Genomic DNA, 56,093 nt, shown 5'->3' on the forward strand with positions numbered 1-56,093 from the left:
CTATATCGTTTTTCGTTTCCGTCAACACCCTCGTGAATCTTTTTTTCGAGGTTGTCGCCGAAGCGATATAGCTGCCGAAGCGTTCGTCTTTCGACGTGGGCCGCTGCGGGAGGCGAATAATACCGATTCCTGAGCCTCCCGCAACCCCTTTTGTGAATCTTTTTTGAAAGCCGCGTTAAATCAGGCGGATACGAGCGAAGTTTCTCTTGCCGACCTGCAGCACGCCCTCGAAACCGGCCATGAAGACCCGGGAAGCGTCGTCCACTACCTCACCATCGATGCGCACCGCCCGCTCCTTCAGCTTCCGGTTCGCCTCGGAGTTGCTGGGCGTAACGCCCGCCGCCGTCAACAGCGCGGCCAGACGAAAGCCTTCGGCCGGTGTTTCGATATCTGCCATGGGAAGCAGGCTGGTGTCGCCCTCCCCCGTGACGACGGCGTGCCAGCCTGCAATAGCCTGCTCGGCCGCTGCGGCGTCGTGGAAGCGGGTGGTCAGTTCGCGGGCCAGGCGGAGCTTGGCGTCACGCGGATTCAGTACACCCGAGGCGATCTCTTCCTTCATACGTGCGATGTCGTCCATGGAGACATCGAAGCTAAGCAGCTCGAACCACCGCCACATCAGGTCGTCGCCGATCTTCATGGTCTTGGTGACCATGTCGATGGCCGGCTCATTGATACCTATGTAGTTGCCCAGGGACTTGGACATCTTGTTGACCCCGTCCAGACCCTCAAGCAGGGGCATGGTCAGGACGATCTGGGGCGGCTGGCCATGGTGCTCCTGAAGGGCACGGCCCATCAGCAGGTTGAACTTCTGGTCGGTGCCGCCGAGCTCCACGTCGCATTCGAGCGCCACGGAGTCGTAACCCTGGACCAGCGGATAGAGGAACTCATGGATGGCGATGGGCTGCTCCGACTTGTAACGCTTGGCGAAGTCGTCGCGCTCGAGCATGCGGGCCACGGTGTGCTGGGCGGCCAGGCGGATCATGTCCGCCGCACCCATCTTGCCGAACCACTCGGAATTGAAGCGCAGCTCGGTCTTGTCCCGGTCGAGCACCTTGAAGACCTGCTCGGCGTAGGTCTCGGCGTTGGCCAGCACGTCCTCGCGGGTAAGCGGCTTGCGGGTGACGTTCTTGCCGGTAGGGTCGCCGATCATCCCGGTGAAGTCGCCGATTAGGAAGATGACCTGGTGTCCGAGATCCTGAAACTGGCGCATCTTGTTGAGCAGGACGGTATGGCCCAGGTGCAGGTCCGGGGCGGTCGGATCGAAACCGGCCTTGATGCGCAGGGGGCGGCCCGTCTTGAGCCTGGCTTCGAGGTCTTCCTTCTTGATGATCTCGTCCGCGCCACGCGCGATCAGCGCCAGGGCCTGCTCCAGCTCGTTCATGCTTTCTCTCTAGTAGTCATGGGTCTGCGGCCTTCACATATGTGTGTGAAGAGGCCGTGGGGGTTAATTGTGCGTTAACCCAAAGATGCGATGCAAAGCCTTGATGGGAAAGGCGTTGACGCCGTTTGCACGAGGCCGTTATGGTACGCGACAACTCGGGGCGAGCGGATACAAGAAAGACAATGGCTGATGAAAACAGAGGCGCGCACAGCGCCCGCAAGCAGGCGATCCGCCGCAAGGCGCAGCGCCGTCATTCGCACTTCTACGATAGTCGTGCGCATTGGTCGTTCAGCCGAAATGCCTCATCGGAGCCGTTGAGTTGGTCGCGTGAGCGCTGGATCCTCGCGGGCACCGCCTTCCTTCTGGTTATCCTTTCCGCCCTCGTGATCCCGGCCTGGGCCGGCGCCATGAAGTCGTCCGTCGCCACGCTGCCTGCCGTACCGGCAAAGACGTCGATGGCGAGCCGTTCCTCGGCAGTCGCCACCGCGCTGGTCACCAGCGACCCTCTCGCCCACGCCATCGTGCCGCTCGCCCTGCCGAAGATGGACCCGGCCACGATCAAGCCGGTCGTTCCCGTCGAAGAGTGGCAGACCGTGCAGGTGCACCCGGGCGAAACCCTTGCCGACATCTTCCTTGCCCAGGGTCTGTCGATGACCGACCTGCAGCACGTGATCGACGGCTCGGGTGGCACCAAGGTTTTCCACCAGATCAAGCCGGGCCAGGAATTCCAGTTCCTCGTCGGCAGCGACCACACGCTCAAGGGCGTGCGCTTCGACCAGGACGAGGCGAACATCGCCACCCTGCGCCTGGACGGCGCATCGCCGCAGCTCTCGACGAAGACCCGCGATGTGCAGCGCCGCGAGCACATCGCGCACGGCGCGATCGACAGCTCGCTGTTTGGGGCCGCCTCGAAGGCCGGCATGAGCAACGCGATGGTCCTCAAGCTGGCCGAGGTGTTCAAGTTCGACATCGACTTCGTCCAGGACCTGCGCGTCGGCGACAACTTCACCGTCATCTATGACGACGTCTACAGCGATGGTTCGTACCTGCGCGAAGGCGACATCGTCGCCGCCGAGTTCGTCAACCAGGGCAAGCGCTATACCGCGTATCGCTTCAAGAACACCGACGGCAAGTGGAGCTACTTCAGCGAAGAGGGCCGCCCGCTCACCGGCTCCTTCCTGCGCATCCCGGTCGACTTCACGCGCATCTCCTCGCAGTTCAGCGCCGGCCGCATGCACCCGATCCTCGGCACGATGCGCGCACACAAGGGCGTCGACTACGCCGCACCGACCGGTACGCCGATCCATGCGGCAGGCGATGGCGTGGTGAAGTTCCGCGGCTGGATGAACGGCTACGGCAACTTTGTGGTCATCCAGCACAACGCGACGATCAGCACCGCCTACGGCCACATGTCCCGCTTCGCCAACCTGCGTGTCGGCCAGCGCGTAAGCCAGGGCAACACCATCGGTTTCGTCGGCATGACCGGCCTGGCGACCGGCCCGCATCTGCACTACGAGTTCCGTGTCAACAATGTGCAGCGTGATCCGCAGACGGTGACGCTGCCCAAGCCGGAACCGCTGCCGGCGGCCCAGCTGGCGAAGTTCAAGAAGGACGTGGTCGGCCCGCAGCTGGCCCGCCTCAACCAGGTCGACAACAACACGAAGCTCGCGCGCGCCGATACCGCTTCGCGCGGCGACGACTGATTCGTGCCGACCGCGGACGGCCTTTACCTGGGCCTTATTTCCGGGACCAGTGCCGACGGCATCGACGCCGCCCTGGTCCGCTTCGAAGAGGGGCGCCCGTCCCTCGTGGCCGGCATCACGCACCCGTGGGACGCCACCCTGCGGCGACGCATTCTCGCCGTCGCGCAAGATGAAGACCGCCTCGCCCTGGACGACTACGGTCGTCTCGATGTCGCCGTTGCGCATGCTTTCACCGACGCGGCGCAGGCCGTTCTCGAACGAGCGAGGGTCTCCTCCACCGCAGTGAAGGCGATCGGCTCGCACGGACAGACCATTCGCCATCGACCTGACGGCCCTCTACCCTTCACGCTCCAGATCGGCGACCCCTCGGTGATCGCCGAACGTAGCGGCATCGACACGATCGCCGACTTCCGCCGCGCCGACGTGGCTGCCGGTGGCCAGGGCGCACCGCTGGTGCCCGCCTTCCACGCCACGGTGCTGCGGCCGGCGAACGGCGCGCGCGTGGTGCTCAACCTCGGTGGCATCGCCAATGTGACGCGACTTTCCGCCGCCGGCGAGGTGACCGGCTTCGACACGGGCCCGGCGAACGGACTCATGGATGCGTGGTGCATGCGTCACCGCGGCGAACCGTATGATCGCGACGGTCGGTTTGCCGCCTCCGGTGCCGTCGATGCGACCCTGCTCGCCGAGCTGCTGGACGATGCGTACTTCGTTTTGCCGCCTCCGAAGAGCACCGGCCGCGAACACTTTCACCTCGCCTGGCTGGATGCGCATCCACGAGTGGCCGACAACACGCCCGAAGACGTCCAGGCCACCCTGCTGGCGTTGAGCGCCGTGTCGATCGCCGACGCTATCGAACGCCATGCCGGGGATGCCAGCGACATCGTCGCCTGCGGTGGCGGTGTGCACAACGCGGCCCTGATGCGCGCGCTCACGGAGCGTCTGCCGGGACGCGAGATGGTGACGAGCTCGGCGTTCGGCATCGATCCGGATTTCATGGAAGCCATGGCCTTCGCCTGGCTGGCCTATCGCCGCATTCGCGGCGAGCCGGGCAATCTGGCAAGCGTCACGGGCGCACGTGGCCCGCGCCTGCTGGGCGCGCTTTACGCGGCGCCCTGAGCCGGCGGCGTCAGAACGATTCGTCGGACACGCTGGCCTGACGCTGGGCCGCATCCGCGAGTGACGAAGGCGATGCCTGGGCAAGCGCTGCCAGCGCTTCCTGGAAAGCAGCCTGCTCCTCGGCATCCCACGCACCGGTCAGGTGCGCGATGTCACCGGGCTGCAGCAACAGCTCGCTGAACACGTCGCCTGCACTGAGGCCGAGGCCATAGCGCAGCGCATGCAGGATCACTTCATTGATCGACCAGCGGCGTTCGCGCGCGAGCGTCTTGATCCGCTCGGCCATCTGCTCGTCGATGTGTCGCACCACGATATCTGGCACGTGCGTTACCTCCTCGCGCATGCCCCCTGTGCGGCAGATCTTACACAGTTTCGGCAGTGCGTTGTGCTGGCCTTATGGCCTGTCCGTCGGGGTCGGCAACCGCCGCCAGAGCAGGGCCAGAACCAACAGGGTGGGCACGATCGATACCGTGCTTATGACGAACAGGGCGGGATAGCCGGAATCCTTGACGAGGAATCCGGACATCCCGCCGATCAGCTTGCCGGGCAGGTTGGCCAGCGAACTGAGCAGTGCGTACTGCGTGGCGGTGAAGCTGCGATTGACCAGGCCGGACATGAAGGCAACCAGGACCGGCCCCGCAAAACCTTGCGCGAAGTTGTCACCCGAAAGCGTCGCGACAAAGGCCCACGTCTGTCCGGGGTTCTGTGCCATCAAGAGGTACAGCATGTTCGACAGCGCAACGCCGAGGGCGGCGACCACCAGCAGGCGCCGCATCTCGAATCGGGTGACTGCCCAACCACCGAGCAAGGCACCGGCGATACCGATGATCACCCCATAGACCTTCGAGACCTCCGCGATCTGCGTCTTGGTGAAGCCCGCATCGAGGTAGAACGGGTAGGCCATGACGCCAAGCATCTGGTCGGGCAGGCGGAACAGGGCCACGAACAGCAACAGTCCCAGCGCCAGTCCCAGGCCGTAACGCGAGAAGAAGTCGCGGAATGGGCCGATGAAGCCCTCCTGTACAGCGACGCGCAGCGGCAGGCGCTCGCGCACCCGGTGCTCAGGTTCACGCGCGATGAGCACGGTCACGATCGGCACGATCAACAGGAGGCAGATCGTCACATAGCCGCGCTGCCAACCCACCTGGTCGGCAATCAGCAGGATGCCGGCGCCACTGGCGATCAGACCAAAGCGGTAGCCGAGGGTGTACGTCGCCGCCAGCGCGCCTTGTGCTTCTGGCGGAGCGATTTCCACGCGGTACGCGTCGACCACGATGTCGATCGTCGCACCGGCAAAGGCCGCAAGGATCGTCGCGCCGACGAAGTTCGGTAGCGATGCCGTGGGAGGCATGAAGGCCATCAGCAACAGGCCCGCGGCGAGCAGAAGTAACGCGAACATCAGCCAGCCGCGACGCTGGCCAAGCCGGCAGAACAGCGGCAGGCGGAACTTGTCTACCAGGGGCGCCCAGAGGAACTTGAAGTTGTAGCTGAAGGTGACGTAGCTCGCGAGGCCGATGGCGCCGTAGTCCACGCCCGATTCCTTCAGCCAGGCAGAGAGCGTATTGCCGACCAGCAGGAACGGCAGGCCCGACGCCAGGCCGAAGAACAACATGGTGACCGCGCCCGGCTGGGCAAACGCCGCGACCGCGCCGCGCAGGCCCTTGTAGCGGACCACCCCGGTCGATTCCGTCACTCGGCGTAGTCCACGATAAACGGGGCGTGGTCGGAGAAGCGTTCATCGCGATAGACCGAACAGTCACGCGCGCGGGCGCCCAGGCCCGGCGTCACGATCTGGTAGTCGATACGCCAACCCACGTTGTTGGCACGGGCCGCGCCACGGTTGGACCACCATGTGTATTCGACGGCGTCGGGCTTGATCGCGCGGAAGCTGTCCACCCAGCCGATCTCCTTGAACAGCAGATCGAGCCACGCGCGCTCTTCGGGGAGGCAGCCGGAGTTCTTCTGGTTGGAGGTCCAGTTCTTGATGTCGTTCTTCGTATGGACGATGTTCCAGTCGCCGCAGAGCACGTACTCGCGGCCGCTGGCGGCCCATTCGCGCAGGATGGGCGTGAGCCATTCCATGATGCGGAACTTGTACTGCTGGCGTTCGTCGCCGGACGAGCCCGACGGGATGTAGAACGAAACGACGCTGAGGTTGCCGAAGCGCGCCTCGATGTAGCGGCCCTCGCAGTCGAAATCCTCACGGCCCAGGGATACGCGTACCTCGTCGGGTTCGCGCTTGGAATAGATGGCGACGCCGCTGTAACCCTTCTTGCTGCGGGCATCGTGATAGAAGCAGTGGTGACCGTCCGGACGGAACATCGGATCCGTCAGCTGGGATTCCTGTGCCTTGGTTTCCTGCAGGCAGACGACATCGGCGTCCTGGGTGCGCAGCCATTCGAAGACGCCTTTGGTGGCGGCGGAACGGATACCGTTGGCGTTCAGCGAAATGATGCGCATGGGACCTTGGGGTGCGTTTGACGAATCCGCCCATCATACCGGGCCCATAATGGCGGCATGAATAGTGTCATTCGAGTCTTGCCCGTGGATGCCGACCTTCGAGCCGCGGTGCTCGCCCTGCGGGTGCAGGACGAACAATGGCCCTTCGTCGGCCACGTCGCGGATTCCCTGGCCGACGCGGCGGTGTGTCCCGGTAGCGAGGCGCTCGCCCTGGTCGTCGACGACGCCGTGGTGGGCTACGTGCGCATCGACCGGCGCGCGGCCGCCATGGGTGACCATCCCCTGGCCGATGGTGCCGTCGCCCTGCGCAGCTTCATGATCGACGCCGGCCGCCAGGGTGAAGGCCTTGGCCGCCGCGCACTGGACGCCATTCACGCCTACGTGGCCGGACGCCACCCCGATCGCGAACGGATCCTGTTGACGGTGAACGTTCGTAACGAAGCCGCTGTGCACGTCTATCGCCGCGCGGGCTATCGCGACAGCGGTGAGCTGTACCATGGCGGGCTGGCGGGGCCGCAGTTCGTGCTGTGGCGACCGCTGCATCCCTGGAACCCCTGAGAGAGATACCGACGTGCACGATTACCAGCGCGAATTCATCGAGCTCACCCTGGCCCGCGACGTTCTTCGCTTCGGCGAATTCACGCTCAAGTCGGGCCGCATCAGCCCGTACTTCTTCAACATGGGCCGGATCGACTCGGGCGCTGCACTGGCCCGGCTCGGGCGCTCGTATGCCGAAGCGGCCAGCCGTTCCGGCCTGCCGTTCGACATGCTGTTCGGCCCTGCCTACAAGGGCATCGCCCTGGCTGCCGCGACCGCAATCGCGCTGGCTGACACGCAGGACCGCGACCTGCCGTGGGCTTACAACCGCAAGGAAGCCAAGGCCCACGGGGAAGGCGGCACGCTCGTTGGCGCACCGCTCAGGGGTCGCGTGCTGATCGTGGACGATGTCATGACCGCAGGCACGGCCGTTCGCGAATCCCTCGAGCTGATCCGGGCGCAGGGCGCTGAACCGGCGGGGGTGCTCATTGCTCTGGACCGCCAGGAGCGGGGACAGGGTGACCTGTCGGCGGCCCAGGAAGTGGCGGCGCAATTCGGTATTCCGGTGATCGCCATCGCCACCCTGGCCGATGTCCTCACCTACGCGGGCGAAAAGGCCGAACTGGCCGCCGAACATGGCCGTCTGCTGGCCTATCGCGAGCAGTACGGCGTCAAGGCCTGAGCAAAACGGCGACTGCGTCACGCAGGGCCGGACCACCTGCCGACCCTGCATCGCCTGATGCCGCTCGCTGGCTATACTCCCCCGACAGGAGGGGACACCATGCGTGCAGTGCGTTACATCCTGGCGGGAGCAACGCTGTGCCTCGGCACGGCCGGCTTTGCCGCCGCCCAAAGCAATACGAGCAACAACAACGGTTTCCGCTACAAGTGGAAAGACACGTCGGGACATTCGTATTTCAGCGACAGCCTTACGCCGGACGCCATGATGGCCGGCTACGACGTCGTCAATGCGCAGGGTGTCACCGTGCGCCACGTGGATCGCCAGCTGACAGCCGACGAACGCGCGGCGGCGAAGAAGGTCGCCGATCAGCAGGCCGCCGCCCTTCTGGTCGAGCAGCAGCGCCAGCGTGACGATGCCCAGATGCTCACCGCCTACCCCAACGAAGCCTCGTTCATGTCGGCGAAGAATGCCGAAATCGAAAACTTCGAGCAGGCCGCACGCACGACCCGCATGAATCTGCAGGGGCAGGAGAAGGCACTGGCCGACCTCCTTACGCGAGCCGGTGACCTGGAACGCGCCAAGCAGCCGGTGCCGCCCTACCTCGGCCAGCGGATCACCGAGCAACGCAACACAGTGGCGTCGCTTCGCGCCACCCTCCAGCGCCAGCAGGCCTCCAAAGACGCCGCCAAGGTGAAGGTCGACGCCCAGCTGCAGCACTACCGCCAGCTGAAGGCCGCCGCTATCAACGGCGGCTGATCAGCCGGTCAGAACGGCAAGGCAAGCGTCCGGTCCACCGCCAGCAGACGCTGGCGGAACGCCTGTTTCACACGCTCGAGCGCCTTGGCGGTGTCCGCGTCGAAGCGGAACACCAGCGCCGGCGACGTGTTCGATGCGCGAACCAGGCCCCAGCCGTCGGGCCAGTCCACCCGGATACCGTCGATCGTCGTGACTCGCGCGTCTTCGAACGTGGCGGATGCGCGGAACGTTTCGATGAAACGGAAGGGCGCGCCCTCCTCCATCGGCAACCGCAGTTCCGGTGTGGAGATGCTGGTAGGCAGCCCTTCGAACAGGGCCGCGACGCTGCGCTCCTCGAGGTCACCGGCAACGATTTCGAGCAAGCGTGCGGCGGCATAGATGCCGTCGTCGAAGCCGTACCAACGATTGTTGTCAGCGAAGAAAAAGTGCCCGCTCATCTCACCGGCCAGGGCGGCGCCGGTTTCGCGCATCTTTGCCTTGATCAGCGAATGGCCCGTGCGCCACATGAGCGGAACACCGGCGGATTCCTGGATCACCCGGCGCAGGTGGCCCGTGCATTTCACGTCGAAGATCACCGTGGCGCCCGGGTTGCGCGCGAGCACGTCCTGGGCGAACAGCATGAGCAAGCGGTCGGCGTTGATGATCTCGCCGCTGGCCGTGACCACGCCGACGCGATCGCCATCGCCATCGAACGCGATACCCAGATCCGCTCCGATGGTATGGACGGCGGCGATGAGATCGCCGAGGTTGCGCGGATCGGAAGGATCGGGGTGGTGGTTCGGGAACGTGCCGTCGACGTCGCAGTACAGGGGCACCACTTCGCAGCCGATTTCCTCGAGGACGCGGGGGGCGACGGCGCCAGCGACGCCATTGCCGGCATCGACCACGACCTTCAGGCGACGTTCGGCGGAGACATCGCCGGCGATCTTCGCCACGTAGGCATCGATGATCGATTGCTCGCGCCATGCGCCCAGGCCATCTTCCTCGAGGCGACCCTCCGCAATGCGGCGATGCAGGTCGGCAATCGCGCCCTCGGCAAGCGTCTCCCCGCCGACGACGATCTTGAAGCCATTGTGGTCGGGTGGGTTATGACTTCCCGTCACCGACACGGCGCAGCCGGTACCGAAGTGGAACGCGGCGAAGTAAGCCACGGGGGTCGGTACCGCACCAAGATCGATCACATCGATGCCGGCGGCGCGGAGGCCATCCATCAGCGCGCCAGCGAGCTCAGGGCCCGACAGGCGCCCGTCGCGACCCACGACGATTTCACGCAGGCCGCGCTCGTTCATCAGGCCGCCGATGGCCTGTCCAATGCGACGTGCGATATCGGCTGTGAGCTGGGTGCCGACGATGCCGCGAATGTCGTAAGCGCGGAAGATGGCCGGGTCGAGCGCCACTACGGACGCCCGCGCCACCGGTTTCGCCGAGGGCGCGGGCGTGTCGCCCCGACCCAGCGTCGGTGCCGGCGGCAGACGCGGCTTGCGCTCCACGTCGGCGATGAGGACTTCCTCCGGTTCCGGTTCGGCCTGCGGCTGCGGCCGCTGCCGGGCCCAAAGCAGCAGGACGCCACCACCGATGCCGATGAGCGTCAGCAGGACAGCAAGCAGCTCGGAGTGCGGAATGACGATGAACGCCTTCGGCAACGCCGCATAGACATAGAGTGAGGTGCCCGGAACCTGCTGGGCATCCGGCGAGGTCTCACCCGCGGCGGAACCGACCGACTCGAGCATGAGACTGTCCCCGCCGTTGCCCTGGCGCAATTCGAGACGACCGCTGGACGGCGACGACGCCATGAATTTCTGGCGGATGTCGTCGAAGGGGTATTCGAGCCAGACCCAGGCGCGCACCGCGCCGTCGGCGTTTACGGGCTCGGCCACCGTCAGCCGGCGGTCGTTGCCGTGCACGGAGCTCGATGCGAGAGGCGCCCCGGTCGTACCCAATGCCGCCATCAACTGCGCTGCCTTGGCGTAGCCGAACTCGCGGTAATTCGCCCGGACGACTTCATCCAGGCCACCGCTATAGATTTCAATATCGGACGTGGCCGGAAGCAAGGCACGCAGGCGTGCGGCGGTGGCAACGTGATCGTCGATGCCCGCTGCGACCTCCGGATTGCCTACGGCCTGCATCAGCTGGCTGTGTCGGCCGGCATATAGCTCGCCGAGGTCGTGGACGGCCTGACGCTGTGCCGAACGCGTACGTTCGGCCGCATCGCTCTCGTCGGCGATAAGCCATGCCTGCCACGCGCAAAATGCACCGCCGACCGTGAGCAACGTGGCGCCGATCAACGGCAGCACGCGTCGCACGTCGATACGAAGCCCCCGCTTCGCCCCTCCCTCGTTACGCCCCATGCTGCCCCTTGCTCCCCGTCACCTGTCAGCCAATGCCTGTCGAACCGAATCCGCCTTCGCCCCGCAGCGAAGGGGCGAACCCGTCGACAACGCGCAAGCGTGCCCGTCCTACCGGCACCAGCAATAATTGCGCAATCCGGTCACCCGGCGCGATGGTCAGTATCGCGTTTCCACGATTCCAGCATGAAATCATTAAAGGACCCTGGTAATCCGCGTCGATCACGCCGACCAGATTGCCCATCACGAGGCCTTGCTTATGACCTAGCCCGGAACGCGGCACGATGAGGGCGCACCAGGCAGGGTCACCAATATGGATGGCAAGGCCGGTCGGCACCAGCACGCTGTCGCCCGGCGCCAGCGTCACCGGCGCGTCGACAGCCGCCCGGAGGTCCATCCCTGCGCTACCGTTCGTGGCCGGCTCGGGAAGGGGGATGGTGTCGCCCAGGCGGGCATCGAGAATCTTCAGTTCAATGTCGATCAAGGCTCAGGCTCCGATGCCCGCGAGGAAACGTTGCGCGATATGGCCGACGAGCTGGCGCGCCAGCTCGGTCTTGGGCATCTGGGGCAGCGCGGCGCCGCCGTCGCGCCAGTACAACTGCAAGGCGTTCTCGGCGACCTCGAAACCGCGCCCCGGACCCACCTCGTTGGCCGCGATCATATCGATGCCCTTGCGCAGCAGCTTGTCCTGCGCGTAGGTCGCCAGCTCGCGGGTCTCGGCAGCGAAGCCGACCAGGAAGGGTCGGTCGGGGAGTGCCGCGAGAGAGGCGATGATGTCGGGATTTTCCGCCAGCTCGAGGCGAAGCGGGTTGCCGTCGTTCTTTTTCAGCTTGTGGTCGGCGGTGTCTGCTGGCCGGTAGTCGCCGACGGCGGCGGCGCCAATATAGATATCGGCACGCGCGGCCGCCTTCAGCACGGCTTCCTGCATCTGCCGTGCGCTGCGCACGTCGACCCGGTTCACGCCGGCGGGCGTCGGGAGCGAGACCGGGCCGGCGACCAGGGTGACGTCGGCGCCCGCATCGCGGGCAGCCATGGCGACGGCGAATCCCATCCGGCCGGAACTGCGGTTACCGATAAATCGTACCGGGTCGATGTCTTCGTACGTGGGGCCGGCGCTGACCAGTACCTTCCGACCTCGCAGGGGTTGCTCACCGAAGGAGGCAACCAGGATGTCACGCAGCTCGTGGGGCTCCAGCATGCGACCGGAGCCGATGTCCCCGCACGCCTGGTCACCGTCGGCAGGGCCGAGGATACCCACGCCGCGGACACGCAGCGTGCCGACGTTCGCCTGCACCGCCAGGTTCGCCCACATCTGCTGGTTCATGGCGGGCGCGATGTACACGGGCGCCGCCGTGGCAAGCACCACGGTCGAGAGCAGGTCGTCGGCGAAGCCATGGGCGAGCCGTGCGATGGTGTCGGCGCTGGCCGGGGCGATAAGCACCCTCTCGGCCCACTTCGCCAGTTCGATGTGGCCCATCGCGGCTTCGCCCGCCTCGTCCCAGAGGCTGACGCGTACCGGCTGGCCGGAGAGCGCCTGGAAGGTGGTGGGCGTCACGAAATGCGTCGCGCCTTCGGTCATGACGACGCGCACCTCGGCATCGAGATCGCGAAGGCGACGAACGAGTTCGCAGATCTTGTAAGCGGCGATGCCACCGGTTACGCCAATCAGGATGCGACGCTGGCGAAGGCTCATGGCGGAACGACGCTGCTTCGGAGGGCCAGTTAGCTTAACGGATTTCAGGAAGCCCATTTTTTCAGAATCGTTCTATCGCCAAGGCGATGGTCGCAACCCTAAGTTGCTCGTCGGGCCGTCACGCACGATGGCAAGACAGGAAACACGAACTGATGAAGCGGGGGACGACCCATCACGCCGGTGTCCGCGATGCGGCCGGGACGCCGACGGCATACCGGCCACGGCCGATCCACCAATGGCCGGAAAGCGAACGACCCCGCGAACGCCTGCTGGCCCACGGCGTGGCCGCGCTGTCCGATGCCGAGCTCATCGCCGTGTTGATCGGCAACGGCACGGCGGGCTGCGACGCCGTCGCCACTGCCCGGGCCCTGCTCGGTCAAGCCGGCAGTCTCGGAAGGCTGCTGGCCGACCCCGACCACCTGCCTCGCGTCAGCGGCGTCGGGCCAGCCAAGCGAGCACGCATCGTCGCCGCGCTCGAACTCGCGCGCCGCTCACTGGGCGAAAGCCTCACCGACCTGCCCCGCATCGAAAGCCCCGCCGATAGCGCCGAGTATTTCCGGGCCCGGCTCCGTCACCTGTCCCACGAGGTCTTCGCCGTCCTGTTCCTCGACACCCGCCACCGGGTGCTGGCCTACGAGGAACTGTTCCGCGGCACCATCGACGGGGCAAGCGTCTATCCCCGGGAAGTCGTCAGGGCCTGTCTCCGTCACCACGCCAGCGCGGTCATCTTTGCCCACAACCACCCCTCGGGCCTGGCCGAACCCAGTCGGGCCGACCGGGAGATCACTCGGGTACTGGTGGAGGCCCTGGGCCTGATGGACATCCGGGTGCTCGACCACCTGGTCATCGGCCATGGTGAGCCCGCCTCGATGGCCGACCTGGGCTTGCTCTGAACCCCACAAAAAAAGACGGCGCGAGTGCCGCTCGCGCCGTCTGGGGGCCATCTTTCGAGGGAGGGGCGTCGATAACCCTTGTGCCGTCGGCCGGGGAGCCACCGGGCACAAGAGGAATTGTGACGACGACCAGTTACAGCGCCGTGACGTGCCGAAAAACAGCTCATGACGCCTTGAAGGAATTGACTTATGCACATTGACCACGTTTTCCACTTGGGCGTCACATCTGCTGTCCTCGCAGAGGTCACCGACTTAACACCATGATTTATCGCAACTTTAGATGTTACGCATCGAAGACATTTCCTGTCGTCCCCTTGCAGCTCTCGTTTCGGCCGTTGTTGCCCACAGAGTTATCCACAGGCTGGGGGATGAACCGGACGGTCCGTGGCGACCGGCCCGGGCGCCCCTTCTGATAGGATTGCCGGTTCCATATCCGTGTCCCGACTCCCGTGAAACAAGAGCTCAAACAACTCGTCCTGCAGGCCATCGGGGCTCTGCGGGAGTCCGGCAAACTGCCGTCCGATTTCGTGGCGCCGACGTTCGTCATCGAACGCACGCGCAGCCGCGAACACGGCGATTTCGCGACCAACGTCGCCATGATGATGGCCAAGGCTGCCGGCCGTAAGCCGCGAGACATCGCCACCGACCTGGCCGAGGCGTTCCCGCCGTCGGCGCTCGTGGGCAAGGTGGAGATCGCCGGGCCGGGCTTCATCAACTTCTTCCTGGCCCCGGCTGCCTTCCATGCCGAGATCAGCCGGGCACTCGCCGAAGCTGACCGCTATGGCAGCAACCACGATGGTGGCGGCCGTCAGGCAGGCGTGGAGTTCGTTTCGGCGAACCCCACAGGTCCGCTCCATGTGGGTCACGGTCGCGCCGCGGCCATCGGCGACAGCATCAGCCGGCTGCTTCACGCCAGCGGCTGGAAGGTGACCCGGGAGTTCTATTACAACGACGCAGGCGTCCAGATCGCCAACCTGGCGCTGTCCACCCAGGCTCGCGCCAAGGGCATCGCGCCGGATGAGCCGGGCTGGCCGGAATCGGGCTATCGCGGCGACTACATCGCCGAGGTCGCTCGTGCCTTCCTGGCCCGCGAGTCCGTGGAAGCCGACGGTGAAACCGTGACGGCCTCAGGCGACGCCGATAACCTCGACGACGTGCGCCACTTCGCGGTTGCCTCGCTGCGGCATGAGCAGGACCTGGACCTGAAGGCCTTCGGCGTCGGCTTCGACGTCTATTACCTCGAGTCCTCCCTCTACACCGAGGGCAAGGTGGACGAAACCGTGCGCGAGCTGGTCGCCCACGGGCACACCTATGAAGAGGGCGGCGCCCTCTGGCTGCGTTCTACGGAATTTGGTGACGACAAGGACCGCGTCATGCGCAAGTCCGACGGCACCTACACCTACTTCCTCCCTGATGTCGCCTACCACCGGACCAAGTGGCAGCGCGGCTATGAGCGCGCCATCACCGAGCTGGGTTCCGACCATCACGGCTCACTGGCTCGCGTCAAAGCCGGTCTGCAGGCGCTGGATACGGGCATTCCGAAGAACTGGCCGGAATACGTGCTGCACCAGATGGTCACCGTGATGCGCGGCGGTGAGGAAGTGAAGATTTCCAAGCGCGCCGGATCCTACGTCACGCTGCGCGACCTCATCGACGAAGCCGGTCGCGACGCCACGCGTTACTTCCTGATCGCCCGCAAGGCCGATTCGCAGCTGGTGTTCGACATCGACCTGGCGCGTTCGCAAAGCAACGACAACCCGGTGTACTACATCCAGTACGCGCACGCCCGCGCCAGCCGCGTCTTCCGCGAGTTGGCCGATCGGGGGCTGTCCAGCGACCGTGGCAACGGCCTGGCGAAGCTGCCGTTGCTCGACACCGAGCACGAGCAAGCGCTGATGGTCGAGCTGTCACGCTACCCGGAGATGGTCGAGTCGGCTGCCGCCAACCTGGAACCGCACCTGATCGCGCAATACCTGCGTGAGCTTGCAGGCTCGCTGCACAGCTACTATCACGAGCACAAATGGATCGTCGACGACGCCGACCTGCGTGACGCCCGCCTTGCGCTGGTCGCGGCGACGCAACAGGTTTTGAAGAACGGCCTGGATCTGCTGGGCATTTCCGCCCCGGAGAGCATGTAAATGGCAACACGCAAGAAGGCAAAGGGTCGTCAGGCCGTCCGTAACAGCTCGAGCGGCATGCCCGGCTGGAGCTGGGCGCTGATCGGCATCCTCGCCGGCGCCCTGTTGATGGCTTTCGCGATGCGCGGCTCATGGATGCCCATGATGCGCCAGCACGACGGCCCTGAGCCGAACCCTCAGGCCACGGCGCAGAAGGGAAGCGATCCGGGCGTCGTCGAACAGACCGAGCCCGAGAAGCCGAAGAAGCCGTCGTACGACTTCTACTCCGTGCTTTCCGAGAAGGAAGTACGCATTCCGGATGCCGAGATCCGCGCACAGGCCAGCGCCGAAGCGCAGCAGAAGCAGCAGCAACAGCAGGCTGCCCAGCAGCAGGCAGCGGCCCAGAAGGCCGAGGTGGCGCAGCAGCAACAGGCTACTGCCGCCGCAGCCAACCTGCCGAAGGCGACGACACAGACGGTCACGGCCGTGCCTGCCCAACAGGCTCCCGCCGCTCCGGCCGCGAGCTCGGGCTACCTGCTTCAGGTCGGCGCGTTCCCGAGCGCCGCCGATGCGGAAGCACTGAAGGCCAAGCTGGCGCTGCAGGGCTTCGTCGCCAACGTACAGGCGGTGAAGGTCGGCGCGCAGACCTACAACCGTGTTCGCCTGGGACCGTTCAAGTCGGCCACGGACCTGGAAAGCACCAAGCAGCACCTGCAGGCAGCAGGCATCAGTGCGATTGCATTGAAGGAAGGCAGCTGAGGTTTTCCTCGCCGCATTGACACAAAAAACCCGCCGTCGCCGGCGGGTTTTTTCTTTTCAACGGCTGCCGGATGTCACTTCCCGCGCTTGAGACGAATCAACGCCGAGATGTCGTCATCACCATAACCCTGGGCCATCAATTCACCGAAGTCGGCGAGCGACTGCTCGATGATGGTGCGATCCGTGCCGGCCTCGGTGGCAATGCCACGAACGATGCCGAGGTCCTTGTGCAGCAACGCCAGCTTGAACCCCACCGAGAACTCGTTGCGCAGCATCGTGGCGCCGCGCTTGTCGAGGAACCAGTTGCCGGCCGCGCCCGCAGCGAGCGTCGGGATCAGGCGATCGGCTTCGAGGCCCAGCGCCTCGCCAAGGGCGAGCCCTTCTGTCACGGCGTGGGCAATGCCTGCGACCAACACCTGGTTGACGGCCTTCGTCGCCTGGCCACTACCGACGGGGCCCATGTGCGTGACACGGGCACCATAGGCTTCGAGCACAGGGCGTGCGCGTTCGAGCACAGCCGCGTCGCCGCCGACCATCACGGAGAGCTTGCCGTTCTTCGCACCTTCCACACCGCCCGATACGGGAGCATCGAGGAAATCCGCACCGACGTCGGCGAGAATTCGCGCCGCCCGCTTGGCTGTCGCCGGAGCCACGGTGGAATGGTCGACGACGATGCTGCCTTTTTTCAGCGAGGGAGCGAGCGCCTGGACCACGCTGATCACGTCCGCGTCCGCACTGACGCACAGGGCAATGACATCGGCCGAGTGGGCGATGCCGGCGAGGTCTGGCGCAGCGACGCCCAGTTCCTTCGCCAGTTCATCCGCGCGAGCCTGGGTGCGGTTGCCGACGGCGACGAGCAGGCCCTTGGTGTGGAGGTGGCCGGCCATGGGCGCGCCCATCGCGCCAAGTCCGATAAACGCTGCCTTGGTGCTCATGCTGTCGTCTCCGCGAGATAGGTATAGCCCGTCAGCCCCTTGTCGAGCGAGGCGTACAGTTCTTCGGCCTGGGCACCCACGATACCGGCGGCCGCGAGGCGGTCCACGTACGACTGGCGCAGCGCCTTGAGGTCATAGCCCACGTAGTCGAGCATCAGGTCTGTCGTGTCACCACGGCGGATGTGGGCGAACTCGTAGCCGCTGGCCGTGGCGCGGACATTGACCGCGTCGGTGTCGCCGAACAGGTTGTGGATGTCGCCAAGGGTCTCCTGGTACGCGCCGACCATGAAGATGCCCAGGCGATAGGACTCGCGCTCGTTCAGTGCGTGCAGCGGCAGGCTCACGTCGACGCCTTCGGCATCCACGTAGTGATCGATGCGTCCGTCCGAATCGCAGGTGAGGTCGGCGATGACGCCGCGTCGCGTCGGCTCTTCATCCAGGCGCGAAATGGGAACGATCGGGAAGATCTGATCGATCGCCCAGATGTCCGGCACGGACTCGAACACGGAGAAGTTGACGAAGTACTTGTCGACCAGCTTCTCGTCGAGGTCATCCAGCGCCTGGCGATGGGCGCGCTCCGCGGGCAGCAGGCGCGGACGCACGGCGTTGGCGATGGCGTAGAACAGTTCGTCGAGGGTGGCGCGATCGCGCAGGTCGAGCTGACCGAGCGCGTACAGCGAAAGACCTTCGGCCAGGTGATGTTGCGCCTCGTGGAACAGCTCGAGCGGCGGACGGGTGTCCAGTTCGGCATGCGTTTCGCGCAGGTGGCGAAGCACGCTGGGCTCACCCGCTCGACCGGCCGGGACGGCGCCCTGCGGCACCGGCTCCACCTCACTCACGTTGACGATCATCACCGCATGATGCGCGGTCATCGCGCGGCCGGACTCGGTGAAGATGATCGGCGCCTTCATGCCGTGCTCGGCGACGGCCTCGGCCAGCGGCTGGACGATGCTGGCCGCGTACTGGCCCAGGCTGTAGTTGATCGAGTTATAGCTGCGCGAGCGGGTGCCTTCGTAATCGACGCCCAGGCCGCCGCCCACATCGACCACGTCGATCGGCACGCCCAGGCGGTGCAGCTCGACGAAATAACGAACGGCCTCGCGCATACCGGCGGCGATGTCACGCACGTTGGAGATCTGCGAGCCCATGTGGAAATGCTGCAGCTTCAGCGTGTGCTTGAGGCCTGCGGCATCCAGACGCTCGATAAGCTCGAGGATCTGGCCCGGGCTGAGGCCGAACTTGCCCTTGTCGCCACCGGTGTTCTGCCACTTGCCGGCACCGATCGAGGCCAGGCGCACGCGGACGCCGAGCAGTGGCTCGACGTCGAGCGCCTTGGCTTCGGCGAAGACGTGGTCGAGCTCGGACAGCTTCTCGATGACGATGTGGACGCGCAAACCGAGCTTGAGACCGATGAGGGCAAGACGGACGTACTCGCGATCCTTGTAGCCATTGCAGACAACCATGCTGCCGGGGCGCGCCTGCGCGAGCACGGCCATCAGTTCGGGCTTGGAGCCGGCTTCGAGACCGAAGCCGTGTTCGCCCGCGGCGACCAGCTCGCTGACCACGCCGCGCTGCTGGTTCACCTTGATCGGGTAGATCGCCGTGTAGGAGCCGGCGTAGTCGACATCGTCGATCGCTTTGGCGAACGCCTGCTGGAGGCGGGCGAGGCGGTCGGCGAGGATGTCCGGAAAACGAATGAGCAGCGGCAGGCGCAGGCCTTCACTCGTGGCTTGATCGACGATGGCCGGCAGGTCGAGGGCCGGGCCCTCCTCGCCACGGGGGCACATGAGCAGGTGGCCGTCATCGGCAACGTCGACGTAGCCATTGCTCCAGTGCGGGATCGCGTAGGTCTGCTTGGCGCGGTCGGTGGTCCAGTTCGCCATGGGCGGAAGATCTCCAGGTGATTGTGTCGTGTCCCCCACTCGGGGGTGCGCGGAACAGTCGCAGCGGCGAACTTTGACCTGAAGCGGGCCTGGCGGCCGGGAGCCTCGCACGCCGCGGGGCCGACCAGACTGGGCCTGCGCGGCGGGGAGGCCGTCGGCAGACCGCGTATTGTACCGGTCCGCCATGACATCCGTGTATCACCTACATCTGCCGAGGGCGAGGCCGTTGGCCGCTTGGTCGCCCGGAGCCGGTACAATCCCCGCTTTCGATCCCCTTCCCGTTTCCAGGAACTCGCGTCATGTCGCAGCAGCAGCTCAGCTGGTTTACCGAAGCCCACCAGGCCTCGGGCTCCTCCATCGGTTTCCGCGTCGAGCGCCTGTTGCACGCCGAGAAGACCGAGTTCCAGACCATCGAGATCTACCAGACCACCGATTGGGGCAACCTGATGGTGATCGACGGTTGCGTGATGCTCACCGGCCGCGACAACTTCCTGTACCACGAGATGATGACCCACCCGGCGCTGTTCACCCACGCCCGCGCCAAGCGCGTCGTGATCATCGGCGGTGGCGACTGCGGCACGCTGCGCGAGGTGCTCAAGCACGAGGAAGTCGAGAAGGCCACCCAGGTGGAGATCGACGAGCGCGTCACCCGCCTGGCTGAGGAATACTTCCCGGAACTGTGCGAAGCCAACGGCGACCCGCGCGCCGAACTACTCTTCATCGACGGCATCAAGTACATGGCCGAGGTGGATCCGGAGTCGATCGACCTGATCATCGTCGACTCGACCGACCCGGTCGGCCCGGCTGAAGGCCTGTTCAACGCTGCCTTCTACGCCAGCTGCTACAAGGCCCTGCGCCACGGCGGCATCCTGGTGCAGCAGTCGGAGTCGCCGATGGCCCATATCGAGCTGATCAAGGCCATGCGTTCGGCCATGCGCACCTCGGGCTTCAAGGCCGTGCGTACCCTGCCCTTCCCGCAGCCGTGCTACCCCACCGGCTGGTGGAGCTGCACCATGGCGCGCAAGGACGGCGACCTGTCGGGCTTCCGCGAGCGCGGCGCGATCAGCAAGAACTTCCCCACGAAGTACTACAACGCAGACATCCACAAGGGTGCACTGGCGCAGCCGGAGTTCATGCGCGAGGCGCTGGGCGACTGATCTTTCGATCGGTCGCACCTGTGACGGAAGGGCGCTGCGGCGCCCTTCTCTTTGACCACATTCCTACGAACAGGAAAGGAATCCCATGCACCACCTTCGTCCCAAACGTGCGCTCCTGCTGACCCTCGTCCTCGTCCTCGCGCCCGGCTTGGCAGCCGCGACCGAGCTACCCGGTGGCCCGGCCTTCCTGAAAGCCGCCGATGACGTGATTGCCGCACAGGGCGAGGCAGGCGTCTCGCCTCCGCCGCCGATCACGGATCCACGGGTGCAAACCCTCCTGGCCAGGGCGGCGAACATCGAAGCCATCTTCGGCAACGTCAAACTGACGGCCGCCGACCTCGGGCCGGTGATGGACCTGTGTGGAAAAACCAACCAGATCACGGTGGGTTACGCACTGGCCAACATCGCCTCGCTAAAGCCGCCGGCGGGGCAGACTGCTGACCCCGAAGCGCTCAAGCCCCGTGTGATCGAACTGCAAAGTCGCAATGTGATTGCCTATCAGGACGCCATCGTTCCGATGGGCGCCTTCAGCGCGCGCTGCATGATGCGGGCATTGCCCTTGCTGACCGAATTCATGAGAACGCTGCCGGCCGAGCAGCGGACGCCGGTTCGCATGGGTGGGTTACGCCAGATGCGCGGCGGCGTCGCCAACATGATGGTCGGCGCCATCACCAGCAGCATCCAGACCGGCATCTCTGCGGCGAACCGGCATCTCGCCGTCAGTGCCGCCGCGGACGTGGCATCCACGTTCGCCGCCATCCTGCCGGTGGCCGACCGGAAGGTGATCCAGCAGACGGCCGTCCGCGTCAGGCCGTCGGCCGCCGCGGCCGACCAACCCTCGCTCGACACCATTGCCCGTGCGTTTGCCGACGAGCGATGCGAGGGCCTCTGCGCCCTCGGTAGCTGAGACCGCTTAGCCCGCTGGCTTGGAAGGTTCCCAGCCGGCGGGTGCCTCCGGTGGCATGCCGTAAGCACGGAGCGAGGCGAGGATCACGCTCATCTCGGTGCCGCCACTGCGCGCCAGCATGAGCAGCTTCTGCGCGGTGGCCTTGTCGCCCTGCGCCTGCAGGTTGAGCTGCGCGAAGCGCTGCATCTCCCAGATCAGGTTGAGGCGCGCGGTCTTCGCGGAGGACTGGTCGGAGGCGTCCGTCGACAGGGTTTCACGCAGGTGCAGACCGAGGGAACGGCCTAGCGGGCTGCTGCCCCATTCGAGCACCTTGGCTAGTTTCAGGCAGTCGCCGACAACCGAGGCATCTTCCTTGTTGTCGTCGCAGTACTTCGCCGTGGCCTGGAAACCGGGCATCGGCTGAGCGCTGGCCAGGCCGAACACCAGCACCATCTGCACGCCCGCGGCACCGGCGCCCTGCAGGGGGTTGAAGGTGTCGGCCGGCGGTGGCAGCTGGGTGACCGAGTTGGCCAGCGCCTTCAGGCTGGCACCGAGGTAGTCATCGTAGACCTTCGCGTTGGCGGCGCGGGTGAGATCGGCCCGCATGTCTGCCTTGGAGGCATTGTTATGCCCATCAACGCCCAGCTTGAGTAGCCATACGGCGGCGTTGTCCGGCGCCTGCTTCTGCAAGGTGGCGAGGGCTTCCGCATTCGGACAGGCGTCCGCCTTGGTCTCGCAATCGGCCAGCCGTGCCCAGGCGACCTGGGGACCGGCGTCTTCGTTGCGCGACGCCCGTTCGAGCAGGGCGTGGTAGGTGAGTACCTCGGGCGGGTTGACCAGCGGGCGTGCCAGCAGGGCGGCACCGAGCAGGGGCTCGGATTCGGTCCGCAGCGCGAGGACGCTGGCGAGGTCTTTCTGGAACTGCAGGAGGGCCTTGGTCTGGTCCTTCTGAGCTACCGGTCCCTTGGCCGGTCCCGTCGCCGCACCGGGCCACGGCGTAGCCGCGAAGGTAGGGAGCGAAAGCAGGCCAGCAAGGGCCAGGGTCACGACGCGGCGTCGCCGCATGGGCCATCTCCGTGAAATAAAACGACAAGAATACGGTTCGACCATGAACGGAAGCTGCGCCGTCAGGCCTTCACCAAGCGAAGACATTGCTACTATCGGTCTGAGCGCGGGGGGATCGGGACAGCTGTCCGCATGACCGCACCAATCAATCCTGCGACAGAACAGGAGTTTACAGTGGATCACTTTGCCCTCTTCACCAGCGCACCGGCTGGTTTCTTCGTCGGCTGGGGCACCCTCACGCTGATCAACGCAGGTCTGGCCCAAGGCAAGAACCGCAGCGGGTTGGCCTGGTGGGCGCTTTCGCTCTTCCTCGGCCCCGTGGCCACCCTCATTCTCGTCGTCCTGCCGAAAGTCCGCGCAAAGATGTTCTGACCCGTTTGCGTGGGTCGACAGGGTGTGTAGGCTAGGAGGCCTCCCAAGGCAGGTGCGCGCGAATGCTTACGACGCTCGTAGCAAGCAGCAAGGGTGGGTGTGGCAAGACAACGCTGGTAACCCAGCTCGCCACCCACTGGGCACAGGCCGGGAAGCAGACGGCCATCATCGACGCCGACCGACAGCAGTCCAGTTTGCGCTGGGTCAGTCGACGCCCTGAGAACGTCCCGGGCGTCACCGCCGTCGAGGGCAGCCGCCGGGCCTTCGACCGGCTACCGGCCGAGATCCAGCGAACCATCGTCGACACCCCTGCAGGCGTCGGCGAGAAAGAGCTGGAGCCTTACCTCGAAAAGGCCGATGTCATCCTCGTGCCGGTCTTGCCTTCGCACTTCGACCTCGACGCGACGCTCGACTTCCTCGCCGTGCTCCAGGCCATCCCGCGGGTCAAGCGCGGCAAGCTGCCGGTCGCCCTGGTCGGCAACCGTCTCAAACCCTGGACCAATGCCAGCCAGGCTGCGGTCGCCGAACTCGGCGAGCGCGCTCCTTTTCCCGTGGTTGCGGAACTTCGCGACTCGCAAGCGTACGTCTTGCTCACGGCGCTCGGTAAGGGCATCTTCGATTACCACTCGGAAAACGTACGCGGACACCAGGACGACTGGGCAAAACTGCTTCGCTGGATAAAGCGCAGCACCTGAGCCGGATGGGGAACGCGTTGGTTGCACCACGCCACGTCACGTGGCATTGCGGAGAACGGTACCCATGCACGAACTCATCCTGCTGCGTCACGCGGAAGCATCTCCGAACGGCAAGGACGGCAAGGACGATCGCGAGCGAAAACTCACCGAGCACGGCCAGAACGAAGCCCGCGCGGCGGGCGAATGGCTCGCAAGCCACGGCATCCACTACGATCGCGTGCTCTGCTCCCCTTCCGAACGCACGAAAGAAACCGCGGCGCTGGCCCTCGGCCAGATCAAGCCCACCTACGACGACAAGATCTACGACGCCACCGTCGGCGATCTGTACGACCTCCTCGACAAGCAATCGGATGTCGAGCGCGTGGTCCTCGTCGGTCACAATCCTGGCATCGAACAACTGGTAGCCTTCCTTGTCGAAGGGCGCTCCGAGGATTACCGCGGCATGCCGCCCGGTGGCATGGCCCGGCTCGTCTTCGATGGTCCGCTGGAACCCGGCAAAGCCAAGCTTGAGACGTTCTGGTCTCCACCAAACTGAGTAGCTTTATGCGTCACCTGTTTGCGGCGATCGCTCTTCTCCTGTCGGCGGCGCCTCTGGCCGCCGCCGACCTGCGAATCGATCCCGTGCGTTCACGCGCAGAGTTCAGCGTTCGCCTGCTCTGGGTGAGCAACATCTCGGGCGCTTTCGAAGGTATTCGTGGTGACGTTTCGATCGATCACGCCGCACAGACCGCCGTGGTCCGCGCCGACATCGATACCGAAAGTATCCGTATGGAATCGGCCCGACTCCGGCGCTGGGTACTCGCGCCGGAGTTCTTCGACTCCGTCCACTACCCCACTATCCATTTTGAATCCCTGCCGACGCCCCTCCTCATCCTTACCCGGGGCGGCGATGTCGTGGGCAAGCTCACCCTGCGCGGGATCACCCAACCGGTGACCTTCCACCTGCAAGGCAACCGCTGTCCGCCAGAATCCCTGGCCGGCTGCGTCCTCCAGCTTCAGGGAACGATCGACCGCACCGACTTCGAGATGCGCGGCCGCCGTGGTGCCCTGTCCGACCGTGTCAACCTGGGCATGGCTATCGTGCTCGAGGCGTCCTGACAACCCCGGCGAGCGCCTCAAGCTCACCTGGCGTTGTCACCGGTCCCCTATCATCTGCGGCATGCGCCGCTTCTTTACGATCCTGCTCCTCACCGCCACGCTCCTTGCCGGCGGCTGCTCGCTGTCGCGCACGCGCATCCGGCAGGCGGACGCGGTCGTCACCCTGACGGTCGACCGTCAGCTCACCTGTGACCAGGCCGACCGTTGCGCGACACCGTCCCCCCTGATCGACGCGGCGAAGGAAGCCAACGCAGCCTCGACCGCCGACAAACCGGTCCATGTGGCAACGCTGCTCGAGGATGGCGAGCAGGCCATGGCCGCCCGGGTCAACCTGATTCGTGCGGCGACGAAGAGCATCGACGTGCAGACCTACATCTGGGAGCAGGACGACGCGGGCAAACTGGTCCTCGACGAACTGATCCAGGCCGCGCGGCGCGGCGTCCATGTGCGCATCCTCGCCGACCAGCTGTTTTCCTTCGGCGATCCGGGATTGCTCGCCACGCTCGCCCGCGCCAGCGACAACCTGGAGGTACGCCTCTACAACCCCACCTTCCACAGCGCCCGGACGCCACCGCTGGAGTTCGCGGCCGGCATTCTCTGCTGCTTCTACAAGTTCAACCAGCGGATGCACAACAAGCTGATCGTGGTCGACGATCTCATCGGCATCACCGGCGGTCGCAACTACGAAGACCGCTACTTCGACTGGGACGGCAGCTTCGACTACATCGACCGCGATGTCATGGTGGGCGGTCCCGCCGCGAAAACCATGGGCGACAGCTTCGAACAGTTCTGGACGCATAAGCGCTCGGTCCGGCTGACCCATCTGCATGACGTGAACCGTGAGCTCATCGCCGACACCGACGACACGCGGCACTGGTTGCCGCCGACCTACGATCATCCCGACCGCGTCGCCCAGATGATCAGCGATGCCGAAGATGCCGGGTGGCTGGAAGACCGGATCATGCGCGCCACGCTGCGGATGAATCGCATCGAGTATCTTTCGGACCTCCCGGGCAAAACCGACGAGCCCAAGCGTCGCGAAGCACGTGAACTTACCCGACACATCATGGGTCTGGTGCGTAACGCGAAGAGCGAGATCATCCTGCAGACGCCCTACCTGGTCATGAGCAAACCGGCGCGGAAGATCTTCAACCGCCTGCACGAGCAGCCGACGCCGCCGCGCATCGTCGTCTCGACGAACTCGTTGGCCTCGACCGATGCGTTCGCTGTGTATGCGCTGTCTTACAAACACCGCAAGCGTTACCTCACCGATTACGGCTTCGAGATTTACGAGCTGAAGCCGCACCCCGAAAACGCCGACATCGACGCGCTCGAGAACCCGTCGACGGCCCCGGCCAAACCACCGTTTGCCGCCACTGGCTCGGGCAGCGGCCATAGCCGACGTGCATCCAGGGAAACGGATGCCGATGGCGGGTTGCAGCCCTCGGAGTCGTCCGGCTTCCTCAGTGCGGGGAGTCATTCGCGACGGGGTGCGCGTCATCGCCCCGCACCGCTGAGCACCGAGGGTATCCGTTTCGGACTCCACGCGAAGTCGATCGTCGTCGACGATACGTTCGCCATGGTCGGCACGCACAATTTCGATCCGCGCTCCGACCACTACAACACCGAATCCGGTGTGATCATCTACGACAAGCGCTTCTCGGACCGCCTGCGCGATTCGATCATGCAGGACACCGAGCCCGGCAACGCCTGGGTCATCGGCCCGCGCGAGAAGAAGATCCCCGTGCTGTCGTCGGTGAACGAGTTCATCGGCGATGTCTCGGAGCGCCTGCCGTTCTTCGATCTGTGGCCATTCCGCTACGCCACCAGCTACGAGCTCAAGCCAGGCTGCATTCCGATGCGCTGGACCGATCCCCGCTTCTTCGAATGCTACGAGCCGGTGGGCGACTTCCCCGAAGTCGACGTCTCGCTGAAGCTCATCTACACCCGCATGATTACCGCGTTCGGCTCATCGGCGGCCGGCATTCTCTAGAAGCGCGTGAGTTCGAAGCGGATGGGCAGGTCGGCGGTGTAACGGGACGGACGATTGTCCGCCGCGGCGAAGCGCCAGCCCCGAACGGCATCGGTCGCTGCGTGATCCAGGTCGAGGTCGCCGCTGCTATGACCGACGCTGACATCGGTGACGTCGCCGTCCTGGGTGACCGTGACATTGAGGATCACCTGGCCTTCGCGTTGCGCGCGTAGCGCTGCCATGGGGTAGCGCGGCGAGGGCATGTAGACGGGCACGAGGGGATCGGGCGTGGCCGCGGCGTCGCTGCGCGAGGCAACCGCGCGTTCGGGAGCCGCGCGTTCGGGAGCCACGTGCGTGCGGGCTCGCGGCGCGGACGCCGACGAGTCCGGCGCGGACGGCCGTGTCCACGCGGGCCTGGACGACAGCTTCGGCATGACGACTTCGGCCAGCGGGCGGGTCGCAGGTGCGCGCTCATAGGTGAGCGCGGTGAGCCAGCTCGTCGCGGCGATGCCGACGACGAGCCCGAGGGCGCTGAACGATGTACTGGTGCGAAGTGCGAGCATGCGGATCTGACGGATGGGGATCAGGGACGTTCGAGAATCGCCGTGACGCCCATGCCGCCCGCGGTACAGATGGAAATCAGGCCGCGGCCCGAACCCTTCTGCTCGAGCATCTTCGCCAGCGTGGCGACGATGCGCGCACCGGTCGCCGCGAAGGGATGACCCGCCGCGAGACTGGAGCCGTTGACGTTGAGTTTCGACGGGTCGATCGATCCCAGCGGGCCATCTAGGCCCAGCCGGTTACGGCAATACTCGTCGGATTCCCATGCACGCAGCGTGCAGAGCACCTGCGCCGCGAAGGCTTCGTGGATCTCGTAGAAGTCGAAATCCTGCAGGGTGAGGCCAGCCTGCTTCAACATGCGCGGCACGGCCACGGTCGGCGCCATCAACAGGCCTTCGCCATGGACGAAGTCGACGGCTGAGATCTGCGCGTGCGTGAGGTAGGCCTGGATCGAGAGGCCACGGTTGGACGCCCATTCGTCGCTGGCCAGAAGCACGGCGGCCGCGCCATCGGACAAGCCGGTGGAGTTTCCCGCGGTCAGCGTGCCCTGGCCGGTGGTCCTGTCGAACGCCGGCTTCAGCGAGGACAGCTTCTCCAGTGTGGAATCCCCACGGAGGAAGCCGTCGCGCTTGAGACCACGGAACGGCACGACGAGGTCGTCGAAAAAGCCGGTTTCGTACGCCGCAGCCAGCTTCTTGTGGCTGGAGAGTGCGAGCTCGTCCTGCTCGAGACGACCGACCTTCCATTCCTTCGCCATCAGCTCGCAGTGGTCGCCCATGGACTTGCCCGTGCGCGGCTCGGCCACGCCGGGGAAGGATGGCTTCAGTTCCTTCAGGGAGAAACCGCGCGTCGCGACGGCGAACTTCTCCTTGAGCGTCTTCGCACGGTTCAGCGCCAGTAGTCGCTTGCGAAATTTCTGGCCGTAGACAATGGGAACGTCGCTGGTGGTGTCCGAGCCGCCGGCGATGCCGGCCTCGATCTGACCGGCGGCGATCTTGTTGGCGATGATGATCGCGTTGTCCAGCGACGTGCCGCAGGCACGCGCCGTGGTGATGCCGGGTGTCGTCGGGGCAAGCCCCGACGAAAGCAGGGCCTCACGGGCCAGGTTCCAGTCCGACGAATGGCGGATGACGGCGCCCATGGCCACCTCACCCAGCTCGGTGCCATGCAGGCCGAACTTCTCGACCAGCGATCCAAGCACCTTGACCGACATCCCGAAATTGCCGACATCGGCATAGGCGGTGTTGTTGCGGCAGAAGGGAATGCGGACGCCGCCGACCACACCCACGCGCTTTTGCGACTTTTCCATGCTCTTAAAAGGACAATCCAGGATCGTAAAGGGGTGCCGCGGCGATAGCCGTTTGCAGGCGAAGGGCTCGCGGACGCCGACGATCGCCGACGAACGCGTATCAGCAAGGCTAACCCGCATCCCCTCCGGGCGAAAGCCCGATATGCGTGGATGATAGAATCGCGTTCCTTTGCCGTTCGGAAAAACCTGCCGTGAACGAGTCGCTGATCGCCTGCCCCGCCCTCCTGGCGCTGGAACTGGCCGAGGGCGAGATGCCCGATCGGCTCGAGCTGACCCGGGACGAAGCGCAGACGCTGGCCGCCCTGGTCGCCGACGACCTCCGCGCGCTGCTGCCTGGGGTCGAGGCCTCGCGCTTCGCCCTGGTTGGTGCCTTGTTCGATGGCGTGGAGCTGCTGCGCCCCGGTTTTCCCGTGTTCGCCACGCTCGAAGAGCTGGCCCGGCGCGTGCCTCGCGTGACCACCGCCGGTGGCGTGGTGGCCTTCGGCCCCCACGAAGGCCACATGCCCGCGCAGCCCCTCGTGCCGGATGCGCGCTATGCGGGTGGCCCCATGCGCCTGGTTCCCTGGATGCTGCTGGCGCCGGTGGAGCTCGCCGAGGAACTCACCGCGAAGATGGAAGTGGAGCTGGTCGGTCGCGGTGAAGCCGGCTCGGCGACGGCGGATTTCCTCATGCGGACCCTCGGCGTGCGCCTCGAGCATGCGCGCTACCTAAGCCGCGACGACCTCCTCGCGCTCACCTGCGTGCAGTACGAGCACGTGAACCTGGCGCCGCTGTGGACCATGCTCGAAGCCGCTCTGCTCACGCCATATAAAGAAGAAACCGCGCTGGGCTCGCGCGGCCTGCCGTTGCGCTACGCCGAAGGTCGCGTCGGCATTCCCGGCATAGCCGGCTGGTTCGCCCGCGCGGGCACCCAGCGGGACAATCCCGCCCACGAGTTCGCCGGCACCATCTTCGAGCTGCGCCAGTATGCTGCCTTGCTCGCCGCCCACCATGTGCCCCTGCACCTGGAGGGGGAGCCGGCGCAGACCGCTGGCTATCTCATCGAAGCCATGGCCGATGCCGATCCCGCCCTGCCGCAGCCCCTGCTTTACGCCCATGAAGCCGCGGGCCTGGGCATGGCCGTGGTGACCGTCGCCCAGCCCTCGCCGGGCAAGGCGCGCATCCTCGCCCATGGCTACCCGCTCGCCCCCGATGCCCTGGGGCCACTGCTGGATGCGCTGGCCGGGCGTTATGACACGGCCACCGAGGTCCACGCGCTCGGCAAAGTGCTGCTGGACGCACAGGGTGCGCTTTCCGCACCGGCGCCCGTGTTGCACTGACGTTTTTAAGAATCCTTCGATATACGCAGCCGCGGGGACGCATTAGAGTTGAGGCATCGTCCCTTCGGCGACCGCATGCGTCATCCAGCGCCACCCACCACCGATGCCCCGACCGACTGGGCGGCCTATCTGCTGGACCGCGCGCCGGCGATGATGGCTTACGTCGACACGTCGCTGCGTTATCGCTTCGCCAGCCCCGCGTATACGGCCTGGATGGGGATCGAGCGAGACGGCCTCATCGGACGCCGGCTCGATGAAGTCATCGCGCCTTCGGTCTACGCCCGCATCGAACCAGGCGTCACTGCCGCCCTTGCCGGCGAACCCGTCATTGCCGATCGCGAAATACGTCGCGACGACGACCAGCGTTACGCCCAAGCCACGTTCACGCCGGATGTCGGTCCCGATGGCAGCATCCGTGGTGTCTCCATCCTCCTGGCCGACATCTCCGGCCGGCACATGCTCGAAGCGCGCCTGAAGGAAAGCGAGCGCCGTTTCTCGCAAGCCTTCCGCCACGCCGCGATCGGCATGGCACTCGTCCTGCCGACCGGACGCTGGCTGCAGGTGAACGATGCACTGTGCACCATGCTCGGCTACTCCGATCAGGAGCTGCTCACCTCCGCCTATCAGGACATCACCCACCCGGCCGACCTGGCGACGGACCTCGCGCTGGTGCAGAAGATCATCGCGGGAGAGCGCGCCTCCTATCATCTGGAAAAGCGCTATATCCGCCGCGACGGGCAGATCGTGCATGCGCTGCTCACCGTTTCCCTCGTACGCGACGAACACGGCGAACCGCTGTACTTCATCTCCCAGGTCATCGACATGACCGAGCGCAAGGCCTTCGAGGACGCGCTGTTCCGCGAGCGCGAGCTGGCCGAGGTCACGCTCAAGTCCATCGGCGATGCCGTGATCACCACGGATCCGTACCTCATCGTCACCTCGCTCAATCCCATCGCCGAAGCGATGACGGGCTGGTCCAGCCATGAGGCCGTGGGTCGACCCATGGACGACATCTTCCAGCTGCGCGACCCGCTCACACGCCGGCCTATTCCCAATCCGCTACTTACCGCGGTGACCAAGAACACCATCATCGGCTTGACCACGGACGCTATCCTCGTGCATCGCAACGGCTTCGACAGCCCGATCGAGGATTCGGCCGCGCCGATTCACGATCACGCCGGCAACGTGGTCGGCGGCGTGGTGGTGTTCCACGACGTGAGCGAAACCCGTGCACTCGCGCTGAAGATGGCGCATCTGGCGCACCACGACACGCTCACCGGCCTGCCCAACCGCGCGCTGCTGCAATCGCGCATGGAATTTGCGGTCACCGTGGCTGCCCGTCGCAACCAGCGTGCTGCCCTGCTCTTTGTCGACATCGACCATTTCAAGCAGATCAACGATTCCATGGGCCACGCAGCGGGCGATGCCCTGCTACAGGAAGTAGCGCGACGTATCCGCGCCGCCGTGCGCCCGGACGACACCGTGAGCCGGCTGGGTGGCGACGAGTTCGTTGCCCTGCTACCTCACGTCGACGGCGCCTCCGATGCGGCCGCTGTCGCCGAGCGCGTACTCGAAGCCTGCAGCGAAGCCGTGGGGGTGGATGCATCGGCGCTCGCGATCAGTTTCAGCATCGGGATCAGCGTGTATCCTGACGACGCCTTCGACGCGGAGTCACTGCTGCGCAACGCCGACACCGCCATGTACGAAGCGAAGATGCAGGGCCGTAACGGCTATCGCTTCTTCAACGCCAGCATGAACGAGCGCAACACCGCGCGTGTCCGCATCGAGGTGGAGCTGCGCAAGGCGCTCGCACGCAACGAACTCAGCCTGCACTACCAGCCCAAGGTGGACGTGAACCTGGGTACGGTGGTCGGTGCCGAAGCGCTGCTGCGTTGGCAAGTGGATGGCGAAGATATCTATACGCCGGAGCAATTCATTCCGGTGGCCGAGGATTGCGGGCTTATCGTGCCGATTGGCGAGTGGGCACTGCGCGAAGCCTGTCGGCAGGCAGAGATCTGGGCGCGCCTGTATCGGCCTCTCTCCGTGTCGGTCAATGTCTCCGCGCTGCAATTCCAGCACACGCGCTTCTTCGAGTCGCTGCGCGGCGTGCTCGATGAGACCGGACTCCATCCCACCCTGCTCGAGCTGGAACTCACCGAACGCACGGTAATGGAAGGTGGCGACCACATTGCCGACCTCCTGCACCGGATCAAGTCACTGGGCGTGTCGCTCAGCCTGGACGACTTCGGCACTGGCTACTGCAGCCTGTCGTACCTGAAGCACTTCCCCGTCGACACCCTGAAGATCGACCGCACCTTCATCCGTGATGTCGCGTGGGACAACGACAGCGCCGCCATCGTCAGCGCCATCATCGCGATGGGCAGCGGCATGAACAAAAAGGTGCTCGCCGAAGGCGTCGAAAGCGTGGAACAGGCTAACTTCCTGAGCTCCGCCGGCTGCCCGCAAATGCAGGGCTTCCTCTTCGGCAAGGCCGTGCCCGCACGCGAGTTCGAAGAACGCATCGCCGCCGTCGACATGGGCGACCCCCGCGTCCCCCAGACCTAGCCAGGTGCCGTGCTCTTCGTAGGAGGCGAATCACGATTCCAGCATCGCCTCGTACATGTAGTAGTGGCAACGTTCCATGCCGAGACCGGCATACGTTGCCTGCGCACGCTCGTTCTCCGTCTCGACGTACAACCGCACACCCACGGCCCCAGCGCCACCCGCCATCGCCTTCACGTGCGCGTAAAGCCCACGGAACACCCCGGCACGCCGTGCCTCGGGCGCCACGTAAACGCTCTGCACCCACCAGAAGTCCCCGCAACGCCAGTCACTCCACTCGTAAGTGACCAGCAGGCAGCCGACCGCCACGCCATCGAGCTCGGCTATCAGATAGAACCCTCGTCGAGGCTCATCGAATACAGCGCGCACACCACGGCCGATGGTCGCCGGATCGAGCGTCTTGTTCTCCGTTTCCCAGGCCATGGCAATGTTCCAGCCAGCGATCGCATCCGCGTCGTCGATGCCTGCGCGGCGAATGTAAAGAGTCATGCCGTTATCCGTTGGAAGGGCGTCGCTTGCGCGATGCGCCAAGTTTACGCGTGAGGGTATTGCGACCGACGCCGAGGGCGGCGGCGGCGTGCTGCCTGTGCCCGTCGTTGGCGATGAGGGCGGCCTGCAGCAGGGTTTTGTCGAGCGCATCGCGGGCACGCGCATGCACGTCCACCTCGCCTTGCGCCAACGCGTCCTGGGCCCAGATGCGCAAGGCATCGGTCCATTCGCTACTGCGTGTTTCGCGTGCGGGTAGCGCACCCAGGTCGCTGGCGAGAATCTCCGCACCCGGTGCAATCACCGCGAGACGGCGGCACAGATTTTCCAGCTCGCGCACGTTGCCCGGGTAGTCGCGTTGCTCGACCAGTTTCATCGCCCCGCGCGAGAAACGTTTCGGTGGCAATTTCAGCTCGGCCGCGGCCTGGGCGAGGAAGTGGCGCGCCAGCACGGGGATGTCGCCGCGACGCTGCCGTAAGGACGGCAGCTCGATACGCACCACATCCAGGCGATGTTTCAGATCCGCGCGAAAGAGGCCGGCGGCCACACGCGCATCCAGATCCTGGTGCGTCGCCGCGATGATGCGCACGTTGCCACGCATCAGCTCGCGACCGCCCACGCGGTAGAACTCGCCGCCGGCCAGGACGCGCAGCAGGCGCGTCTGCAAGGCGATCGGCATGTCGCCGATTTCATCGAGAAACAAGGTGCCGCCTTCGGCCTGCTCGAAGCGCCCGGCGTGGCGCCGCTGGGCACCGGTAAATGCACCCGCCTCGTGACCGAAGAGTTCGCTCTCCAGCAGCTCGGCCGGAATGGCCGCCGTGTTCAACGCGACGTAGGGCTTGCCACTGCGTGCGCTTTCTTCATGCAGCGCACGCGCCACGAGCTCCTTGCCGGTGCCGGTTTCGCCGGTGATCAACACATTGAGATCACTCGCGGCGACGCGGCCGATCAAGCGGAACACTTCGCGCATCGCCGGACTTTCGCCGAGCAGCGAGTGCGCATCGACGCGGCCAGCGGGAACGATCACTTCTTCATGCGCGGCGGCGAGCGTGCGTTCTACGGCCTCCACCGCCATGTCGAGGTCGAAGGGCTTGGCGAGATAATCCGCCGCGCCCGCGCGATATGCCGCCGCCGTCGTGGCGACATCGGTGTAGGCGCTCATGACGATCACGGGGCCGATGTTGCGGCGAGTGAGGTCTTCGAGCAGGCGCAGTCCGTCTTCGCCAGGCATGCGCACGTCAGTGACCAGCAAGCCCGGCCTTCCTTCCGCCAACGCCGCACGTACCGCATCGCCCGCGCTGAACTCGCGCACCGTATGCCCTGCATCGCGCAAGGCCTCGGCGAGCACGAAGCGCACGCCACGGTCGTCGTCGGCAATCCAGATTTCAGTCATGGTGCCGCTCCATCGGAAGGTACAGGGAGAACACCGTTTCGCCGGGGCGACTGGTGAAGCGCAGGTCGCCGCCGTGTTCGAGCGCGATCTCGCGCGACAAGGCGAGGCCGAGGCCGGTGCCATCGGGACGGCCCGAGACCAGCGGCTGGAAAAGCGAATCACGCAGATCGTCGGGTACGCCCGGGCCGTCGTCGATCACGTCGATGCGCAGCGCCGCGCGCACCGTGCGCTCGCCCAGACGGGCACCGTGCTCGACGCGGGTGCGCAGGGTGATCGTCGTCGCGCCGGCTTCGCTGGCATTGCGGGTGAGGTTGAGCAGCACCTGAAGCAGGCGGTCGGTGTCACCCAGGCTGTCCGGAAGGCTGGGGTCGTAGTCGTGGCGAACGCGCAGCGCGTCGGCTTCGGCACCGACCAGACCCTCGAGACGCTCGAGCAGTTCGTGGACATTGACCGGGCCAAGGCGTGCTGCACCACGATGCCGGAGCAGGCCGTCGGCGAGGGCAGCCAGGCGGTCGGCTTCGGCGATCACCATGCTCGCCAGCTGGCGGAGGTCGTTGTCGGCCACCCGGCGTTCGAGCAACTGGGCCGCGCCACGGAGGCCGGCCAGGGGGTTTTTCACTTCATGGGCAAAGCCGCGCAGCGTGGCCGAGAGCGGCGTGCCGGCTGCCGCGTTGAGCTCGGGCGCCAGCGGGTGCACCTCGACCAGCAGCCGACCGTCGTCCAGTGGCTGCATGGTCAGGTCGGCAGTGATCTCGCGCCCCCGCGCCACGCCGAAGGTGGCGCCACGGAGGTTGAAGGGGCGGCGCTCCAGCAGCGTGCGCTCTAGCTGGGAGGCTAGTGAGGGCTCGCGCATCAGCACCGGCAACGGCTGGCCTACCGCCGTCCGGGGACCGACGTCGAGGACCTCGCCCAAGGCGGGGTTGAGCCAGTTCACGCAAAGGTCCGCGCCGATGACGGCGAGGCCGGTGCCGAGCAAGGTTAGGAGGTCAGCCTGATCTGGTGCGTGCATTGCACCAATGTAGGGAGGTTGGTCGGGGGCCGCAACAGGACAGATTCGCAGGGGTTCGGCTTGTACCGGCAGGGAGGACCACGGCGGAGCACCACTTATCCCCATGCGACCACCCTTCGTCCCTGAATCCGGTCAACTCGACCCTTTACATCTGTTCCGGGAACGACCAACCGGGAATATTGGGCCCAACGATCCTGGGGAATTCCAACGTGCACAGCCGCTACTTGTCCAAACTCCCGACGGGAGCCGTGCTCCCCACGGCAAGCATCACCCCGGTACTCATCATTGCTGTGCTCTTCGGCACCGCCCACGTGCTGACCAACGGGCAATACGGCTTCCACCGGGATGAACTCCAGTTCCTGAACGACGCGCAGGATCTGGATTGGGGCTTCGTACCCTACCCACCGCTGACGTCTGCGTTGGAGTATCTGGCGTTCAAGATGTTCGGCCTGTCGCTGGTCGGGCTGCGGCTGTTCTCGGTACTGGCCCAAACCGTGGTGATTCTGGTCGGCGGCCTGATGGCGCGTGACCTGGGTGGTGGACGTCTGGCGCAGGTCTTTACGGCCACCGCCATCGGGCTGTCACCCGCGCCCATGGGCAATGCCACCATGTTCCAGTATTCGTCGTTCGATATGTTGTGGTGGGTGCTTATCGCCTGGAGCGTGATCCGCTTACTGCGTGATCACGACCCACGCTGGTGGGTCGCGATCGGCCTGTTTGCCGGGCTTGGCCTGCAGACCAAATACTCGATAGCGATGGAGCTCGTGGGCGTGCTGGTAGGCGTGCTTCTGACCGACGCACGGCGATACCTGACGAACCGCTGGTTCTGGGCCGGCGGAGCTGTCGTGATATTGGTCTTTGCCCCCAACCTCGCCTGGCTGGTCAGGCACGACTTCATTTCCTATCGGTTCCTACAAGCGATCCACGCCCGTGACGTCAATGAAGGACGCGCGGACGGCTTCCTGCGCGATCAATTCCTCATCAATGCCAACCTTGTTGCGGCGCCGGTCTGGATCGCGGGTCTGGTCGGTTACTTCCGGGCGCGCCGCTACCGCATGATGGCCTGGATGTACGTCGTCCCCCTGCTGTTGTTCATGCTTCTGCGGGGCCGCTTCTACTACGTCAGCGCGGCGTATCCCATGCTGCTGGCCATGGGGTCCGTCATGGGAGAGCGGTGGCTGCGCACCCTCCGCCCTGCATGGCGGGTCGGAACAGCGACACTGCTATTCAGCGGTGTCGCGGTTATCGGCATCTACGCGGCATTAATCATCATGCCGTTGGCATCAAACGGTCCGCTGCGGGACTTCGCGCTCAAGAGGAACAACGACCTGCGCGAGAAGATCGGTTGGGACGAGCTCGTCACACGGGTTGCCACCATTCGTGATGCCCTTCCTGCCGAGCAACGGGCCGATCTGGGCATCGTGGTGGGCAACTACGGCGAGCAAGGCGCTATCGCGCTACTCGGGAAGGCCTATGACCTGCCGCCGCCGATTACTGCGGTGAACACCGGATGGCTGCGTGGCTACCCAACGACGCCGCCACACACCGTGATCGTGCTGGGCAGTTCACGCGAGCGCGCCGATGAACTCTTCAGCGATTGCCGGCTCGCGGGACACTCGGGTAACGCGTGGGGCGTCGTCAATGAAGAGAGCCGGGATCATCCCGACATCTTTGTCTGCGGCCCTGCGCGCAAGGCGTGGAGTGAGCTTTGGAGCTACGGGCCCGAATTTGGGTAAGGCGCAGCCCTGCCCTAGTCTTCTTCCGCCGCCTCGCGGCCCTGCTGCCTGATGAGCCATTCTTCTCGGGCGTCGTTGATGGACTCCCGGATGCTGTCCAGATCGACCTCGGTTTCATCCGGCTCGAAATGACCGGTCAGTTCGGTGTCCGGGCGGAGTTCGCCGGCCTGGAACAAGGCCCACATTTCCTCGCCGTACCACGTGTCCAGCAGCTCGGGCGCCGATCGGCCAAGGTAAGCGGTGAGGTTGTTGACGTCACGCAGCAGCATGGTGCGCGCCGCATTGTTTCCTGCCGCACTGACGACCTGCGGAAAATCGATCACCACGGGGCCGTCCGGGCCGATAAGGACGTTGTACGCGGAAAGGTCGCCATGGATCAGACCGGCACACAGCATCAACACAACCTGCTGCACGAGGATCCGGTGGTATTCCCGCGCCTCATCGGCGCTGAGATCGACCTCACCCAGGCGGGGTGCGGACAGACCATCGGCGTCCGTCACCAGTTCCATCACCAGCACGCCGTGGAAATAGCCGAACGGCTCGGGCACGCGAACGCCAGCGTCGCGCAGCAGGTAAAGCGCATCGACCTCCGCGTTCTTCCAGGCCACTTCCTGTTGCTTGCGCCCGTACTTGCTGCCCTTGCCGATGGCGCGCGCCTCGCGGCTGCTGCCGACCTTGCGGCCTTCCTGGTACTGCACGCGTTGCTGGAAGCTACGCTGAGCCATGTCCTTGTAGACCTTGGCGCAGCGTACGTCGTTGCCGCTACGGACAACGTATACGGCCGCCTCCTTGCCGCTCTTCAGCGGTCGGAGCACGTCGTCAATGATGCCGTCGTCGATCAACGGCTGCAGGCCTAGGGGGGTCTTCAAGGTATCTCTTGGGTCAGTAGCATGGCGAGGGCCGCCATTGACCCTTAATTCTCACATTTTCCTGCACATAGCGCCAATTCCGCCCCCGCCCGGTGCCGGAGGGGTCAATGGCGCCGCACCGCTGCCTCGCGTAAAGGCAGGTATGCCTTGCCATCGAGAATCGCGTTGATTGCCTCGGCGACGGCGTATACGTCGTTTCGATTCTGGCTCGTTACAAGGATGATCGTGCGGCCCTTCGGTGGGTCCGCCATCAAGAGTGCCTGGAAGTTGTGGTCGTTTCCGTCGTGCACGTGGCGTACGACCCGACCGCCTTCCATTTCCCCATGTCCAAACCCGCTTTGCCACTTCGGGTTTGAGGTAGCCAGGATCTGGCTGGTACTTCTCGGGCTGATGAGGCAGAACGTCGTCACGCAGTTTGACCATGTCAGTAAGTCATCGACCGTCAGCGCTGTCCATCCCGTGAGATAGACCCTCGTCGGGTCCTGCTTGAAATTCGCGTCAAATCCCTTGGCGACGCGGAGCGACCCTTCGACGGGATCGACGACAGCATCGCGAATACCGGCCTTTGGAAAGACCCGCTTCTTCAGGAAGGCTTCGAAACTCAGGCCACTGACCTTCTCGATCACCCGCCTGCGCAGGAACGTATTGTTATTGTTGTACGCATAGTGCGTACCAGAAGGAAAATCGAGCGCTTTAAGAGCGCGCAGGTTCCTGAAATTGTCGGCGTCGTTGTCTACCGTATTCCAGTCAACGTCGGGCAGGCCGCTCGTATAGTGCAGAAGATCATTCACTGTGATGGTCTTCGACCATGAGGGCAGGTCGGGGATGAACTTCGATACGGTGTCGTCGAGGGAGAGGCGTCCCTCCTCCGCAAGCATCATGATGCCGACGGCATCGAATTCCTTAGCGATGGACCCTATATCGAATCGGTCCGAGAACGCCAACGGCACGCTTTGCGATCCGTCCGCATATCCCATCGCCCGGCGAAGGATGACTTCTCCGTGGTTCGCGATCAGGATGTTGCCGTTCAGCAGCCCCGCCTGGCGAGCCTGGTCAAGGTAAGCATCAAGGGCGACAACGCTGCCTTCCGATGCGCACGCACTACCCGAGATCACGAGCATCCAAAGCGCCACGATCCTTCCGCACCAGTGAACTGACTTCACAGGCTACCTCCCCGACGACAGCGACGCTTGCTTCGATGCCTGACGAGGTGCTCTGGTTTAAAGTGCCACGACGTTGTGCCTACAAGATCGACGTTGTATCGACGAACGAATGCCTCTCGCCGCGCGGGTGCAGACCCTAGCCGGGGAAGAAGATATAGACGGCGCTATACGGTACGCGGACTTCCGCGTTGATGTGGCTGGCGTCACAACCCGTGGCGGGTGCCACGCCGCCTTCCGTGCGGGTACGTACGACATACGCGACCTTGCTCATCACGCCGTTGCCCGTCTGCGACTTCGCATGGAGAACGATCCACGGTATGGCACCGGCATCCGGCGAGGGCGACGCGTTCAGCGCTTCGCCGACGACCGTGCTGCCATCGTTCGCCTGCCAACTCGGCCCTGCGAAGTGCTTACCGATGACGTTGCCCTTTGCGTCGCTCAACGTCGCTTCGGGCGCTTTCAGTGTCCATGCGTAAGTTGCTGCGGCCGGCTTGCACGTGTAGATCTGCACGCCCTTGCCGAAGGCTTCGATGGCAGATGGCTTTGCCGGGGCGCCCTGGGCGCTGACCGTGCCTATGCTGCCCATGGAGGCGAGTACGCAACTGGCCAGGATCGTACGGGGGATACGTAGCTTTCTCATCGGAGGTTCCGGAATACGCGACGCCCTGACTATACGCGGACGATCATTGCATCGAGCCTGCGACCAACCGCCCGATCTCGGCGAACCACGCATCGGCCTGCTTCGGGCTGGCGGGGGAGTCGCTCAGGAAGGCCGCAACCATCATGCGGCGGCCATCAGGCGCCGTCACGATACCCATGTCGTTCCAGGCACCCAGACGATCGCTATAGGTACCAGCGGTACCCGTCTTGTCGGCCAACTGGAATCCGGCGGGCAACCCGGCGCGAATGCGATTGGGAATGACCTGCGCGGTCATCATGCCCAGCAACATGTTCGTCGAGGACGGCGAGACAAGTGCACCCGACTGGAGTTTGTCGAGGAAAGCCACCGCGCCATCGAGCGTCGTCGTGTTCACCTTGCTGGCCAGTACCGCCTCGAAGCCCCTCTTCACACGCGCATCGGCGGCCTCGTCGGACTCGCCGGCGAGGGGCTGCTCACCGGGCTTCCTTCCGTTCAACATCCGGCTCAGCTCGCGCTCGCCCATGTCGATGCGCATGCCATGGACGCCCTTGCTCTCGAGGAACCGGGTGGCGACACCACCACCTCCCAGGAGGTTGAGCAATGCGTCGACGGCCGTGTTGTCGCTCTGCGTCACGGCGGCTCGAAGCAGCTCTTCGACGGAGACATCCACCGGCCCCGCTTCCAGCCGCTTGCCAAGGGACGGCACCGCCGAACCCGGCACGATGTCCGCCGGTACCAGATGCACCTTCTGGTCGAGCCTGATCGCACCACTGTCGACGCGAGCGAGCACCGCGGCCGCAACGGGCGCCTTGAAGGCGCTCATCATCAGGTAGCCGCGGCCATCATTCACCTTGATGGTGTTCCGGCTAGCCGGATCCATAACGATGATGCCAAGCGTGCCGGGGCGCGCTTCCTTCGCCACGTGATCAAGCAAGGCCTTCAGACTCGTATCGGCCGGTGCGGCAAAGGCGGCGCCCACCGCCAACGACAGGACCATCCCACGGAGCAGTTGCATCATCATCGGTACGCATTCCCAGGAGTAACGGACGCCCATGGTTGCGGGGCGAGCGGCTCACGCCGTGGCTGAAATGAGGCACTTTGGGGGCGCCGGCCGCCCGTCGCGGCGGTGGCCACTCACCCCTTACAGGTCCCGCTTGCCACATAGTCGACGCCCGTCGCCACGGGCGTCGGTACACTCCCGCATCATGACGAACCTGTCCACTCGCCCGGCGCCGGCAGGCGCCCAGCCCGATCACGGTGCCACGCTTCCGCTGGCGGCCTTGTCCGTGATCTGGACGGCATTCTGGTTACTCATGATCACGTCCGCCCTCCAGGACGCCTCACGCAATCCGCTCACCCGCTGGTGGGAGCCTGTGCTGTGGGAGGGAAGTTCCGCACTGATCGCGACAGGATGGATGTGGCTCGCCGTCCGGGTTCGCGGCCGCTACGCGCCGCTGTTGAACCAGCCCCTGACCTGGTTCGCAAGCTACCTGCGGTGGCTTCCTCTGATTATCGTCACGTTCATTGCCGGGGCATATGGGATACGGCATGGCGTTTACGCCTCGATGGGCCGTACCTACGAGCACTCGGGCTGGGGCTTCGTGCTTGCCTACGAAAGCGTCAAGCTGACGCTGTTCACAGGACTGTGGCTCGGGATCCTGTTCGGGATCGATTCCTATGGGCAGTGGCAACTCCAGCGACACCGTCTGTTGCAGACGCAGAAAGCACTGACCGAGGCGCAGCTCGCGCAACTCCAGGGCCAGCTGCGTCCGCATTTCCTGTTCAACGCACTCAACACCGTGTCTGCCTTGATGCAGACCGACGTGGCGCGGGCCGACCGTCTGGTCGCGACCCTCGGAGACCTGCTGCGCATCAGTCTTCGGACGACGGAGAACGAGATGACGCCGCTCGCGGAGGAACTTCGCACCTTGGCGCTTTACACGGATGTCATGCGCGAGCGATTCCGCGACCGTGTGACGCTCGACTGGGAGACGGATCCGACGCTCATCGACGTGTCCGTTCCGGCACTCCTGTTGCAGCCCTTGCTCGAGAACGTGTTCAAACACGGCGTCGAGCGCACGGTAACGCCGGTGCGCATCGGCATTCGAGTCCGGCGCGCAGAGGGCGCGCTGCACATCGTCGTGAGCAACTCGGGTTCCTTGCTGCCACCCGGCCACCATGACGGGGTGGGATTTCGTAATTGCAGGGAACGACTGAGCATCATCTACGGCGAGGCGGCCTTCCTGGAGGTGCGCAACGAGGGCGACGGCGTGGCTGCGCGCGTCTCGATACCCCTGGCGGGCGCGATCCGATGATCCGCGCCATGCTCGCCGACGACGAGGCCCCGGCACGCGAGAAACTCGAACGTTGGCTGGCTGAGCAACCGGACATCACCGTGGTCGGATCGACCGAAGACGGACTGTCGGCAGCGCGGTGTATCGAACAACTTCGTCCCGATGTTGCCTTCCTCGATGTCCAGATGCCGACGCTGTCGGGGCTCGATGTCGCGGCGCAGCTCGAGCCATCGAGCGCTCCGCTGATCGTGTTTGTCACCGCATTCGACGCCCACGCGGCCAAGGCGTTCGACCTCAACGCGATCGACTACCTGCTCAAGCCGTACGATCGGGATCGCTTCGTGCGTACCGTGCAACGCGTTCGGGAAAGGCTGAACTCCCATGAATCCGGCGCGACGGCGGTGACGATGGGGCGCGCACAGACACCGCGCTGTGAGCGCCTTCTGGTGCCCGATGGTGACCGGCTACAGTTGATCGACGCGGCTTCCATTGAATGGCTCGAAGCGGACGACAACTACGTTCATGTGCATACGGCTTCCCGCACCTACCTGCTGCGCAGGACACTGCAGGACTTGCTTTCGCAGTTGGGTGAGCAGCGCTTCGTGCGGATACATCGGTCCACAGCGGTGAATCTGGGTTCGGTCGGGTCGCTTACGCCCCTCTTCAAAGGCGATTACGACATCCATCTTCGCGACGGCCGCACGCTCCGACTCAGTCGACGGTATCGCGAGGCGTTATTTGCCCGCATGGGTCGATAGCGGCCGGCTCACCCCGCAAATCACTCCGCTCGCCCCCTTTCAGCTGCGGACCGACAACCGATGCCTCAGGCTCCCGCCTATCGCCAGGAGAGGGGACTGAATCCATGCATGCTACCGACGAACGGCAGGAACGCTACGACTTCCTGGACTGGTTGCGCGTCATCGCCATCTTCGTGCTGTTCTTCTTCCACACCGGGATGATCTTCGTCGGTTGGGGCTGGCACGTCGTCAATGCCCAGACCATTCCGGCCCTGCAATGGCCCATGGACATCGCCCATCGATTGCGCATGCCGCTGCTTTTCGTCATTGCCGGCGCGGGCATGTGGTTCGCTTTGCAGCGACGCAGTACGGCACAGTTCCTTCGGGAACGAACACGAAAACTACTCGTGCCTCTGGTCATCGGCATGTTCCTGGTCGTTCCACCGCAGATCTACTACGAACGGTTGCTTCGTGGGCAATGGGTGGGCGACTACCTGACGTTCTACGTGACGCGGGTGCTCCAGTTTCATCCCTACCCGGCGGGTGACTTCAGCTGGCACCACCTGTGGTTCATCGCTTATCTCTACGTCTACATCCTGTTGTTGCTTCCCGCGATGCTCTGGTGGAAGCGACTTTCGCCGCGGCTGCCCCCCGGCGCCTGGCTGTTTCTGCTCGGCATCCCGCTTGGTATCAACGAGGCGTTCCTGAAACCGGTGTTTCCGGAGACGCATAACCTGGTCAGCGATTGGTACATCTTCAATCACTACCTGCTTCTGACCGCCTACGGATACGTCATGGCATCCATCCCGGGCACCTGGAAGTGGCTTTCCGATGTTCGCCGCTGGTCGCTCATCATGGGGCTCGCCGTGTTCGTCCTGCTGGTCTCGGGGTTCAACACGGGCATCATCCGTCACGATTCGATAGCCGATGGCGTCGGCGCGAATATCTTCACCTGGCTATGGGTCATGGTGTTCGTCGGTTATGGCTATCGCTACCTCTCGTTCGTGAATCCACTGCTTCGCTGGGCGAGAGAGGCGAGCTACCCGGTCTACATCCTGCACCAGACCGTCATCGTCGCGATCGGGTACTACGTCATTCCGATGTCGTGGACGCCGTGGACGAAGTACGTCGTCGTTCTGGCCCTCAGCATGGGCACGTGCGTGATCCTTTACGAAGGATGTGTGCGGAGGTTCGCCGCGCTGCGCCTCGCCTTTGGAATGAAAGCGAAGCGAGCGGCTCCGCGACTGGCTTCGGCTGAAGCACAGCGCGTGATACGCGATGACTACCAGTAGATAGCGACTAGCCGTCCGTCGATCGCGTCAGGATCTCCCACGTGTCGATATCCGCCACCATGGCGGCCAGCTTGCCGCGGACGAGGGAGAGAGCGTCACTGCCGAGGATCAGGTGGGCAGGCGGGTCGGGTAGCTCGACGAGGGCGAGGATAGCCCTGGCCGCTTTAGCGGGATCGCCAAGCTGTTTGCCACTCATCTCCTGTCGAGCTCGCCGGATCGGGTCGAAGAGGGCGTCGTAGTCGGCAATGCTTCGCGGCGACCGCTGCATCGATCGCCCGGCCCAGTCGGTACGAAAGCTACCGGGGGCAACGGCGGTGACGTGCACACCGAAAGGCGCCAGTTCCTTGCCCAGTACCTCGCTGATCCCTTCGAGCGCGAACTTGCTGCCGCAGTAATAGGCGATGCCGGGCATCGTAATGAATCCGCCCATCGACGTGATGTTGACGATGTGTCCGTGGCGACGTTCGCGGAATCGCGGCACGAACGCCTGCGTGACCGCGACGGCACCGAAGACGTTCACCTCGAACTGCCGGCGCATGGCCTCGATCGGCGACTCCTCGAAGATGCCCTCGTGGCCGTATCCGGCGTTGTTTACGAGAACGTCCACCGGACCGAAACGCGATTCCGCCTCGGCGACAGCGTCTGGAATGGCTTCGATATCGGTGACATCCAGCGACACGGCATGGGCGCGTTCGTCGTGCAGCGCCTCGAACGCACGCCGAGCGTCGTCGTTGCGAACGGTGCCGATCACGCGATGGCCCTCGGACAAGGCTTCGCGGGAGAGGGCCAGGCCGAAGCCACTGCTGACGCCGGTGATGAAAAAGGTCTTACGGGACATGGATAGCCTCCTGGTCAGGAACGGAAGCCATCGTAATTCCCGGATGCGCTGCGTCCCATGGCCCGGCATGTGGCGTGATTGCCTGATCCTATGAGAGGCGCTTGCGGGGCGGCTTGCGAAGGCGGACAGTGAGCGCATGGAATCGCCCCTCCGTGACCGCATGGTCGCCCTGCTCCGCGAACTCGCACCGGGCGAGGGCTACACGCTGACGCCGCTGCCGGACGTGCGTCTTCTCCGCGCCGATCGGCCGTTAAGCCGTACACCTGTGCTGTACGAGCCCGGCATCGTCATCGTCGTGCAGGGGCGCAAGCGTGGCTTGCTAGGCGACGACGTATTCGTTTACGACGCGCAGCACTACCTCGTCGTGTCCGTCCCCGTGCCGTTCACGATGGAGACGGACGCCTCCGCGGACGAGCCCTTGCTGGCGATCTACTTTCGGCTGGACCACGCAATGGCTGCGGAGCTCTGCGTCCAGATCGACGCGTTGCGCGGGGTGTCGTCGGCGACCCCGCGAGGACTGTATGCCTCACCCATGGAGGAAGCGCTTTCAGCGTCCGTCCTGCGTCTGCTCGAAGCGCTGGTAAAACCCCCAGAGGGCGTCGTTCTCGGTGCTGCGCTGGTGCGCGAAATCTACTATCGGATCCTCTCCGGCGCGCAGGGCGGTTCGCTGCGCGCTGCGCTCGCGCAACAGGGCAAGTTCGGCATGGTGTCCCGAGCCATCCGCATGATCCACAGCCGTTATCGCGAACCACTGACCATCGGCGAACTCGCGAGCGAAGCGGCGATGAGCGCGCCTACCTTCCATGCGCACTTTCGCGCGATGACGGGTACATCGCCCATGCGCTATGTGCAGTCCACGCGTTTGCATCAGGCGCGGCTGCTCATGCTTCGACAACACACCACGGCAGCATCGGCGGCGACCGCCGTCGGTTACGAAAGCGCATCGCAGTTCAGCCGCGAATTCAGGCGACTGTTCGGCAGGCCCCCGGTGGAAGAAGTGGCGCGGATGAAGCGGAACTTCGCCATGCCGGAGGCGCTGACGCCTTCCCCGTTCGTCTCGTCGCACTGATTCGACCCTAATGCACTGATTTGACATGGTTTTAACCTTTTCGGCGCCGGAATTCATCCTGCCGCAAGGAACCGAAGGGCACACTCGATCCGGCAATAACCCCGGCCTCGTGCCTCGTACGGAGAAAGACCCATGCGCCATTCCGCCCTGCTGCTGGCCGGTTCCCTCGGCCTGATCCTGGCCCCGAACGCCTTTGCTTCCGACCGACCCGATCCGGGCAAGCTCACCACGCGCTGCCTCGATGCCGCAGCGAAGAAGTACGACGTAAAGAACGACTACATCCAACTGCAGCCGATCCAGGCCGCTGATTCCGGCTCCGGCTACTCCATCGCCGGCACCGCCGATGCGGGCATGGACGGCAAGAAGAACTTCAGCTGCCAGTTCGACAAGAAGGGCAAGCTGGCTAACCTCGTTCCCGAGGGTAAGTAATTAGTCATACCTGAGAAGATCCGGTGGCCGCGCGCAGGGTGCAGCCACCGGACCTTTCGTCCCCGCCATGCGCTTGCAGGTCTTGGCCAGCAATGTCGGACAGGCATTTCTGGGAGGTGTATTCCCGGCGCTCGAGAACCAGCACCATGTGGCCGGCATGCTCACCACCAGCGGCCCTGATCCCAAGCGTGAGACCGAGCTCGAAGGGCATGTTGAAGCGCGGAAGCTGGTTTGCCACATCCAACTCGACGGCCGACAGATCATGGATGCTGTAGGGCGAAGCCTTGATAAGGCGAGTGATCTTATCCATGCGTACTTCGCCACTATCCCCCTTCTCAAGGGCGGATCTCGGTCGAAATCCACATGCGAGAACGGTGAAAACCATGGCCTCGAAGAGAGAAGCGTAGTCCTCAGTAAACGGACAATTGATGAAGACGCTCGTGAAGGGCTTCCGTGTCCGAGAGTCCATGACTCAGCGCTTCTTCATTGCCTTAACAGGCGGGCAGCCGAGATACTTTCCACGCACCAGCGCACCTTCAGCGGCAAGCGACATCACCGCGTCGCGAATCGCTGCCGCACGTACCGCAGGAGTCAGGATGGTCCCCCGGATGGGAAAATCCTGAATGGGAAACTTCATTCGTTTGGTTGTCATGCGGCGAATTATATCGACCTTCCGTAGGACAACGTCGTCGTTCAGCGCTATCGCAGAAGCGAAGAATTCACCCGATACGTCGTAGGCAAACGCTCGAAGACATGTTGATGGACTACGCGCGAGCCGCTCCACTGAGATGTTTCTTGGACGCGCGTAACGACACCTAACCATCCCGCGGATCACATGCCTCAGTCCGACTTCGCCTCACCCTGCCGGTTCTGCGTGTAATTCAGCGGTACGTAGATGAAGCCCTTGCCGTCATCGGACCTGGCAACGTGACCGAACGATGGAAACGGCAGGTGGGCTGCGCCAATGAGATAACCATTCCTTGCCGCGTCGGCAAATGCTGCCAGGCGCACGCGTTCGGCTTCGCGATTGTCGCTGTCCCACACGATACGTACCGATGGGTCACGGAATTGCACCACCGAGGAATGAACGACATCGCCCCACAGAACCAGCTTCTTGCCCTTGCTCTCTACCGCAATAAAGCTGTGACCAGGCGTGTGGCCCGGTTGGGGAATAGCCCGAATGCCCGGAGCGATGGGTGTCTCCCCATCGAACAGCTGTATTTTGCCGGCTGCGATATACGGACCGAAGGTCTTCTGGGCGACGTCGAAGTTGATTCGAACAGCTTTCGATGCCCTGGCCTCATTCGCGGGATTCATCCAGTAATCGAACTCGGCTTTGTCGACGCGAAGAACCGCATTCGGGAATGTCCTGTCACCGTTCGTCACCAGTCCGCCGATATGGTCGGCGTGCATATGGGTGATGACGACCTCATCGATCTGTTCGGGCGCATAGCCCGCCGACCGCAGGTTATCGGTCATTTTTCCCAAGGTGGCCCCATAGAAGGTACCAGCACCTGTATCGACGAGCACCAGCCTGCTGCCCGTGTTGACGATGAACTGATTCATCGACGATTCGGCGGGAATCGACTGGAATGCCCTACGGTAGTCACCCTTGATCGTGTCGGCCGACGCGCCGATCAGTAGCTTGTCCATACGAAAATCGATCGTGCCATCGCTGAGCGCGGTGACCTCGATGTCGCCCAACATCAGGCGGTAGTAGCCGGGCGCCTGTGTGCCGACGATCGGCGCGGCGGCAGATGCGTGCTCGGTGACGAAGGTCGAACCGATGCCGATGACCAGCACGCTGGCCAGAAATGCGCGACAGAAACGATGGCGGTGCGTCATGTGCAAATCCTCAAGATCTTCCTTGAGGAGGATGCGCGGCGTGGCGCGGGATCACTAGCCGTACACGGAGAATCACCGAGGTGATCGCCGCGCACCAATAGATGATCCCTCGGCCTTGACGACGAGCCAGTCAGACGGGAGCCGGGTTACCCGTCGCTTGCGCTAACTGGGCCACGAAAGCGCGCTGGTAAGCCGGCCGTGCTTCGCCGCGGGCGACATAAGCAGCGAGGTTCGGAAACTCGTCGAGGATGCCCGAGAGTCTCAACCTCAGCAGTACGGACACCATGATCAGGTCGCCCGCGCTGAAGGCGCCATCGAGCCACTCCGCCTCGCCCAAACGGTCGGACAGCGGCCGAAGCCGCTGGCGAATGCGATCGAAGACGAGAGGCATCCGTTCGCTTGCCCAGGGTTTGTCGCCCTCCGCAAACTTGACGACGACGATTTCGAGAATCGCGGGCTCCACGGAATTGAGCGCGGCAAACATCCACATGATCGCCCGGGACCGTGCATTCGCCTCTGCCGGTAAGAGGCCCGCACACCGCTCGGCGATGTGGAAGACGATCGCGCCGCTCTCGAACAAGCAGAGATCGCCCTCTTCATAGGTCGGGATCTGGCCAAAAGGATTCAGGCACCGATGCGCGGCTTCTTTCATCGCCTGCATCGAAAGCGGCCGAACCGTATAGGGTTGGCCGACTTCTTCCAGCGCCCAGCGAACGCGCGTGTCACGTGCGAGGCCCTTGCCGCCGTCAGGTGAGCGTTCAAAGGCCGTAATGGTGATGGTCATCTTTAGCGTCTCCTGAAGCGGCCTTCGGGCCATTGGGTTGCGTTGCCTTCACTACCTCGTCGAACGAGCGGCCCTGCATTCGACACGTCGCCGGCCCCTCGCCTCAGGCATACGGCGTCCCGACGACCGTGGCGTTCACGCCAACGAAGCCCCGCTCCATCACGCTTATGAAGGCGGCTTCCGGATCCTGCTGCTCACGAAACGCGCGGAGTGCGTCGCCGTATGCCACCACGAGCGCCGAGACGAGCATCGCCGCGGCGAGGCGCGCATCGGGATCGGCATGCGGGCGGTGTACCGCGTCGGCCAGCATTTCGCCCAGATCATTGGCCAGCGTTACCTGAAGTTCCCGCGCGTACGTCGTCAGTGCGGGGCTCTCCACCACCGTGCGCCAGAACTGGATCGGCCGGGCGGACATATGGAATATCGGGTGTCCGGTGACTGCCAGCGTTCGCATCAGCGCCTGGAATGCGTGGACAGGCGACTGGCTCCCCCGGTTCACGATCGCGTCGCGCACCAGCGTTCGGACTTCCTCCTCGCGATCGAAGATCAGGTCCTCCTTGCGCAGGAAGTAATTGAACACGGTTTTACGGGCGACCCCCGCCTCGCGTGCGACCTCGGCCACCGAGACATTCTCAAAGCCGCGCTCGACGAACAGGCGCGTGGCGACGTTGGAAATCGCCTGTCGCGTCTCCGCCTTTTTCTGGTTCCGAAGCCCGTCCGGTTTTGACATCAGGCCATTCGCCCTGTAGAAACTTACACTCAGTGTAACTTTTTAGGGCCAGAGTGTCTCCGGCCGCTTACCTGAGGATATCGCTTGATCTACGACGTAGTGGTGGCCGGCGCGGGGCCGGTCGGCCTGTTCCTGGCCTGCGAATTGCGGCTCGCAGGGGTGTCCGTGCTGGTGCTGGAGCCGCAGGACGACCCGCGCTCCCCCTCGAAGCGCCTCCCCTTCGGGATGCGCGGACTCTCCGCCCCCTCGATCGACGGGTTCTACCGTCGCGGCCTGCTGGACGACATCGCGGCAGGCCAGCCGTCGAACGACAGCGCCCGGCCTGGCGCGTCGGGTGCAGCGCATTGGCTGGGCCAGCCGCGACGCCCCGGTGGTCACTTTGCCGGCATCCAGTTCTACGAGGACAAGATCGACCGCTCGCGCTGGCCGTGGCGCCTGCCCGGTCCTGTCGGCACGAGCATGATGGTCGATATGGAGTCCCTCGAACGGACGCTGGAGGCACGCGCGAACGCGATGGGCGCCACGATCCGGCGTGGCCTGGGTGTCGAGGGCCTCGAGCAGGACGCCGAAACCGTACTCGTCCGCGCGGGCGGCGAGGTGTTTCGCGGACGCTGGCTCGTCGGCTGCGACGGCGGCCGAAGCACAGTGCGCAAGGCCGCCGGCTTCGCCTTTGTCGGCACCGACCCCGAATTCACGGGATACTCCGTCGATGTCGATATCGCCGAGCCGAATCCGCTTCGACCCGGACGCCACTACACACCGACGGGCATGTACACCTACGGGCCGCCCGGAACCATCGGTATGGTCGAGTTCGATGGCGGCGCGTCTCACCGGATGCACCCGATCACGCTCGAACACATCCAGGCGGTGCTCCGTCGCGTCTCGGGTACGGATGTCACGCTGACAGCACTTCGACTCGCCACGACATGGACCGATCGCGCCTACCAGACGACCGACTATCGCCGTGGGCGGGTGTTGCTCGCCGGCGACGCAGCGCACATTCACTCGCCACTGGGCGGCCAGGGTCTCAATCTCGGCCTCGGTGACGCGATGAATCTCGGTTGGAAGCTGGCAGCGACGATCCGTGGCGACGCGCCGGAGGGCCTGCTGGACACCTATACGACGGAACGGCATCCGGTGGGCGCGCAGGTCCTGGACTGGTCGCGCGCCCAGGTTGGGCTGATGCGTCCGAGCCGGAGTTCACGTGCGCTCGAAGCCATCGTTCGCGACCTGATCGACACGCGTGATGGTGCGACGTACTTCGCCGAGCGGGTGTGGGGCGTGTCGCTGCGCTATGACCTTGGCGACGACCATCCACTCGTCGGCCGCAGTGCGCCCGATATCGAACTGGCAGACGGAACACGTCTGGGCGAACACCTCAAAACGGGCAAGGGGCTGCTGCTGGATTTCGACGCGCGCACACCGCTTCGCGCACTGGCGACTCAGTGGGAAGACAGCGTCGCGTACATCGCTGGCGACACCAGGGACCGACTCGGCCTGAGCGCCCTGCTCGTGAGGCCAGACGGGGTGGTTGCCTGGACCAGCGAGGGCGATGCCGTCCCCGATGCCCTCGCTCAGCGTCTATCGCAATGGTTCGGCGACCCTGGCGCGCGCCTCAAGGTCGCGCCTCCAGCACGATGTTGAATGGCGTTTCCGCGGCACGGCGAAGACGCCTGAACCCGCCGGCATCGACGATCACCTTGCGTAAACGGGCTTCCCCGGCCTGGGCGCCCAGCGCCGGACCATGCCGGGCGAGCGACACAGGCACGCAGATCATCGACGACGCCGCGTAGTACACACGTCCGACCGGATTGATGTTCTCTGCCACGGCGTCGCCGGCATGCGGTTCGACCACCATGCACGTGCCATCGTCCTTCAACGAGGCTCTTGCGTGTTGCGCGGCGCCATCGGGATCGCCCATGTCGTGCAGGCAGTCGAAGAAGGTGATGGGGTCGAAGTCACGACCTTCATAGCTGGACGCATCCGCCTGCTCGAATGTCGTATTGCTCACTCCCGCTTCCCGTGCCCGCTCGCGTGCGACGTCGATCGAAGGTGCGTGGTAGTCGTATCCCACGAAGTGGGACGCAGGGAACGCCTTGGCCATCAGCACGGTGCTCGCGCCATGACCACAACCGATATCGGCCACCTTGCCACCGCGCTGTAGCTTGTCCACGACACCATCGAGAGCAGGCAGCCATGCGTTCAGGAGGTGGGCGTGATATCCGCCGCGGAAGAATCGTTCGACGCCATGGAACAGACAGGGATGATGCTCGCCCCATTCCATGCCGGCGCCGCTGCGGAAGTTGTCGCGCACACGGGGATAGGTATGAAAAAGTGCTTGCGCGATTTCATAGGCGCCAGCCAGATCGACCGGTCCGGCGGGGTCGGCCAGGCACGCGGCCTGCTCGTCGTTGAGTCGGTACGTTCCCGCTACGGCGTCGTAGTCGACGTAACCGCCTGCGGTCTGGTTGCCAAGCCATTCGCGAATGTAGCGTTCGTTGGTGCCGGTGCGTTCGGCAAGCTCGAAAGGTGTCAGGGACTCCTTTGCGAGCGCCTTATACAAACCCAGTTCGTCACCAAGCAGGACGAGTACCGCGCTGAATGCGGCGCCGAGATCACCTACCGCTCTACCCAGAAAGGCGTTGAGTTTCTCTTCGTTGATTGCCATGACCGTGGCTCCGCAGCCAGAAAAGGGATGCGGCGGATCAGTTCGAATCGTGGCCGGGGATGTTCACGGCCAGAGCGCCTCTTCCCGTTGCTAATTTATACAACACAGGGGGGCTTGCCGGAAGACCCGGGGCGTAGTCCAGCATCGCCGCTCTGTCGAATCGACAGCAATGCAGGAGTGACGACGTGGCTGATTCGCAAACGTACTACCACGGCACCAAGGCCGATCTGGAAGCCGGGGATCTCATCACTCCGGGCTATGCCTCGAACTTCGGCCAACGAAAGCACGCGGCCTTCGTTTACCTGACGGCGACCATGGACGCCGCCATATGGGGCGCCGAGCTGGCCATCGGCGCAGGGCGCGGGAGAATCTATGTCGTGGAGCCTACCGGTCCCATCGAAGACGATCCGAATCTCACGGACAAGAAGTTTCCGGGAAACATCACGAAGTCGTATCGCTCGCGGGATCCGTTCCGCGTCACCGGGGAGGTTCTGAACTGGACGGGCCACCCCGCCGAGCAACTCAAGGCGATGCGGGATCGCGTGGCGTACCTCAAGCAACAGGGCGTCGAAGCTATTGAGTGAGCGGGACGGATCTGGCGTGGACCCCTGCGCTCCTCGTATGATCCGGTCGCGCCAGATCGGCGTGGGGAACAGGGGTGCGACGGTGAGGACTCCCGTCGCCTAGGGACAACAGGGGAGGGAGTTATGAAAACGCTCATGAGGGCGCTCGCGGGTCTGCTCGCGATTGCCGCTTTGGCTGGCTGCGCCACGGGATACCAGAAGCGCGGTGTTACCGGGGGCTACACGGACAGCAAGATCGACGACACGCACTACATCGTTAAATTCGATGGCAATGGATTCGCCGACAAGGACCGCGTCTGGCATTTCTGGATCTACCGGTGTGCGCAGTTGACGAAGGAGAAGGGCTATACCTACTTCTCACTTGAATCGCTCGCCAATAAGCTCAAGAACACCAGCTTCAACCCCGATGACGACCAACCTCATCTGGCAGATACCGTGCTGCGCGGCGATGCCGACGGCCATGTGATCGACGTGCACGGCGGTGGGGTGAGTTACATCTACGTACCCGGCCAAACGATCACTACGTGGCATTCCAACGCCGTGGTGACAATGTACAACAGCGACATTCCCGAGCAGAGGGCGGTGTACCACGCCCAGACGATCATCGATGCCCTCGCCGAGTACATCCGGACCAACGGCAAGTCGATGCCTCCGGACCAGCATGAAATTTTTGAACGCTCTGCGTTCGGCCTGACCACGGATCACAGGCTGGTAAATATTCACCAGTATCTTCAGGAACACCCGCAAGTCGCGCGGACGAGGCCCCACCCTCCGGTACGTCCGATCGACCAGTACGACGTGTCCAAGCCACCGGCCATGCCGAACGGACCGATGGTTGCGGACTCACGAGTCACACCTCCTCCCCCGCCAGCACCCCGCGCGCGTCCTCAGGACACGCCGACGCCTCCCGTGGTTGAAGCGTCCGCCGCGTCGATGACGTCCCCCGGTCTGTCAGCAGCCGAGGCGACGGCATCACAGATCGGATGCAGCGACGTGCGGGCCAACGGCAATAACACGTTTACCGCGCAATGCAGCTCCTACCGCGTACTCATCACTTGCGATGGGGAGCAATGCCGGCCGCAGCACGTCATCAAGTGAGGAGCGACATCCTGACGACGATGGCATGCAACAGCATCGCGTCGCTCCGGTCCACGCGGAGCGCCTGGCCTAGCGGGAATAAAGGTGGAGCGCCGCATACTGCAGCAACATGATGGTCTTCGCATCGACGATGTCACCGCGCTCGATCATGGCGAGCGCCTCGTCGAACGCGACCTCGACCACCTCGATGTCTTCACCCTCGCCTTCGAGTCCGCCGCCGTCGCCAACCTTCGTCGAGGCGTCGTACTCCGCGATGAAGAAGTGCAGCTTCTCGGTGACCGAACCGGGGCTCATGAAAGCTTCGAAAACCTTGCGCACGTCGTGAATCCGGTAGCCGGTCTCTTCCTCGGCTTCCAGGCGGATGCGCTCCTCGGGCGTTGCATCGTCGAGCAGGCCGGCAGCCGCCTCGACCAGCATACCGTCGTGACCGTTCACGTAGGCGGGGAAGCGAAACTGTCGCGTCAGGACCACGCGCCGCGTCTCGCGCTGGTAAAGCAGCACCACGGCGCCGTTACCGCGGTCATACGTCTCGCGCTGCTGGCGCTGCCAGCTGCCGTCGGAGCGGCGGAAGTCGAAGGTGGTGGTCTTCAGCGTGTACCAGTTATCGGACAGGACACGGGTTTCGACAATGCGGACGCGTTCGGACGGAGCGGACATGGCAGGCCTGCACACTGGACGGGAGAACGTCGGTACGGTAGTGTGCAGTTTCGTGCAATGTCAATGAATTTCGTGCATCCATGCTGACCACTCACCGAAAGCAGGCCATCCTCGCCGCGCTCAAGCGCGACGGCCAGGTCGTCGCCAAAACGCTGAGCGAATCGTTCGGCGTCTCCGAGGACACACTACGCCGGGATCTTCGCGAGCTGGCGGCGGAGGGACGCTTGCAGCGCGTGCATGGCGGCGCGCTCCCGGCCTCGGCCGCCGTCGGCGATATGGTGCAGCGGCAGGACATCGGCACCGACGCCAAACGGGCGATCGCGATGCGGGCCGCCGCCATGATCCTGCCCGGGCAGGTCGTGATCCTGGACGGGGGAACCACATGCGTGCAGCTCGCGCGCTGCCTGCCTCCCACCCTGGCAATCACCGTCGTGACGCACAGCCCGAGCGTGGCGGTCGAGCTTGCGGCGCACCCCCTCGTGGACGTGCTGCTGATCGGCGGCCGGCTCTTCAAGCACTCGATGGTCGCCGTGGGCGCCTCGGCCGTCGAAGCCATGGCGCATATCCGGGCGGACGTCTATTTCATGGGCGTCACCGGTGTCCATCCGACCGCAGGGCTCAGCACGGGTGACCTCGAAGAGGCTTACGTGAAGCGTGCCCTCGCCGCCCGCGCTGCCGAGGTCGTCGTGCTGGCCTCGACAGAGAAGCTCGGCGCCGCGTCGCCCTACGTGATTGCCGACGTCGACACGGTGAGCAGCATCGTCGTCGACAGCGGCGCGCCTGAAGCGATCCGTCGTCAGCTCCGTGCGCGGGGTGTGGACATCGTGGTCGCTTGAGCGGATGTACCGACCCGCTTCCGGGCGAGGCATAATCGGCGATTGTCTATCGAAGGACGCGCATCATGGCAATCGAAAGTTCGCAGCGGATTGTCATCGCTGGCGGCGGCATCGCCGGCCTGGCGACATGGCGCGCGTTGAAGCAACGGGGCATCGAATCCCTCGTGGTCGAACGCCGGCCCGTCGCAGCCGATGGTGGCCTGGCTATCAACCTGCCGGGCAATGCCATGGCGGCGCTCGAGCAGCTTGGCCTCGGCACGGACATCGCGCGGTTGGGCTACCCCGTACGCAAGCGCGAGTACCGTTCGCGGGACGATCGCCTGCTTGCCGCGATCGATGAAGACGCGTTCTGGGGAGAGTCGCTCCGTCCCCGCGCCGTCCGTCGCGCCGACCTCATGACGATGCTCAGCACCGGCCTGGAAGCCTCCAGCCTCAGGGCGGACCGCGCCATCGCCTCGGTCGTCCAGGACGCGTCGGCCGCTCATGTCCGCCTCGACAACGGCGAGGATCTGTCCGCCCGCCTGCTGGTAGGCGCGGACGGCGTACGCTCCACGGTACGACAGGCGGTCATGGGAGCATCGCAGCCCTCCGCGGCACACATCGCCTCCGCCAGCTGGCGCTTCATGGCACCCAATCCCGGCGTCGACGGCTGGACCGCGTGGACAGGTGAGCACGGC

Annotated in this window: 55 protein-coding genes (1 of these 55 running past the window's edge); 28 read left to right on the plus strand and 27 right to left on the minus strand. The window is 64.7% G+C overall.

The window, feature by feature from the left end:
* Positions 1-175: 175 nt before the first annotated feature.
* Entirely contained in the window at positions 176-1,381 is a 1,206-nt protein-coding gene (gene tyrS, locus HB634_RS19930; RefSeq protein ID WP_063571105.1) for a tyrosine--tRNA ligase, read from the minus strand.
* Positions 1,382-1,563: 182 nt separating this feature from the next.
* Here tyrS and HB634_RS19935 point away from each other — a divergent pair, with 182 nt between their 5' ends.
* Together HB634_RS19935 and HB634_RS19940 are read left to right on the plus strand one after the other, a co-directional pair.
* Entirely contained in the window at positions 1,564-3,084 is a 1,521-nt protein-coding gene (locus HB634_RS19935; protein WP_213949855.1) for a peptidoglycan DD-metalloendopeptidase family protein, read from the plus strand.
* Positions 3,085-3,087: 3 nt separating this feature from the next.
* Positions 3,088-4,203, plus strand: coding sequence for an anhydro-N-acetylmuramic acid kinase (locus HB634_RS19940; protein ID WP_213949856.1), 1,116 nt, complete (start codon positions 3,088-3,090; stop codon positions 4,201-4,203).
* Between the two features lie 10 nt (positions 4,204-4,213).
* Here the strand turns inward: HB634_RS19940 and HB634_RS19945 are convergent, their stop codons facing one another.
* From HB634_RS19945 to HB634_RS19955, 3 genes are all read right to left on the minus strand, one after another.
* Positions 4,214-4,525 (minus strand): hypothetical protein, encoded by a 312-nt coding sequence (locus HB634_RS19945; RefSeq protein WP_063574271.1) that lies wholly within the window; start codon positions 4,523-4,525, stop codon positions 4,214-4,216.
* 72 nt (positions 4,526-4,597) lie between these two features.
* Positions 4,598-5,896: an MFS transporter gene (locus tag HB634_RS19950; RefSeq protein WP_345777516.1), complete on the minus strand. Its 1,299-nt coding sequence runs from the start codon at positions 5,894-5,896 to the stop codon at positions 4,598-4,600.
* Positions 5,893-6,663 carry an exodeoxyribonuclease III gene (locus HB634_RS19955; RefSeq protein ID WP_063573478.1) on the minus strand — a complete coding sequence of 257 codons (771 nt, stop codon included), beginning with the start codon at positions 6,661-6,663 and terminating at the stop codon, positions 5,893-5,895. Before HB634_RS19955 ends, HB634_RS19950 begins: the two co-directional genes overlap by 4 nt.
* Positions 6,664-6,747: 84 nt before the next feature.
* Between HB634_RS19955 and HB634_RS19960 the strand changes: the two genes are divergently transcribed.
* The 3 genes from HB634_RS19960 to HB634_RS19970 all read left to right on the plus strand — a co-directional run bounded on the left by HB634_RS19960 (position 6,748) and on the right by HB634_RS19970 (position 8,638).
* Complete coding sequence (locus HB634_RS19960; protein ID WP_345777517.1) at positions 6,748-7,221, plus strand: GNAT family N-acetyltransferase; 474 nt, start codon at positions 6,748-6,750, stop codon at positions 7,219-7,221.
* Positions 7,222-7,234: 13 nt separating this feature from the next.
* Positions 7,235-7,882: an orotate phosphoribosyltransferase gene (pyrE, locus tag HB634_RS19965; protein WP_063573476.1), complete on the plus strand. Its 648-nt coding sequence runs from the start codon at positions 7,235-7,237 to the stop codon at positions 7,880-7,882.
* A gap of 99 nt (positions 7,883-7,981) precedes the next feature.
* Entirely contained in the window at positions 7,982-8,638 is a 657-nt protein-coding gene (locus HB634_RS19970; protein ID WP_213949857.1) for a DUF4124 domain-containing protein, read from the plus strand.
* 8 nt (positions 8,639-8,646) lie between these two features.
* Here HB634_RS19970 and HB634_RS19975 read toward each other — a convergent pair whose 3' ends face one another.
* Genes HB634_RS19975 through coaBC form a run of 3 tightly spaced genes read right to left on the minus strand, consistent with a single transcriptional unit; the run spans position 8,647 to position 12,676 of the window.
* A complete protein-coding gene (locus tag HB634_RS19975; RefSeq protein WP_213949858.1) occupies positions 8,647-10,986 on the minus strand; it encodes a phosphomannomutase/phosphoglucomutase in 2,340 nt (779 codons plus the stop codon).
* A 25-nt stretch (positions 10,987-11,011) separates the two neighbouring features.
* Positions 11,012-11,467: a dUTP diphosphatase gene (gene dut, locus HB634_RS19980; RefSeq protein ID WP_213949859.1), complete on the minus strand. Its 456-nt coding sequence runs from the start codon at positions 11,465-11,467 to the stop codon at positions 11,012-11,014.
* A gap of 3 nt (positions 11,468-11,470) precedes the next feature.
* Positions 11,471-12,676 carry a bifunctional phosphopantothenoylcysteine decarboxylase/phosphopantothenate--cysteine ligase CoaBC gene (gene coaBC / locus HB634_RS19985; RefSeq protein ID WP_213949860.1) on the minus strand — a complete coding sequence of 402 codons (1,206 nt, stop codon included), beginning with the start codon at positions 12,674-12,676 and terminating at the stop codon, positions 11,471-11,473.
* A gap of 152 nt (positions 12,677-12,828) precedes the next feature.
* On the opposite strand from coaBC, the gene radC reads away from it, so the two are divergent.
* The 3 genes from radC to HB634_RS20000 all read left to right on the plus strand — a co-directional run bounded on the left by radC (position 12,829) and on the right by HB634_RS20000 (position 16,445).
* Positions 12,829-13,569: a DNA repair protein RadC gene (gene radC / locus HB634_RS19990; protein ID WP_082879097.1), complete on the plus strand. Its 741-nt coding sequence runs from the start codon at positions 12,829-12,831 to the stop codon at positions 13,567-13,569.
* Positions 13,570-14,018: 449 nt separating this feature from the next.
* Positions 14,019-15,707 carry an arginine--tRNA ligase gene (argS, locus tag HB634_RS19995; RefSeq protein ID WP_213949861.1) on the plus strand — a complete coding sequence of 563 codons (1,689 nt, stop codon included), beginning with the start codon at positions 14,019-14,021 and terminating at the stop codon, positions 15,705-15,707.
* Positions 15,708-16,445, plus strand: a complete 738-nt coding sequence (locus HB634_RS20000; protein WP_063572259.1) for an SPOR domain-containing protein — start codon at positions 15,708-15,710, stop codon at positions 16,443-16,445.
* A 74-nt stretch (positions 16,446-16,519) separates the two neighbouring features.
* On the opposite strand, the gene HB634_RS20005 is transcribed toward HB634_RS20000, so the two are convergent.
* A complete protein-coding gene (locus HB634_RS20005; RefSeq protein ID WP_213949862.1) occupies positions 16,520-17,380 on the minus strand; it encodes an NAD(P)-dependent oxidoreductase in 861 nt (286 codons plus the stop codon).
* Entirely contained in the window at positions 17,377-19,263 is a 1,887-nt protein-coding gene (gene speA, locus HB634_RS20010; protein WP_213949863.1) for an arginine decarboxylase, read from the minus strand. Before speA ends, HB634_RS20005 begins: the two co-directional genes overlap by 4 nt.
* A gap of 299 nt (positions 19,264-19,562) precedes the next feature.
* Here speA and speE point away from each other — a divergent pair, with 299 nt between their 5' ends.
* Positions 19,563-20,420 carry a polyamine aminopropyltransferase gene (gene speE / locus HB634_RS20015; protein ID WP_213949864.1) on the plus strand — a complete coding sequence of 286 codons (858 nt, stop codon included), beginning with the start codon at positions 19,563-19,565 and terminating at the stop codon, positions 20,418-20,420.
* An 85-nt stretch (positions 20,421-20,505) separates the two neighbouring features.
* Complete coding sequence (locus tag HB634_RS20020; RefSeq protein WP_213949865.1) at positions 20,506-21,327, plus strand: hypothetical protein; 822 nt, start codon at positions 20,506-20,508, stop codon at positions 21,325-21,327.
* A 6-nt stretch (positions 21,328-21,333) separates the two neighbouring features.
* Here HB634_RS20020 and HB634_RS20025 read toward each other — a convergent pair whose 3' ends face one another.
* Entirely contained in the window at positions 21,334-22,371 is a 1,038-nt protein-coding gene (locus HB634_RS20025; RefSeq protein WP_063573267.1) for a hypothetical protein, read from the minus strand.
* Between the two features lie 174 nt (positions 22,372-22,545).
* Here HB634_RS20025 and HB634_RS20030 point away from each other — a divergent pair, with 174 nt between their 5' ends.
* From HB634_RS20030 to HB634_RS20050, 5 genes are all read left to right on the plus strand, one after another.
* Positions 22,546-22,743: a hypothetical protein gene (locus HB634_RS20030; protein ID WP_063573266.1), complete on the plus strand. Its 198-nt coding sequence runs from the start codon at positions 22,546-22,548 to the stop codon at positions 22,741-22,743.
* Between the two features lie 62 nt (positions 22,744-22,805).
* Positions 22,806-23,438: a ParA family protein gene (locus HB634_RS20035; protein WP_213949866.1), complete on the plus strand. Its 633-nt coding sequence runs from the start codon at positions 22,806-22,808 to the stop codon at positions 23,436-23,438.
* A 64-nt stretch (positions 23,439-23,502) separates the two neighbouring features.
* The gene (locus HB634_RS20040) at positions 23,503-23,973 is read left to right on the plus strand and encodes a histidine phosphatase family protein (protein ID WP_063573264.1); all 471 of its coding nucleotides are present in this window, start codon (positions 23,503-23,505) and stop codon (positions 23,971-23,973) included.
* Between the two features lie 8 nt (positions 23,974-23,981).
* Positions 23,982-24,536, plus strand: coding sequence for a YceI family protein (locus tag HB634_RS20045; RefSeq protein WP_213949867.1), 555 nt, complete (start codon positions 23,982-23,984; stop codon positions 24,534-24,536).
* A 61-nt stretch (positions 24,537-24,597) separates the two neighbouring features.
* Complete coding sequence (locus HB634_RS20050; protein ID WP_213949868.1) at positions 24,598-26,529, plus strand: phospholipase D family protein; 1,932 nt, start codon at positions 24,598-24,600, stop codon at positions 26,527-26,529.
* Here HB634_RS20050 and HB634_RS20055 read toward each other — a convergent pair.
* Positions 26,526-27,071, minus strand: a complete 546-nt coding sequence (locus tag HB634_RS20055; protein ID WP_213949869.1) for an energy transducer TonB — start codon at positions 27,069-27,071, stop codon at positions 26,526-26,528. The genes HB634_RS20050 and HB634_RS20055 overlap by 4 nt on opposite strands.
* A gap of 20 nt (positions 27,072-27,091) precedes the next feature.
* Complete coding sequence (locus HB634_RS20060) at positions 27,092-28,378, minus strand: acetyl-CoA C-acetyltransferase (protein ID WP_063573310.1); 1,287 nt, start codon at positions 28,376-28,378, stop codon at positions 27,092-27,094.
* 191 nt (positions 28,379-28,569) lie between these two features.
* Between HB634_RS20060 and HB634_RS20065 the strand changes: the two genes are divergently transcribed.
* Positions 28,570-29,697 carry a hypothetical protein gene (locus HB634_RS20065; RefSeq protein ID WP_213949870.1) on the plus strand — a complete coding sequence of 376 codons (1,128 nt, stop codon included), beginning with the start codon at positions 28,570-28,572 and terminating at the stop codon, positions 29,695-29,697.
* A 75-nt stretch (positions 29,698-29,772) separates the two neighbouring features.
* Positions 29,773-32,262: a GGDEF and EAL domain-containing protein gene (locus HB634_RS20070; protein WP_213949871.1), complete on the plus strand. Its 2,490-nt coding sequence runs from the start codon at positions 29,773-29,775 to the stop codon at positions 32,260-32,262.
* A gap of 30 nt (positions 32,263-32,292) precedes the next feature.
* Here HB634_RS20070 and HB634_RS20075 read toward each other — a convergent pair whose 3' ends face one another.
* Genes HB634_RS20075 through HB634_RS20085 form a run of 3 tightly spaced genes read right to left on the minus strand, consistent with a single transcriptional unit; the run spans position 32,293 to position 35,147 of the window.
* The gene (locus HB634_RS20075) at positions 32,293-32,748 is read right to left on the minus strand and encodes a GNAT family N-acetyltransferase (RefSeq protein WP_213949872.1); all 456 of its coding nucleotides are present in this window, start codon (positions 32,746-32,748) and stop codon (positions 32,293-32,295) included.
* Between the two features lie 4 nt (positions 32,749-32,752).
* A complete protein-coding gene (ntrC, locus tag HB634_RS20080; protein WP_213949873.1) occupies positions 32,753-34,138 on the minus strand; it encodes a nitrogen regulation protein NR(I) in 1,386 nt (461 codons plus the stop codon).
* Positions 34,131-35,147, minus strand: coding sequence for an ATP-binding protein (locus HB634_RS20085; protein WP_213949874.1), 1,017 nt, complete (start codon positions 35,145-35,147; stop codon positions 34,131-34,133). The genes ntrC and HB634_RS20085 overlap by 8 nt, the downstream gene beginning before the upstream one ends.
* A 209-nt stretch (positions 35,148-35,356) precedes the next feature.
* On the opposite strand from HB634_RS20085, the gene HB634_RS20090 reads away from it, so the two are divergent.
* The gene (locus HB634_RS20090) at positions 35,357-36,883 is read left to right on the plus strand and encodes a glycosyltransferase family 39 protein (RefSeq protein ID WP_345777518.1); all 1,527 of its coding nucleotides are present in this window, start codon (positions 35,357-35,359) and stop codon (positions 36,881-36,883) included.
* A gap of 14 nt (positions 36,884-36,897) precedes the next feature.
* Here the strand turns inward: HB634_RS20090 and HB634_RS20095 are convergent, their stop codons facing one another.
* The 4 genes from HB634_RS20095 to bla form a co-directional block, all read right to left on the minus strand.
* A complete protein-coding gene (locus HB634_RS20095; RefSeq protein ID WP_063572946.1) occupies positions 36,898-37,752 on the minus strand; it encodes a PA4780 family RIO1-like protein kinase in 855 nt (284 codons plus the stop codon).
* Positions 37,753-37,856: 104 nt separating this feature from the next.
* Positions 37,857-38,885 (minus strand): serine hydrolase domain-containing protein, encoded by a 1,029-nt coding sequence (locus HB634_RS20100; RefSeq protein ID WP_213949875.1) that lies wholly within the window; start codon positions 38,883-38,885, stop codon positions 37,857-37,859.
* A 166-nt stretch (positions 38,886-39,051) separates the two neighbouring features.
* Positions 39,052-39,555 carry a DUF3455 domain-containing protein gene (locus tag HB634_RS20105; protein ID WP_213949876.1) on the minus strand — a complete coding sequence of 168 codons (504 nt, stop codon included), beginning with the start codon at positions 39,553-39,555 and terminating at the stop codon, positions 39,052-39,054.
* A 43-nt stretch (positions 39,556-39,598) separates the two neighbouring features.
* Positions 39,599-40,576, minus strand: coding sequence for a class A beta-lactamase (bla, locus tag HB634_RS20110; RefSeq protein ID WP_213949877.1), 978 nt, complete (start codon positions 40,574-40,576; stop codon positions 39,599-39,601).
* A gap of 184 nt (positions 40,577-40,760) precedes the next feature.
* On the opposite strand from bla, the gene HB634_RS20115 reads away from it, so the two are divergent.
* From HB634_RS20115 to HB634_RS20125, 3 genes are all read left to right on the plus strand, one after another.
* Entirely contained in the window at positions 40,761-41,870 is a 1,110-nt protein-coding gene (locus tag HB634_RS20115) for a histidine kinase (RefSeq protein ID WP_213949878.1), read from the plus strand.
* On the plus strand, positions 41,867-42,607 hold the full coding sequence (locus tag HB634_RS20120) for a LytTR family DNA-binding domain-containing protein (protein ID WP_213949879.1): 741 nt from the start codon (positions 41,867-41,869) through the stop codon (positions 42,605-42,607). The genes HB634_RS20115 and HB634_RS20120 overlap by 4 nt, the downstream gene beginning before the upstream one ends.
* Before the next feature lie 104 nt (positions 42,608-42,711).
* Positions 42,712-43,878 (plus strand): acyltransferase family protein, encoded by a 1,167-nt coding sequence (locus tag HB634_RS20125; protein WP_213949880.1) that lies wholly within the window; start codon positions 42,712-42,714, stop codon positions 43,876-43,878.
* 7 nt (positions 43,879-43,885) lie between these two features.
* Here the strand turns inward: HB634_RS20125 and HB634_RS20130 are convergent, their stop codons facing one another.
* Positions 43,886-44,716, minus strand: coding sequence for an oxidoreductase (locus HB634_RS20130; RefSeq protein WP_213949881.1), 831 nt, complete (start codon positions 44,714-44,716; stop codon positions 43,886-43,888).
* A 136-nt stretch (positions 44,717-44,852) separates the two neighbouring features.
* Between HB634_RS20130 and HB634_RS20135 the strand changes: the two genes are divergently transcribed.
* Both HB634_RS20135 and HB634_RS20140 read left to right on the plus strand, forming a co-directional pair.
* Positions 44,853-45,785, plus strand: a complete 933-nt coding sequence (locus HB634_RS20135) for an AraC family transcriptional regulator (protein WP_213949882.1) — start codon at positions 44,853-44,855, stop codon at positions 45,783-45,785.
* Positions 45,786-45,917: 132 nt separating this feature from the next.
* Entirely contained in the window at positions 45,918-46,214 is a 297-nt protein-coding gene (locus HB634_RS20140; protein WP_213949883.1) for a hypothetical protein, read from the plus strand.
* A gap of 4 nt (positions 46,215-46,218) precedes the next feature.
* Here the strand turns inward: HB634_RS20140 and HB634_RS20145 are convergent, their stop codons facing one another.
* From HB634_RS20145 to HB634_RS20165, 5 genes are all read right to left on the minus strand, one after another.
* Complete coding sequence (locus HB634_RS20145) at positions 46,219-46,524, minus strand: hypothetical protein (protein WP_213949884.1); 306 nt, start codon at positions 46,522-46,524, stop codon at positions 46,219-46,221.
* Positions 46,525-46,686: 162 nt separating this feature from the next.
* Positions 46,687-46,866, minus strand: a complete 180-nt coding sequence (locus tag HB634_RS20150; protein WP_213949885.1) for a hypothetical protein — start codon at positions 46,864-46,866, stop codon at positions 46,687-46,689.
* Between the two features lie 188 nt (positions 46,867-47,054).
* Positions 47,055-48,059: an MBL fold metallo-hydrolase gene (locus tag HB634_RS20155; protein ID WP_213949886.1), complete on the minus strand. Its 1,005-nt coding sequence runs from the start codon at positions 48,057-48,059 to the stop codon at positions 47,055-47,057.
* Positions 48,060-48,189: 130 nt separating this feature from the next.
* Positions 48,190-48,843 carry a glutathione S-transferase family protein gene (locus HB634_RS20160; protein WP_213949887.1) on the minus strand — a complete coding sequence of 218 codons (654 nt, stop codon included), beginning with the start codon at positions 48,841-48,843 and terminating at the stop codon, positions 48,190-48,192.
* A 103-nt stretch (positions 48,844-48,946) separates the two neighbouring features.
* The gene (locus HB634_RS20165; RefSeq protein WP_213949888.1) at positions 48,947-49,573 is read right to left on the minus strand and encodes a TetR/AcrR family transcriptional regulator; all 627 of its coding nucleotides are present in this window, start codon (positions 49,571-49,573) and stop codon (positions 48,947-48,949) included.
* A gap of 84 nt (positions 49,574-49,657) precedes the next feature.
* Here HB634_RS20165 and HB634_RS20170 point away from each other — a divergent pair, with 84 nt between their 5' ends.
* Positions 49,658-51,217 (plus strand): FAD-dependent monooxygenase, encoded by a 1,560-nt coding sequence (locus tag HB634_RS20170; RefSeq protein WP_213949889.1) that lies wholly within the window; start codon positions 49,658-49,660, stop codon positions 51,215-51,217.
* Here HB634_RS20170 and HB634_RS20175 read toward each other — a convergent pair.
* Entirely contained in the window at positions 51,189-52,241 is a 1,053-nt protein-coding gene (locus HB634_RS20175) for a methyltransferase domain-containing protein (RefSeq protein WP_213949890.1), read from the minus strand. The two genes, HB634_RS20170 and HB634_RS20175, sit on opposite strands and share 29 nt — an antisense overlap.
* A 185-nt stretch (positions 52,242-52,426) precedes the next feature.
* Between HB634_RS20175 and arr the strand changes: the two genes are divergently transcribed.
* Entirely contained in the window at positions 52,427-52,825 is a 399-nt protein-coding gene (gene arr, locus HB634_RS20180) for an NAD(+)--rifampin ADP-ribosyltransferase (RefSeq protein ID WP_213949891.1), read from the plus strand.
* 123 nt (positions 52,826-52,948) lie between these two features.
* The gene (locus tag HB634_RS20185; RefSeq protein WP_213949892.1) at positions 52,949-53,923 is read left to right on the plus strand and encodes a hypothetical protein; all 975 of its coding nucleotides are present in this window, start codon (positions 52,949-52,951) and stop codon (positions 53,921-53,923) included.
* 69 nt (positions 53,924-53,992) lie between these two features.
* Here the strand turns inward: HB634_RS20185 and HB634_RS20190 are convergent, their stop codons facing one another.
* Positions 53,993-54,580, minus strand: a complete 588-nt coding sequence (locus tag HB634_RS20190; protein ID WP_213949893.1) for an NUDIX domain-containing protein — start codon at positions 54,578-54,580, stop codon at positions 53,993-53,995.
* Positions 54,581-54,660: 80 nt separating this feature from the next.
* Between HB634_RS20190 and HB634_RS20195 the strand changes: the two genes are divergently transcribed.
* Both HB634_RS20195 and HB634_RS20200 read left to right on the plus strand, forming a co-directional pair.
* Complete coding sequence (locus HB634_RS20195) at positions 54,661-55,416, plus strand: DeoR/GlpR family DNA-binding transcription regulator (RefSeq protein ID WP_213949894.1); 756 nt, start codon at positions 54,661-54,663, stop codon at positions 55,414-55,416.
* Positions 55,417-55,481: 65 nt separating this feature from the next.
* On the plus strand, positions 55,482-56,093 hold the 5' portion of the coding sequence (locus tag HB634_RS20200) for an NAD(P)/FAD-dependent oxidoreductase (protein WP_213949895.1). Its footprint extends 519 nt past the window's final position; the window shows 612 of its 1,131 coding nt (coding positions 1-612); it begins with the start codon at positions 55,482-55,484; the stop codon falls past the right edge of the window.

Source organism: Luteibacter sp. dw_328 (assembly GCF_018449605.1).
Taxonomy (GTDB): Bacteria; Pseudomonadota; Gammaproteobacteria; order Xanthomonadales; family Rhodanobacteraceae; genus Luteibacter.

What these genes read in the sequence shown, in the direction of transcription:
- HB634_RS20160 (WP_213949887.1), bottom strand. Translation starts at nt 48,843, where the DNA reads ATGACCATCACCATTACGGCCTTTGAACGCTCACCTGACGGCGGCAAG.
- HB634_RS20035 (WP_213949866.1), top strand. Translation starts at nt 22,806, where the DNA reads ATGCTTACGACGCTCGTAGCAAGCAGCAAGGGTGGGTGTGGCAAGACA.
- HB634_RS19970 (WP_213949857.1), top strand. Translation starts at nt 7,982, where the DNA reads ATGCGTGCAGTGCGTTACATCCTGGCGGGAGCAACGCTGTGCCTCGGC.
- HB634_RS20115 (WP_213949878.1), top strand. Translation starts at nt 40,761, where the DNA reads ATGACGAACCTGTCCACTCGCCCGGCGCCGGCAGGCGCCCAGCCCGAT.
- HB634_RS20145 (WP_213949884.1), bottom strand. Translation starts at nt 46,524, where the DNA reads ATGGATAAGATCACTCGCCTTATCAAGGCTTCGCCCTACAGCATCCAT.
- HB634_RS20045 (WP_213949867.1), top strand. Translation starts at nt 23,982, where the DNA reads ATGCGTCACCTGTTTGCGGCGATCGCTCTTCTCCTGTCGGCGGCGCCT.
- radC (WP_082879097.1), top strand. Translation starts at nt 12,829, where the DNA reads ATGAAGCGGGGGACGACCCATCACGCCGGTGTCCGCGATGCGGCCGGG.
- tyrS (WP_063571105.1), bottom strand. Translation starts at nt 1,381, where the DNA reads ATGAACGAGCTGGAGCAGGCCCTGGCGCTGATCGCGCGTGGCGCGGAC.
- coaBC (WP_213949860.1), bottom strand. Translation starts at nt 12,676, where the DNA reads ATGAGCCTTCGCCAGCGTCGCATCCTGATTGGCGTAACCGGTGGCATC.
- HB634_RS20120 (WP_213949879.1), top strand. Translation starts at nt 41,867, where the DNA reads ATGATCCGCGCCATGCTCGCCGACGACGAGGCCCCGGCACGCGAGAAA.
- HB634_RS20155 (WP_213949886.1), bottom strand. Translation starts at nt 48,059, where the DNA reads ATGACGCACCGCCATCGTTTCTGTCGCGCATTTCTGGCCAGCGTGCTG.
- HB634_RS20130 (WP_213949881.1), bottom strand. Translation starts at nt 44,716, where the DNA reads ATGTCCCGTAAGACCTTTTTCATCACCGGCGTCAGCAGTGGCTTCGGC.
- HB634_RS20125 (WP_213949880.1), top strand. Translation starts at nt 42,712, where the DNA reads ATGCATGCTACCGACGAACGGCAGGAACGCTACGACTTCCTGGACTGG.
- HB634_RS20050 (WP_213949868.1), top strand. Translation starts at nt 24,598, where the DNA reads ATGCGCCGCTTCTTTACGATCCTGCTCCTCACCGCCACGCTCCTTGCC.
- HB634_RS20140 (WP_213949883.1), top strand. Translation starts at nt 45,918, where the DNA reads ATGCGCCATTCCGCCCTGCTGCTGGCCGGTTCCCTCGGCCTGATCCTG.
- HB634_RS19955 (WP_063573478.1), bottom strand. Translation starts at nt 6,663, where the DNA reads ATGCGCATCATTTCGCTGAACGCCAACGGTATCCGTTCCGCCGCCACC.
- HB634_RS20005 (WP_213949862.1), bottom strand. Translation starts at nt 17,380, where the DNA reads ATGAGCACCAAGGCAGCGTTTATCGGACTTGGCGCGATGGGCGCGCCC.
- speE (WP_213949864.1), top strand. Translation starts at nt 19,563, where the DNA reads ATGTCGCAGCAGCAGCTCAGCTGGTTTACCGAAGCCCACCAGGCCTCG.
- HB634_RS20070 (WP_213949871.1), top strand. Translation starts at nt 29,773, where the DNA reads ATGCGTCATCCAGCGCCACCCACCACCGATGCCCCGACCGACTGGGCG.
- HB634_RS19975 (WP_213949858.1), bottom strand. Translation starts at nt 10,986, where the DNA reads ATGGGGCGTAACGAGGGAGGGGCGAAGCGGGGGCTTCGTATCGACGTG.
- HB634_RS20185 (WP_213949892.1), top strand. Translation starts at nt 52,949, where the DNA reads ATGAAAACGCTCATGAGGGCGCTCGCGGGTCTGCTCGCGATTGCCGCT.
- HB634_RS20085 (WP_213949874.1), bottom strand. Translation starts at nt 35,147, where the DNA reads ATGCACGCACCAGATCAGGCTGACCTCCTAACCTTGCTCGGCACCGGC.
- HB634_RS20175 (WP_213949890.1), bottom strand. Translation starts at nt 52,241, where the DNA reads ATGGCAATCAACGAAGAGAAACTCAACGCCTTTCTGGGTAGAGCGGTA.
- HB634_RS20195 (WP_213949894.1), top strand. Translation starts at nt 54,661, where the DNA reads ATGCTGACCACTCACCGAAAGCAGGCCATCCTCGCCGCGCTCAAGCGC.
- HB634_RS20135 (WP_213949882.1), top strand. Translation starts at nt 44,853, where the DNA reads ATGGAATCGCCCCTCCGTGACCGCATGGTCGCCCTGCTCCGCGAACTC.
- HB634_RS19935 (WP_213949855.1), top strand. Translation starts at nt 1,564, where the DNA reads ATGGCTGATGAAAACAGAGGCGCGCACAGCGCCCGCAAGCAGGCGATC.
- HB634_RS20025 (WP_063573267.1), bottom strand. Translation starts at nt 22,371, where the DNA reads ATGCGGCGACGCCGCGTCGTGACCCTGGCCCTTGCTGGCCTGCTTTCG.
- HB634_RS20190 (WP_213949893.1), bottom strand. Translation starts at nt 54,580, where the DNA reads ATGTCCGCTCCGTCCGAACGCGTCCGCATTGTCGAAACCCGTGTCCTG.
- HB634_RS20105 (WP_213949876.1), bottom strand. Translation starts at nt 39,555, where the DNA reads ATGAGAAAGCTACGTATCCCCCGTACGATCCTGGCCAGTTGCGTACTC.
- ntrC (WP_213949873.1), bottom strand. Translation starts at nt 34,138, where the DNA reads ATGACTGAAATCTGGATTGCCGACGACGACCGTGGCGTGCGCTTCGTG.
- HB634_RS20000 (WP_063572259.1), top strand. Translation starts at nt 15,708, where the DNA reads ATGGCAACACGCAAGAAGGCAAAGGGTCGTCAGGCCGTCCGTAACAGC.
- HB634_RS20020 (WP_213949865.1), top strand. Translation starts at nt 20,506, where the DNA reads ATGCACCACCTTCGTCCCAAACGTGCGCTCCTGCTGACCCTCGTCCTC.
- HB634_RS20055 (WP_213949869.1), bottom strand. Translation starts at nt 27,071, where the DNA reads ATGCTCGCACTTCGCACCAGTACATCGTTCAGCGCCCTCGGGCTCGTC.
- speA (WP_213949863.1), bottom strand. Translation starts at nt 19,263, where the DNA reads ATGGCGAACTGGACCACCGACCGCGCCAAGCAGACCTACGCGATCCCG.
- HB634_RS20075 (WP_213949872.1), bottom strand. Translation starts at nt 32,748, where the DNA reads ATGACTCTTTACATTCGCCGCGCAGGCATCGACGACGCGGATGCGATC.
- HB634_RS20040 (WP_063573264.1), top strand. Translation starts at nt 23,503, where the DNA reads ATGCACGAACTCATCCTGCTGCGTCACGCGGAAGCATCTCCGAACGGC.
- HB634_RS20150 (WP_213949885.1), bottom strand. Translation starts at nt 46,866, where the DNA reads ATGACAACCAAACGAATGAAGTTTCCCATTCAGGATTTTCCCATCCGG.
- HB634_RS20165 (WP_213949888.1), bottom strand. Translation starts at nt 49,573, where the DNA reads ATGTCAAAACCGGACGGGCTTCGGAACCAGAAAAAGGCGGAGACGCGA.
- bla (WP_213949877.1), bottom strand. Translation starts at nt 40,576, where the DNA reads ATGATGATGCAACTGCTCCGTGGGATGGTCCTGTCGTTGGCGGTGGGC.
- HB634_RS20060 (WP_063573310.1), bottom strand. Translation starts at nt 28,378, where the DNA reads ATGGAAAAGTCGCAAAAGCGCGTGGGTGTGGTCGGCGGCGTCCGCATT.